This window comes from Paramesorhizobium salinisoli (assembly GCF_003335045.1).
GTDB lineage: Bacteria > Pseudomonadota > Alphaproteobacteria > Rhizobiales > Rhizobiaceae > Paramesorhizobium > Paramesorhizobium salinisoli.
In genome coordinates this window covers 111,370-166,911 of sequence record NZ_QOZG01000008.1, presented here as the reverse complement: position 1 = coordinate 166,911, position 55,542 = coordinate 111,370, and the positions used below count along the sequence as shown (strand labels likewise).

Annotated in this window: 56 protein-coding genes, 3 pseudogenes and 1 riboswitch (2 of these 60 cut by a window edge); of the genes and pseudogenes, 20 read left to right on the top strand and 39 right to left on the bottom strand. The window is 60.9% G+C overall.

From position 1 onward, the window contains the following. Both DUT91_RS18750 and DUT91_RS18745 read left to right on the top strand, forming a co-directional pair. Positions 1–313 carry the 3' portion of a YdcF family protein gene (locus tag DUT91_RS18750; protein WP_245419794.1) on the top strand. It extends 455 nt beyond the left edge of the window, so the window shows 313 of its 768 coding nt (coding positions 456–768); its start codon lies off the left edge, out of view; its stop codon occupies positions 311–313. Positions 314–438: 125 nt separating this feature from the next. Next, complete coding sequence (locus DUT91_RS18745) at positions 439–1,227, top strand: lysophospholipid acyltransferase family protein (RefSeq protein ID WP_425373816.1); 789 nt, start codon at positions 439–441, stop codon at positions 1,225–1,227. Between the two features lie 3 nt (positions 1,228–1,230). On the opposite strand, the gene DUT91_RS18740 is transcribed toward DUT91_RS18745, so the two are convergent. Then, positions 1,231–1,767 (bottom strand): gamma-glutamylcyclotransferase, encoded by a 537-nt coding sequence (locus DUT91_RS18740; RefSeq protein WP_114442025.1) that lies wholly within the window; start codon positions 1,765–1,767, stop codon positions 1,231–1,233. 60 nt (positions 1,768–1,827) lie between these two features. Here DUT91_RS18740 and DUT91_RS18735 point away from each other — a divergent pair, with 60 nt between their 5' ends. Continuing rightward, positions 1,828–2,844, top strand: a complete 1,017-nt coding sequence (locus DUT91_RS18735) for a DUF2125 domain-containing protein (RefSeq protein ID WP_114442024.1) — start codon at positions 1,828–1,830, stop codon at positions 2,842–2,844. Here the strand turns inward: DUT91_RS18735 and DUT91_RS18730 are convergent. Together DUT91_RS18730 and hisC are read right to left on the bottom strand one after the other, a co-directional pair. Then, the gene (locus DUT91_RS18730; RefSeq protein WP_114442023.1) at positions 2,830–3,762 is read right to left on the bottom strand and encodes a prephenate/arogenate dehydrogenase family protein; all 933 of its coding nucleotides are present in this window, start codon (positions 3,760–3,762) and stop codon (positions 2,830–2,832) included. The two genes, DUT91_RS18735 and DUT91_RS18730, sit on opposite strands and share 15 nt — an antisense overlap. Before the next feature lie 5 nt (positions 3,763–3,767). Then, on the bottom strand, positions 3,768–4,865 hold the full coding sequence (hisC, locus tag DUT91_RS18725) for a histidinol-phosphate transaminase (protein ID WP_114442022.1): 1,098 nt from the start codon (positions 4,863–4,865) through the stop codon (positions 3,768–3,770). Between the two features lie 174 nt (positions 4,866–5,039). Next, positions 5,040–5,117, top strand: a riboswitch (SAM riboswitch). 54 nt (positions 5,118–5,171) lie between these two features. Between hisC and DUT91_RS18720 the strand changes: the two genes are divergently transcribed. Then, positions 5,172–6,107: a homoserine O-succinyltransferase gene (locus tag DUT91_RS18720; RefSeq protein WP_114442101.1), complete on the top strand. Its 936-nt coding sequence runs from the start codon at positions 5,172–5,174 to the stop codon at positions 6,105–6,107. A gap of 24 nt (positions 6,108–6,131) precedes the next feature. Here DUT91_RS18720 and DUT91_RS18715 read toward each other — a convergent pair whose 3' ends face one another. Both DUT91_RS18715 and DUT91_RS18710 read right to left on the bottom strand, forming a co-directional pair. Further along, entirely contained in the window at positions 6,132–6,905 is a 774-nt protein-coding gene (locus DUT91_RS18715; RefSeq protein ID WP_114442021.1) for a class I SAM-dependent methyltransferase, read from the bottom strand. Positions 6,906–6,920: 15 nt separating this feature from the next. Further along, entirely contained in the window at positions 6,921–7,163 is a 243-nt protein-coding gene (locus DUT91_RS18710; protein ID WP_245419793.1) for a hypothetical protein, read from the bottom strand. A gap of 305 nt (positions 7,164–7,468) precedes the next feature. Here DUT91_RS18710 and aqpZ point away from each other — a divergent pair, with 305 nt between their 5' ends. Both aqpZ and DUT91_RS18700 read left to right on the top strand, forming a co-directional pair. Then, complete coding sequence (gene aqpZ, locus DUT91_RS18705; RefSeq protein WP_114442019.1) at positions 7,469–8,155, top strand: aquaporin Z; 687 nt, start codon at positions 7,469–7,471, stop codon at positions 8,153–8,155. Positions 8,156–8,281: 126 nt separating this feature from the next. Continuing rightward, a complete protein-coding gene (locus DUT91_RS18700) occupies positions 8,282–9,523 on the top strand; it encodes an MFS transporter (RefSeq protein WP_114442018.1) in 1,242 nt (413 codons plus the stop codon). 64 nt (positions 9,524–9,587) lie between these two features. Here DUT91_RS18700 and DUT91_RS18695 read toward each other — a convergent pair whose 3' ends face one another. From DUT91_RS18695 to hemC, 6 genes are all read right to left on the bottom strand, one after another. After that, positions 9,588–10,298 (bottom strand): glutamine amidotransferase, encoded by a 711-nt coding sequence (locus DUT91_RS18695; protein ID WP_245419792.1) that lies wholly within the window; start codon positions 10,296–10,298, stop codon positions 9,588–9,590. A gap of 84 nt (positions 10,299–10,382) precedes the next feature. After that, positions 10,383–10,871 carry a tellurite resistance TerB family protein gene (locus DUT91_RS18690; protein WP_114442016.1) on the bottom strand — a complete coding sequence of 163 codons (489 nt, stop codon included), beginning with the start codon at positions 10,869–10,871 and terminating at the stop codon, positions 10,383–10,385. Between the two features lie 191 nt (positions 10,872–11,062). Then, positions 11,063–12,655, bottom strand: a complete 1,593-nt coding sequence (locus tag DUT91_RS18685) for a heme biosynthesis protein HemY (RefSeq protein WP_114442015.1) — start codon at positions 12,653–12,655, stop codon at positions 11,063–11,065. 13 nt (positions 12,656–12,668) lie between these two features. After that, positions 12,669–14,048, bottom strand: coding sequence for a COG4223 family protein (locus DUT91_RS18680; RefSeq protein WP_114442014.1), 1,380 nt, complete (start codon positions 14,046–14,048; stop codon positions 12,669–12,671). A gap of 87 nt (positions 14,049–14,135) precedes the next feature. Next, entirely contained in the window at positions 14,136–14,861 is a 726-nt protein-coding gene (locus DUT91_RS18675; protein WP_114442013.1) for a uroporphyrinogen-III synthase, read from the bottom strand. 3 nt (positions 14,862–14,864) lie between these two features. After that, a complete protein-coding gene (gene hemC, locus DUT91_RS18670) occupies positions 14,865–15,794 on the bottom strand; it encodes a hydroxymethylbilane synthase (RefSeq protein WP_114442012.1) in 930 nt (309 codons plus the stop codon). Positions 15,795–15,895: 101 nt separating this feature from the next. Here hemC and tsaD point away from each other — a divergent pair, with 101 nt between their 5' ends. The 5 genes from tsaD (at position 15,896) to DUT91_RS18645 (ending at position 19,504) form a co-directional block, all read left to right on the top strand. Beyond that, positions 15,896–16,975 (top strand): tRNA (adenosine(37)-N6)-threonylcarbamoyltransferase complex transferase subunit TsaD, encoded by a 1,080-nt coding sequence (gene tsaD / locus DUT91_RS18665; RefSeq protein ID WP_114442011.1) that lies wholly within the window; start codon positions 15,896–15,898, stop codon positions 16,973–16,975. Next, a complete protein-coding gene (locus DUT91_RS18660; RefSeq protein ID WP_114442010.1) occupies positions 16,972–17,961 on the top strand; it encodes an NAD(P)H-dependent glycerol-3-phosphate dehydrogenase in 990 nt (329 codons plus the stop codon). Before tsaD ends, DUT91_RS18660 begins: the two co-directional genes overlap by 4 nt. Positions 17,962–17,979: 18 nt before the next feature. Then, positions 17,980–18,270 (top strand): YciI-like protein, encoded by a 291-nt coding sequence (locus tag DUT91_RS18655; protein WP_114442009.1) that lies wholly within the window; start codon positions 17,980–17,982, stop codon positions 18,268–18,270. A gap of 117 nt (positions 18,271–18,387) precedes the next feature. Then, positions 18,388–18,816: an EVE domain-containing protein gene (locus DUT91_RS18650; protein ID WP_114442008.1), complete on the top strand. Its 429-nt coding sequence runs from the start codon at positions 18,388–18,390 to the stop codon at positions 18,814–18,816. A 16-nt stretch (positions 18,817–18,832) separates the two neighbouring features. After that, positions 18,833–19,504 (top strand): class I SAM-dependent methyltransferase, encoded by a 672-nt coding sequence (locus DUT91_RS18645; RefSeq protein WP_114442007.1) that lies wholly within the window; start codon positions 18,833–18,835, stop codon positions 19,502–19,504. On the opposite strand, the gene DUT91_RS18640 is transcribed toward DUT91_RS18645, so the two are convergent. After that, entirely contained in the window at positions 19,501–20,358 is an 858-nt protein-coding gene (locus DUT91_RS18640) for a DMT family transporter (RefSeq protein WP_114442006.1), read from the bottom strand. The two genes, DUT91_RS18645 and DUT91_RS18640, sit on opposite strands and share 4 nt — an antisense overlap. A gap of 129 nt (positions 20,359–20,487) precedes the next feature. Here DUT91_RS18640 and DUT91_RS18635 point away from each other — a divergent pair, with 129 nt between their 5' ends. Then, on the top strand, positions 20,488–21,936 hold the full coding sequence (locus tag DUT91_RS18635) for an aminotransferase-like domain-containing protein (RefSeq protein WP_114442005.1): 1,449 nt from the start codon (positions 20,488–20,490) through the stop codon (positions 21,934–21,936). A gap of 60 nt (positions 21,937–21,996) precedes the next feature. Here the strand turns inward: DUT91_RS18635 and DUT91_RS18630 are convergent, their stop codons facing one another. Continuing rightward, positions 21,997–22,542, bottom strand: coding sequence for a L,D-transpeptidase family protein (locus DUT91_RS18630; protein ID WP_114442004.1), 546 nt, complete (start codon positions 22,540–22,542; stop codon positions 21,997–21,999). 120 nt (positions 22,543–22,662) lie between these two features. Here DUT91_RS18630 and optR point away from each other — a divergent pair, with 120 nt between their 5' ends. Continuing rightward, the gene (optR, locus tag DUT91_RS18625; protein WP_114442003.1) at positions 22,663–23,346 is read left to right on the top strand and encodes a response regulator OptR; all 684 of its coding nucleotides are present in this window, start codon (positions 22,663–22,665) and stop codon (positions 23,344–23,346) included. 36 nt (positions 23,347–23,382) lie between these two features. Further along, positions 23,383–23,838, top strand: coding sequence for a cyclic nucleotide-binding domain-containing protein (locus DUT91_RS18620; RefSeq protein ID WP_114442002.1), 456 nt, complete (start codon positions 23,383–23,385; stop codon positions 23,836–23,838). 6 nt (positions 23,839–23,844) lie between these two features. Here the strand turns inward: DUT91_RS18620 and DUT91_RS18615 are convergent, their stop codons facing one another. The 7 genes and pseudogenes from DUT91_RS18615 to tesB all read right to left on the bottom strand — a co-directional run bounded on the left by DUT91_RS18615 (position 23,845) and on the right by tesB (position 31,486). After that, a complete protein-coding gene (locus tag DUT91_RS18615; RefSeq protein WP_114442001.1) occupies positions 23,845–24,651 on the bottom strand; it encodes an exodeoxyribonuclease III in 807 nt (268 codons plus the stop codon). 137 nt (positions 24,652–24,788) lie between these two features. Then, positions 24,789–25,358, bottom strand: a pseudogene (locus DUT91_RS18610) (outer membrane lipoprotein carrier protein LolA); the annotation flags it as partial. A gap of 211 nt (positions 25,359–25,569) precedes the next feature. After that, a pseudogene (locus DUT91_RS18605) lies at positions 25,570–27,327 on the bottom strand (DNA translocase FtsK); the annotation flags it as partial. A gap of 278 nt (positions 27,328–27,605) precedes the next feature. Then, a pseudogene (locus DUT91_RS27495) lies at positions 27,606–28,194 on the bottom strand (DNA translocase FtsK 4TM domain-containing protein); the annotation flags it as partial. Positions 28,195–28,447: 253 nt separating this feature from the next. Continuing rightward, complete coding sequence (locus tag DUT91_RS18600; protein ID WP_114441999.1) at positions 28,448–29,752, bottom strand: ammonium transporter; 1,305 nt, start codon at positions 29,750–29,752, stop codon at positions 28,448–28,450. A 298-nt stretch (positions 29,753–30,050) separates the two neighbouring features. Continuing rightward, positions 30,051–30,389: a P-II family nitrogen regulator gene (locus tag DUT91_RS18595; RefSeq protein ID WP_114441998.1), complete on the bottom strand. Its 339-nt coding sequence runs from the start codon at positions 30,387–30,389 to the stop codon at positions 30,051–30,053. A gap of 227 nt (positions 30,390–30,616) precedes the next feature. Continuing rightward, positions 30,617–31,486, bottom strand: a complete 870-nt coding sequence (tesB, locus tag DUT91_RS18590) for an acyl-CoA thioesterase II (RefSeq protein WP_114441997.1) — start codon at positions 31,484–31,486, stop codon at positions 30,617–30,619. 274 nt (positions 31,487–31,760) lie between these two features. Between tesB and DUT91_RS18585 the strand changes: the two genes are divergently transcribed. Together DUT91_RS18585 and DUT91_RS18580 are read left to right on the top strand one after the other, a co-directional pair. Then, on the top strand, positions 31,761–33,026 hold the full coding sequence (locus DUT91_RS18585) for a ubiquinone biosynthesis hydroxylase (protein ID WP_114441996.1): 1,266 nt from the start codon (positions 31,761–31,763) through the stop codon (positions 33,024–33,026). Between the two features lie 88 nt (positions 33,027–33,114). Continuing rightward, positions 33,115–33,552 (top strand): OsmC family protein, encoded by a 438-nt coding sequence (locus tag DUT91_RS18580; RefSeq protein ID WP_114441995.1) that lies wholly within the window; start codon positions 33,115–33,117, stop codon positions 33,550–33,552. Between the two features lie 50 nt (positions 33,553–33,602). Here DUT91_RS18580 and DUT91_RS18575 read toward each other — a convergent pair whose 3' ends face one another. The 6 genes from DUT91_RS18575 to DUT91_RS18550 form a co-directional block, all read right to left on the bottom strand. Then, positions 33,603–33,974, bottom strand: a complete 372-nt coding sequence (locus DUT91_RS18575; protein ID WP_114441994.1) for a VOC family protein — start codon at positions 33,972–33,974, stop codon at positions 33,603–33,605. A gap of 81 nt (positions 33,975–34,055) precedes the next feature. Continuing rightward, positions 34,056–34,835 (bottom strand): succinate dehydrogenase iron-sulfur subunit, encoded by a 780-nt coding sequence (locus DUT91_RS18570; RefSeq protein ID WP_114441993.1) that lies wholly within the window; start codon positions 34,833–34,835, stop codon positions 34,056–34,058. An 11-nt stretch (positions 34,836–34,846) separates the two neighbouring features. Further along, a complete protein-coding gene (gene sdhA / locus DUT91_RS18565) occupies positions 34,847–36,703 on the bottom strand; it encodes a succinate dehydrogenase flavoprotein subunit (protein WP_114441992.1) in 1,857 nt (618 codons plus the stop codon). An 8-nt stretch (positions 36,704–36,711) separates the two neighbouring features. Then, positions 36,712–37,095: a succinate dehydrogenase, hydrophobic membrane anchor protein gene (sdhD, locus tag DUT91_RS18560; RefSeq protein ID WP_114441991.1), complete on the bottom strand. Its 384-nt coding sequence runs from the start codon at positions 37,093–37,095 to the stop codon at positions 36,712–36,714. A gap of 12 nt (positions 37,096–37,107) precedes the next feature. Beyond that, positions 37,108–37,506, bottom strand: a complete 399-nt coding sequence (sdhC, locus tag DUT91_RS18555; RefSeq protein ID WP_114441990.1) for a succinate dehydrogenase, cytochrome b556 subunit — start codon at positions 37,504–37,506, stop codon at positions 37,108–37,110. A gap of 384 nt (positions 37,507–37,890) precedes the next feature. Continuing rightward, a complete protein-coding gene (locus tag DUT91_RS18550) occupies positions 37,891–38,361 on the bottom strand; it encodes a GNAT family N-acetyltransferase (protein WP_114441989.1) in 471 nt (156 codons plus the stop codon). Positions 38,362–38,496: 135 nt separating this feature from the next. On the opposite strand from DUT91_RS18550, the gene DUT91_RS18545 reads away from it, so the two are divergent. Continuing rightward, entirely contained in the window at positions 38,497–38,865 is a 369-nt protein-coding gene (locus tag DUT91_RS18545) for a hypothetical protein (protein ID WP_114441988.1), read from the top strand. 17 nt (positions 38,866–38,882) lie between these two features. Here the strand turns inward: DUT91_RS18545 and DUT91_RS18540 are convergent, their stop codons facing one another. The 6 genes from DUT91_RS18540 to rimM form a co-directional block, all read right to left on the bottom strand. Further along, entirely contained in the window at positions 38,883–40,097 is a 1,215-nt protein-coding gene (locus DUT91_RS18540) for a GGDEF domain-containing protein (RefSeq protein WP_114441987.1), read from the bottom strand. A 234-nt stretch (positions 40,098–40,331) separates the two neighbouring features. Further along, the gene (leuC, locus tag DUT91_RS18535; RefSeq protein ID WP_114441986.1) at positions 40,332–41,741 is read right to left on the bottom strand and encodes a 3-isopropylmalate dehydratase large subunit; all 1,410 of its coding nucleotides are present in this window, start codon (positions 41,739–41,741) and stop codon (positions 40,332–40,334) included. Between the two features lie 77 nt (positions 41,742–41,818). Then, the gene (locus DUT91_RS25560; RefSeq protein WP_147272213.1) at positions 41,819–42,055 is read right to left on the bottom strand and encodes a hypothetical protein; all 237 of its coding nucleotides are present in this window, start codon (positions 42,053–42,055) and stop codon (positions 41,819–41,821) included. Positions 42,056–42,126: 71 nt separating this feature from the next. Continuing rightward, on the bottom strand, positions 42,127–42,552 hold the full coding sequence (rplS, locus tag DUT91_RS18530) for a 50S ribosomal protein L19 (protein ID WP_114441985.1): 426 nt from the start codon (positions 42,550–42,552) through the stop codon (positions 42,127–42,129). 223 nt (positions 42,553–42,775) lie between these two features. Then, positions 42,776–43,492, bottom strand: coding sequence for a tRNA (guanosine(37)-N1)-methyltransferase TrmD (gene trmD / locus DUT91_RS18525; protein WP_114441984.1), 717 nt, complete (start codon positions 43,490–43,492; stop codon positions 42,776–42,778). Next, positions 43,489–44,103, bottom strand: coding sequence for a ribosome maturation factor RimM (gene rimM / locus DUT91_RS18520; RefSeq protein ID WP_114441983.1), 615 nt, complete (start codon positions 44,101–44,103; stop codon positions 43,489–43,491). The genes trmD and rimM overlap by 4 nt, the downstream gene beginning before the upstream one ends. Positions 44,104–44,231: 128 nt before the next feature. On the opposite strand from rimM, the gene DUT91_RS18515 reads away from it, so the two are divergent. The 3 genes from DUT91_RS18515 (at position 44,232) to DUT91_RS18505 (ending at position 46,678) form a co-directional block, all read left to right on the top strand. Next, positions 44,232–45,188 (top strand): tyrosine recombinase XerC, encoded by a 957-nt coding sequence (locus tag DUT91_RS18515; protein ID WP_114441982.1) that lies wholly within the window; start codon positions 44,232–44,234, stop codon positions 45,186–45,188. A gap of 51 nt (positions 45,189–45,239) precedes the next feature. After that, on the top strand, positions 45,240–46,313 hold the full coding sequence (locus tag DUT91_RS18510) for a TraB/GumN family protein (RefSeq protein ID WP_114441981.1): 1,074 nt from the start codon (positions 45,240–45,242) through the stop codon (positions 46,311–46,313). A 128-nt stretch (positions 46,314–46,441) separates the two neighbouring features. After that, a complete protein-coding gene (locus tag DUT91_RS18505; protein WP_114441980.1) occupies positions 46,442–46,678 on the top strand; it encodes a hypothetical protein in 237 nt (78 codons plus the stop codon). Between the two features lie 86 nt (positions 46,679–46,764). Here the strand turns inward: DUT91_RS18505 and lpdA are convergent, their stop codons facing one another. The 7 genes from lpdA to sucC form a co-directional block, all read right to left on the bottom strand. Then, complete coding sequence (gene lpdA, locus DUT91_RS18500) at positions 46,765–48,171, bottom strand: dihydrolipoyl dehydrogenase (protein WP_114441979.1); 1,407 nt, start codon at positions 48,169–48,171, stop codon at positions 46,765–46,767. 81 nt (positions 48,172–48,252) lie between these two features. Beyond that, positions 48,253–48,813 carry a hypothetical protein gene (locus DUT91_RS18495; RefSeq protein WP_245419790.1) on the bottom strand — a complete coding sequence of 187 codons (561 nt, stop codon included), beginning with the start codon at positions 48,811–48,813 and terminating at the stop codon, positions 48,253–48,255. Positions 48,814–48,835: 22 nt separating this feature from the next. Further along, positions 48,836–49,483, bottom strand: coding sequence for a LysE family translocator (locus tag DUT91_RS18490; RefSeq protein ID WP_114442098.1), 648 nt, complete (start codon positions 49,481–49,483; stop codon positions 48,836–48,838). A 69-nt stretch (positions 49,484–49,552) separates the two neighbouring features. After that, the gene (gene odhB / locus DUT91_RS18485; protein ID WP_114441978.1) at positions 49,553–50,791 is read right to left on the bottom strand and encodes a 2-oxoglutarate dehydrogenase complex dihydrolipoyllysine-residue succinyltransferase; all 1,239 of its coding nucleotides are present in this window, start codon (positions 50,789–50,791) and stop codon (positions 49,553–49,555) included. 46 nt (positions 50,792–50,837) lie between these two features. Continuing rightward, the gene (locus tag DUT91_RS18480) at positions 50,838–53,879 is read right to left on the bottom strand and encodes a 2-oxoglutarate dehydrogenase E1 component (RefSeq protein WP_114441977.1); all 3,042 of its coding nucleotides are present in this window, start codon (positions 53,877–53,879) and stop codon (positions 50,838–50,840) included. 173 nt (positions 53,880–54,052) lie between these two features. Further along, entirely contained in the window at positions 54,053–54,955 is a 903-nt protein-coding gene (gene sucD / locus DUT91_RS18475) for a succinate--CoA ligase subunit alpha (protein ID WP_114441976.1), read from the bottom strand. Between the two features lie 3 nt (positions 54,956–54,958). Beyond that, positions 54,959–55,542: the final stretch of an ADP-forming succinate--CoA ligase subunit beta gene (sucC, locus tag DUT91_RS18470; RefSeq protein WP_114441975.1), read on the bottom strand. The gene runs 613 nt beyond the window's last position; only the last 584 of its 1,197 coding nucleotides appear in the window; its start codon lies off the right edge, out of view — the gene reads right to left on this strand; its stop codon occupies positions 54,959–54,961.

Sequence of the window (55,542 nt, the reverse complement as noted above, 5' to 3'; positions counted from 1 at the left end):
GGCGCAGGATACCGTCGGCAACGCCACGGAAAGCGCCAAATGGGTTAAGGCGAACGATTACCGCCGCATTATCGTCGTCACCAACAATTACCACATGCCGCGCAGCATGGCCGAACTGTCCCGCGCCATGCCTGATGTCGAATTTATCCCCTATCCCGTGGTCAGGACCGATCTGAACCAGGATAGCTGGATCAAGCAGGGCGATGCGCTGCGCGTCCTTATGACCGAATATGTCAAATATCTGGGATCAATGGCGCGAGCGGCCATCTCTGCCCCGCAGATCGCCGAAAGCAGCGCCCCTTCCGGCGCATGACCTTCCGTAAATCTTCGATAAAGCCGGTCCCATACGCTTTCTCGTCTGGAATCCCGCCCCGTCCTGCTATATCGATGACGCCGTTCGGCTACTCCACTCCCTAAACCGAAATTGGTGCCCGCTTGATGATCGTCATCCGTTCATTGCTGTTCAACGCGGCATTCTACGCCAATATCATCATCCAGATGATCGTGCTCACGCCCGTCTATTTTCTCATGCCGCGCAAGAAGGCATGGATGGTGCCGAAGAACTGGGCTCTGTCAAATCTCTGGCTGCAGAAGATGATCGTCGGCACCGATTATGTCATTGATGGATTGGAAAACATCCCCGAGGGCGCTTATATCTGCGCGCCCAAGCATCAATCCTTCTGGGACGTCTTCGCCTTTCTGCCGCGTCTCGACGATCCCGTGATGATTCTCAAGCGGGAGTTGATGTGGATACCCCTGTTCGGCTGGTATGTCGCCAAGATGCGCATGATCCCGATTGACCGCGGAACCCGCACCAAGGCGCTGCGTTCGATCGTGCTCGGCGCCAAGAAAGCCATCGCCGATGGCCGCCAGATCCTGATCTATCCCGAAGGCACCCGTCGCCCGCCCGGTGCGCCGCCCCAGTATAAATACGGCATCACCCATATCTATGCCGAACTCGGCTTGCCTGTCATTCCCATCGCGCACAATGCCGGCCTTTACTGGCCGCGCCGCAAATTCCGCCGCTATCCGGGCACGATACGCTGTCGCGTCCTTCCGCCTATCGAGCCCGGCCTCGACAAGGACGTTTTCCTGAAGCGGCTGATCGAGGTGACTGAAGCCGCCTGTGACGAGTTGCTGCTCGAAGCGGCGAAGGGTCCAAACCCGCCCCCCATGCCACCAACGGCGGTCGAGAGATTGAAGGAGCTGGGTTTCGAGCCCCGCTAATCCTTAAGCACGGAATTCATCGCCGGCGCTGATCATCGTCGCCACGCTTTCCAGCCAATGATCGCGAATGCCCATCTTGCGCAAATGCTCGACAGTGCTGATGACATAATCGACATTGGGCCCCGACTGGCCGTAAGCGCTTGCGACAATTTCAGCCGCCCTCTCCGCCGGCAGAGCGCCGGCATATTGCTGGTGATCACGGTCGGCGACATACACCACCGCCTCGACAAAACGTCCGTCGCCGAGGCGCAGCGGCAGGCGCCGTTCCAAATAGACATTCGTGACGAGCTCTCGAGCCCTGAGATAGGCGAGCACCTCGCCGGCGAGATCGCCCGGAACTCGAAAGGCAAGGCCGAGACATGAACCGCCCCGGTCGAGCCCGAGCACCAGTCCCGGATGCTCCGGCGTGCCGCGATGGATATGCGAGCGGATGCAAAGCGCCCTTCTATAGCCATAAAGTCGGGCGCGGACCGTTTCCACATGGGCAAAACCTGGCTTCCACATCAGGGAACCATAGCCAAACACCCAAAAATCGCCCATATCCATTCCAGTTGTTGACTAGTAATCAATTGCACATCGATCGTTAACGGGGCTCCCGCCATGGCGTCAAGCGTCTCATCCAGAAGCAACAAGAAGGCCTTCCTGTTATTGGTGGCCGGCGTTCTCATCGCTGTCGCTGCCTATACGGCAGGCTGGTATTATCTGGCGGAGAAAATTGAAGCCCGCGCCAAAAGCGACCTGGCTGGACTGAGCGCCAGGGGTATTTCGGCGAACTGCGAAGACCTTCGCACCACGGGCTATCCCCTGCGCATCGATATCGTCTGCGACAGCATTTCGTGGCGCCGTTCCAATGCCGGTATTTCGTTTTTAGCCGGGCGTATCATTTCCGGATCGCCCGTCTATGCGCCGCGCAGCCTGACCAATGAAATTGTCGGGCCGGCGTTCATCGGCATACCAGGCCTTGTGCCGCTCGAATTGCGCTGGGAGAGACTGACGACGAGCACGCAGCTCATCCGTCCGGTGCCCTCCCAAATTTCCACTGTCGCCAAGGGCCTGCATATTGCCGTGCGCACGCAGACGACCAGCGCAACGCCGCTTGCCGAAATCGCCAATCTCAAATTCGATGCAAGCGGCTTCAACGGCCCGCTGCAGACGAATTTCAGCTTCGATGGGCTGAAGCTTTCGCAGATGATCACGGGAGACACGCCCGTTCCCACGCTATCTGGATCGGCCGACATACAGTTTTCGGATGCCACAGCCTTGCTCCAGCCGAGATCTGGCCCCATTGAGGAACGCCTACGCGGACAATCCGGCGAAATCAAAAGCGCTATTCTCACCCTCCCATCGGGAGGCTCGCTGTCGCTTTCCGGCCCGTTCTCGGTGGATGCTGACGGCGTGATCGACGGCACGTTCCATGTAAGCCTTATCAACCCGCCGGCGCTTGCCGAAGCGGCGCGCATGGCCTTTCCCGATCAGGATCGCAACATCGCCACGGTGCTTTTTGCCCTGTCGGCCATGCCGAAGGACGAGAACGGCGCGCCCACCATCATGGTCAATGTCAGGCGCGGCAAGGCCATAGCGGGTTTCATTCCACTAGGTACTCTACCCACCCTTTGAGATGGTTGCCTGACGGCCGAAATCGGGCGCGTCCACTTCCTGCCCGGCCTCGATGATGCCGCGGCGCACGGCCCGCGTCCGCGTGAACAGCTCGAAAAGCGCATCGCCGTCACCCCAGCGGATGGAGCGCTGAAGCGAGGCCAGATCCTCCGAGAAGCGGCCGAGCATCTCCAGGATCGCATCCCGGTTGTTCAGGCATACATCGCGCCACATCGTTGGGTCGGACGAGGCGAGCCGGGTGAAATCGCGGAAACCCGAAGCGGAATATTTGATCACTTCCGATTTGGTCACCTGTTCCAGATCGCTCGCCGTGCCGACGATGTTGTAGGCGATGAGGTGCGGCAAGTGCGAAACGATGGCCAGGACCAGATCATGGTGCTGCGGATCCATCTGGTCGACCCGCGAACCGCAGGCTTCCCAGAACGCCGTCAGCTTGGCCAGAGCCGCCGCGTCGACATCCGGCAGCGGTGTCAGGATGCACCAGCGGTTGGTGAAAAGCTCCGCAAAGCCGGCATCGGGACCGGAATATTCAGTACCCGCCAGCGGATGGCCGGGGATGAAATGCACGCTTGGCGGCAGTTCCGGCTGCATCTGCGCGATAACGGAAGCCTTGGTCGATCCGACGTCGCTGACGATGGCGCCGTCTTTCAGATTGCCGGCGATCTGTTGCGCCACCAGGCCGGAAGATCCGACCGGCACCGAGACGATCACCAGATCCGCATCCCGCACCGCCTCCGCGTTCTCGGTGGTGTAGCTGTCGCCAAGCCCCAGCTCTTCGGCCCGCTTCAGCGTTTCAGCGCTTCGTGTGGCAATGACGATGCTACCCGCCAGCCCTTCACGCTTGATGACGCGCGCCAGCGACGAACCGATGAGCCCGACGCCGATCAGCGCTATTTTGTCGAAATGGATTTTGGACATTCGCGTTACTTCAAAAATTCGGACAGGGCGGCAACGACGCCGCGATTGGCTTCTTCGGGGCCGACGGTCAGGCGCAGCGCATTGGGGAACCCGTAAGCCCCGACGCGGCGCAGGATATAGCCCTTGGATACCAGATAGGCGTCCGCCTGCTCCGCCGATTTTTCGGGAGCGTCGGGAAAATGCACCAGCAGGAAATTGGCGACCGAAGGCGTGACCCGAAGGCCGAGCGCCGTCAGCTCAGCATCGAGCCACCGAAGCCATTTGTCATTGAAGGCAACCGCTGTCTCAACATGCGCACGGTCCCGGATCGCCGCCGCGCCCGCTGCGATCGCCGCGCTGTTCAAGTTGAACGGTCCGCGCACCCGGCCGACGGCGTCGATCACATGCGCGGGCGCATACATCCAGCCGATGCGCAGACCGGGTAGCCCGTGGATCTTGGAAAAGGTGCGCGTCATCACCGCGTTTTCATTCGACGACACCAGTTCCACTCCGGCTTCATAATCGTTGCGCCGGACATATTCCGCATAGGCGGCGTCCAGCACCAGGAGCACGGTCTTTGGCAAGCCGGCATGCAACCGCCGCACTTCCTCGAACGGCAGATAGGTGCCGGTCGGATTGCTCGGATTGGCAATGAAGACGAGCTTGGTGCGCGACGTTACCGCTTGAAGAATGGCATCGACATCGATGCGCTCGTCCTTTTCCTTGACCGTTACCGGCGTCCCGCCCGCGGCAATCGTCTGGATCTTGTAGATGAGGAAGCCGTGTTCGGTGACGATGGCCTCGTCGCCGGCGGCAAGATAGGTCTGCGCCAGAAGACCGAGCAGTTCATCCGATCCGTTTCCGCATATGATATTGGCCAGGTTCAGCCCCTGCGTTTCGGCAATAGCCTCCCTCAACGCCTTTGCCTGCCCGTCGGGATAGACGTCCAGCCGATGCGCAGCCTCACGATAGGAAGTGAGCGCATGGGGGCTCGGGCCCAGTGGCGTCTCGTTTGCGGAAAGCTTGTAGACCTTTGTCGCACCCGGCGCGGATTCCTTGCCGGGGACATAGGCCGCGATATTGAGGATACCGGCTTTCGGGCGGGGGCGGTCGAGGGAAGCCATCAAGTCGTCCTATCACTGGAGCATGATCTCGAAGAAACAGACTTTCCGATAAGATCATGCGGCTAATAACAACTTGGCGAAGGATACCCGCGTCAACCTGATGCATCCTGCTCCAAGGTCGCCTCCTTTAGCTTATCAGCTCCATTGACGCAAAGGGGCGGCCAGCTTAAAAGTATCACCACTTGTGGTGATTTGGCCGGCCGGCTTGCAGCCACGTAAAACAAATCGCTAAATGGCCGATGGATAGACAATTCATTGGAACCGGCCGCGATTTCGTTGCCGGTTTTTTTGTTTGGAGTTTATGCGATGCCAATCAAGATCCCTGATGAGCTTCCTGCCCGCGAAGTACTCGCGCGCGAAGGTGTATCCGTCATGGATGAACGCACCGCGCTTCGCCAGGACATCCGTCCGTTACAGATCGGCCTTCTCAACCTGATGCCGAATAAAATGCGCTCGGAGACGCAATTCGCTCGTCTGATCGGCACCACGCCGCTTCAGGTGGAGCTGACCCTGGTGCGTATCGGAAACCACAAGCCCAAGAACACGTCCGAGGACCATCTCATTGCCTTCTACCAGACGTGGGAGGAGATAGCGGCACGAAAGTTCGATGGCTTCATCATAACGGGCGCACCCGTGGAGCTTTTGCCCTTCGAGAACGTCACCTATTGGGACGAACTCACGCGCATCCTGGATTGGACGACCACAAACGTCCATTCGTCCTTCTTCATCTGCTGGGGGGCAATGGCCGCCGCCTGGCATTTCCATCGCCTTCCCAAACATACGTTGGAAAAAAAGGCCTTCGGCGTGTTCAGGCACCGCAACAATGCGCCCGCCTCGCCCTATCTTTCCGGATTTTCGGATGACTTTGCCATTCCCGTTTCCCGCTGGACAGAGGTGCGGTCCGCCGATATCCCCCCCGGCTCAGGCCTTCAGGTACTGATGGAATCCGATGTGACCGGCCCCTGCCTGCTCACCGAACCGACGGGCAACCGGCTCTATATGTTCAACCACATCGAATATGATTCCATCTCGCTCAAGGAGGAATATGATCGCGATGTAGCCGCCGGCGTGCCGATCGAAGTGCCGCACGACTACTATCCCTATGACGATCCGTCCCGCCCGCCGCTCAATCGCTGGCGCTCGCACGCCCATCTGCTCTTCGGCAACTGGATCAATCAGATGTACCAGACAACGTCTTACGAGCTTGAAAATGTCGGCACTCTGCAACGCGCCCGGCCCTGAAATACAGCGCAAGCGGTCTTCCGCTCAAACGTGCAATTTATCGCCTGATTTGCCCGATATCTCCCCTCGATGCATGGCGGAGCCCTGCGGGGCCAGCACCGGAACGAAGACGCGGCGCGAGGAGCGCTGCGCCACCGGAAGTCCCTGATAGAGCCGTTTTGTCGCCTCGACCACCAATACGCCACCGAAGATCGGCCATAGCCTTCGCCCCATCCGCTCCAGAAGAGCGGCCGGACGCTGCATCCAGCGACGTGTGGCGGGCGGAAAATGCAGCGCCTCCACCACCGTCCCGGCAGTGAAATTGGCCTCGCGCAGCGCCCGGACGAGTTGACCGCGACTATAGGGCCGGCCGCTTCCGAAAGGCGTATGCTCGAACCGCGCCCAGACGCCACGACGGTTTGGCACAACAATCACCAGCCGTCCATTCGGCGCCAGCACGCGCCACATCTCCTTCAGCGTCTCACCGGGATTTTCCGAATGCTCCAGCGCATGCACGAGCAGGATGCGATCGACGGAGGACTCCGGCAGCGGCAGTTCCTCGTCGAAGATCAGCGCCGTGGCGCACGCCTCGACGGATGGCCAGCCGATCGCCCCCTGCCCCGCCGGCATGAAGGCAAAAGTGCGCTCCGTATCGGCGTGGAAGCGATCGAGATAAGGCAAGGTATAGCCGATGCCGACCAGGCGCTCCTCCGGCAGTTTCGACCATAGCGGCGATAGCGCCATGACGATGGCGCGCTCCACCAGATGCCCTAGGGCAGAAGCGTAGAAGGATCGAAAATCGATGATGTCTGGATGCATGGCCGATACGCACCATTAATCCCAGCAGCCGAGATTCCTGCCGCGCAGATTGTGGGAATCGATATCGACAACCAGACGCGGATCGCTACGCATCAGTGCCAGGATCGTGCGCTGCTTGAGATCGATCTTCTGCCAGCCGGCACACTCCTTCGGCAGTATCACCGTCTCGACGGCGAATTTCTCGGACCATGCCGTGGCCGTGCAGGCCGAGAGGCCGACCAAAAGGGGAAGGGTTAGAATACCAACGAAATTTCGCATATGCATGTGACCAGCCGACGCTCCAGCCATCCTGTCCTCCGGGTTTCAACGTATCTGGCGCCCCCCGCAGCGCCACACCGCATACCTTACATACACCGCGATGGATTTCACGTCGATTGCCGTGATCCCAAAGCCATGCAGGTTTTCGTCGAAATATCCTCTCTTCAAGCTCTTGCTGCTGTTTTGAAGACGCTTTTCGAAAAAGCGGCCTCGATCTTTCAGTATTGCCGACAGTAAAAAGCCGGAATATGTTTTCCCGAATATTGATTCGCTTCACGCTATGCGCTCATCCACTGGGGGAACACATGTTGAACAAACTGTCCGCCGAGTTTTTCGGCACTTTTTGGCTGGTCTTTGGCGGTTGCGGAAGCGCGATCCTTGCTGCGGCATTTCCCGATCTCGGCATCGGCTTCCTCGGCGTCGCCCTTGCTTTCGGCCTGACCGTCCTGACAATGGCCTACGCCGTCGGCGGTATTTCCGGCGGCCATTTCAATCCCGCCGTCTCGCTCGGTCTGGCCGTGGCCGGCCGCTTTGACTGGAAGGACCTGATCCCTTACTGGATCGCTCAGGTCGTCGGCGCGATTGCGGCAGGCGCCGTTCTTTACCTCGTCGCTTCAGGAAAGGCCGGCTATATGCCGGGCGGCTTCGCTTCCAACGGTTATGGCGAGCTTTCGCCGGGCGGTTATAATCTGACCGCTGCGCTGATCATCGAAATCGTCTTGACCGCCTTCTTCCTCATCATCATCCTCGGCTCGACCTCATCGACGGCCCCGGCAGGTTTCGCTCCCATAGCCATCGGCCTGGGCCTGACGCTGATTCATCTGATATCGATCCCGGTGACTAATACCTCGGTCAACCCGGCGCGCTCGACGGGAGCGGCACTGTTCGCCGAAACCGCGGCATTGAGCCAGCTCTGGCTGTTCTGGGTGGCGCCGCTGATCGGCGCTGCGATCGGCGCCATCATCTGGAAGGCGCTGATCGGCAGGGATTGATCCCGACGCTGAGACGTAAAACGAAAGACCGGCGATCTGCCGGTCTTTTTTTATTTCATGGCCTGCGTTAAAGCGGATCGTCCGCGATGCACCCGATCGACCGCATCCGATACAGAGAATGCAACAATGATCTCCCTCGAAACGGGCGCAACCATCGACCGTTATGCCGCTTTTCGCCATGCTTCTTTCGCGAAATACTGGCTGTCCCGCTTCGCCAGCGCCTTTGCGATGCAGATCGTCAGCGTCGCGGTCGGCTGGCAGATCTACGACCTGACCCGTGATCCCTTCGATCTCGGGTTGGTAGGCCTTGTCCAGTTCCTGCCGGCGCTTCTCCTGGTTCTGGTGACCGGCGCGGCCTCCGACCGTTTCGGCCGGCGGCTGATCATGGGCGTGACGCTGGGCGCCGAAGCCGCTGCGGCGGCAGTGCTTCTCTTTCTGACTGTCTCGAGGCTGTTCGAGCCGCTGACGGTCTTCGCGACCTTGACGGCTTTCGGCATAGCGCGCGCCTTCCTCGGCCCGGCCGCCGCCTCGCTGGTCGTCAATCTGGTGCCGGCCGAAACCTTCGCCAACGCCGTCTCGTGGAATTCTTCCGCCTGGCAGATAGCGACCATCGTCGGCCCGGTGGCGGGCGGCCTGCTCTATGGCATATCGCCTATTGTCGCCTATACGGTAGCCACCGTTCTGCTGGCATTGAGCGCGATATTGATCTTCGCCATCCCAAAGCCGCATCAGCACACGCCTTCCGAAAAACCGTCGCTCGAAACCCTGCTGGCCGGCTTCCGCTATATCTGGAAGGAGAAGGTGGTGCTGGGTGCGATTTCGCTCGATCTCTTCGCCGTGCTGCTCGGCGGTGCGGTGGCGCTGCTTCCCGTCTATGCCCGCGACATTCTTGATCTCGGACCATGGGGCCTGGGCATGCTACGCGCAGCGCCGGGCATCGGCGCGATTTTCGTCGCCATATGGCTCACCGGCCACCCGATCCGCGATCATGCGGGCATCGTCATGTTCCTGTGCGTCGCCCTGTTCGGCCTTTTCACCATTCTCTTTGGTGTTTCGACACTCGCCTGGGTCTCGATTGCCGCACTTGCACTCTTGGGCGCCGCCGACATGATCAGCGTCTATGTACGTGAAACCCTCCTGCAGCTCTGGACGCCGGATCATGTCCGTGGCCGGGTCAACGCCGTCAACATGGTCTTCGTCGGCGCGTCGAACGAGCTGGGAGAATTCCGCGCCGGCTTCATGGCGGCTATGATCGGCACCGTTCCGGCCGTCGTGTTCGGTGGCGCCGGATCCATCGCCGTCGCCGCGCTCTGGGCCTACTGGTTCCCGCAATTGCGCAAAGCCCGGCACCTCCAGGGCAGGGTTTAGAGCAAGCCATGAAATGTGCGAAGCGGTTCTCTGATTCAAACAAACAGGCACCGCTCCAGAGCAATTAGACGCGTTCTGCCGCAGCACAATTCGCGGTGCCGAAAATACGCACCAGAAGCGCTTCGAGCCACGCCTTCAGCGCGGCGTCATGGATCATCCGCCCTTCCAGATGCAGGCGTCCCTGTTGCGCGCCGCTGAGTTCGAACCGGTGTGCCCCGCGCACCACCCAGCGATGCATCATCGCCCGCGTCAGTTCCGCATGGAACTGCAGCCCCCAGGCATGGGAACCGTAGCGGAATGCCTGGTTGGGGTAGACATCACCGGTGGCGAGCAGGGTCGCGCCGCGCGGCAGTTCGAAGCCCTCGCGATGAAAATGGTAGACCATCTCAGGCCATTCCATCAGCGTCCTTCCCTCATCCGTCGGGCGCAGGGGATACCAGCCTATCTCGACGTGGCCGTCAGGGTGTGGCCCGACACTGCCGCCGAGATGATTGGCCAGCATCTGAGCGCCAAGGCAGATACCGAGGAAAGGCTTTTCCTCGCGCAACGGCACGGCCAGCCAATCGGTCTCATGATTGATGAAATCGTGCGTATCGTTGGCGCTCATCGGGCCGCCGAATATGACCGCCCCGGCATGATCTTCCAGCGTGTCCGGCAATCTTTCGCCAAGCGGCGGGCGGCGGATGTCGAGGCGAAAGCCCGCGGCTTCGAGCAGATGTCCGACCCGGCCCGGGCTCGAATTTTCCTGGTGAAGGACAATAAGTATTTTGGGCAAGGATCCGTGACGGGAGAGACCGGAAATACTTTTCGCAAGGCTATGGGATGATCTCGGTTCACGGAACATCACAAGCCCCTCGCCTCATTTTGTCCCGGTCTTGGGGTTGGCGGCGGCAACTCTCGCCGCTGCAGCGTGTTTCAACGTCAGACGCTCCCGCGATGAAACGCCAATCAGTTCGGCCACGCGCCACATCAAATTGTCTTCGAGCTCATCGACTTTTCCGTCGGCGTAGGCGATTTCCCACATCAGCTCGATGAAATGGATGCGTTCCTGCTCATCGAGATGGCGCTTGATGACGCTGGTAAAGCTGTAGAGATCGATGGCTTCCTGGTCCGCGGCTTCCGCCGCCTCCAGCAGCGTGTTCAATTCACCGCCCTTGAGCTGGTAGGCTTCCGAAAGGGTATCGGCGATGCGCTCGCGTTCCTCCACACGACGGTCGCCGTCGGCATCGATGATATGGAACATCAGCGCCGCGACCGCCAGCCGGGGATCATCCCTGCCGAAGCCGTTGCCGCCGCCGTGCTCCCCGAAAGGCAGGCCCTTCAAAAAAGTCAGAAGCCGATCGAACATCCATACCCCACGCCATTTTCCGCCCGACCTGCATCAAAGCCAAAAATGGGGCGATCATGAGGACAAATAACCTGCAACCACACCGCCGCCAACCGTCAATCAGCTTTCCGGCGACCACAAATTGTCATACAGGGGTGACCGTTACCTGAATGCAACGCCCGCTTCAGTAGAGTGGCTATGGTGAAACGGAATTAGAACAGACGAAAGCGCGTCTGCGTGTCTTCCGCCTTTTCGTCGGGAATGACCCCCGGATCATCCACCACCAGCATCTTCACTTCTTCACCCTTGTCGCCTTTGTCGCGGGTGGGTTTTGCCTCATTTCCCTTTGGCTTGGGCTGCGGTTCTGGCTGCTTTTCGTCCTTAGCCGGCGTGGTGGTGATGGCCTCAACCCGTGTCGGCTGCGGCGCTGCGGGTTCAGGCTCGATGATAACAGGCAGAGCAGGCGTTTCTGGCTCGGGACCGCGCACGTCTGGATCCAGGTCGATCATGGACGGCAGTTGTTCGACCGGCACTTTCCATTCGAACGCGTTGAGCCGTCCCGTGACCGGCGAGACGGGCGCCCATTGTTCCGAGACAAAGCCATCAGCCGTCCAGGCCGGATCGCGCGGCGCTTTGACCGCGCGCGAAAGCCACTGCCGCACCCGGCCCTGATCTTTCGTTTCCCCTTCCTCGATATCGGCGAGCAGGAGATAGGCGCTCTCGCGCGGTGCCATCCGCAGCACCGCCTCGGCATTTTCGCGCGCCAGCTTGAATTCGCCCGCATCGAGCGCGGCATGCGCCAGTGCAAGGCTGGCCTCGGGATTGTTGGGACGAAGCGTAAAGAGACGACGGGCCCGCTTCAACCGATCGAGCACGGAATCTCCCGGGCGCGCATGCACATAGGCCTGCGCGATATCAGGGTGCGGACTGCTCTTCCACGCTGTCTCGAGAATCTTCGTGCCCTTGCGCAGATCGTCCTGCCGAAACAGCGCACGGGCGGCTATGACAGCGGCTGGAACCAAATCCGGTGCGAGCTTGTGCGCTTCGAGCGCGGCGGTCTTGGCCCCCGCCGGATCGGAATCGAATGTCGAGATCGCTTTGGCAGTGAGAAGCGCGGCGCGTTCCTTCTTGGCCGTTTCCTTATCGGTCTGCTGGTCCGCCTTGCGCGCATCGAGAAGCTTCAGTGCTTCGTCCCAATCGCCCGCGACGCTCAACCTTCCCAGAACGGCGCCCGACGCCCATTCCACATGCGGCGCAAGCTTGGAGGCCTCGGCGGCATAGTGCTGCGCCGCGTCGCGCGCGCCGGCACGCTGTGCTTCGATATAGAGCCCGCGAAGGCCGAGAAGCCTGGTTTCCGGGTCGTCAAGCATCGCCTCGAACTTGGCCCGCGCATCGCCGGTGCGGCCTTCGAGCATGGCGGTTTGCGCTTCGAGCAGCTTGATCAGCGGCTCCTGGTCGACATTGAGCAACTTGCCCGCCTGTTTGGCCATGTTCCGCGCGGCCCTTGCGTCTCCCGCGCCCGCGGCGATCAATCCGGTGGAAAGCGACTGATAGCCCCGATCGCGCTTGCGTGCACGGAAATGCCTTTGCAATGCATAAGGCGAGCGGATGATGCTCTTAATCAGCCACCAGATCAGCATCACCGCCGCGACGACAGCAACGACGGCCGTGGCCGCAACCATGAGCGTCACCTCATAGCGCATCCCGGCAAAGGTGATGGTGAGATCGCCGGGCCGGTCCGCCAGCCACGCAAAGCCACCGCCGAGCACCAGCACCACAAGAACGAAGAACAGAATACGCAGCATCAATTCGTTCCCCTTAATTGGCCGAAGGCGTGGCAGGCGTGGCAGTGGCCGCATCAGGCGATGCCGGCTTGAGCGCGGCGGCAAGCGTTCGCGAGACCAGCGCGTCAGTGTCGCGGCGGGCCTTCATCTCAGCGACAAAATCGGCCGAAACGGTTTTTGCGTCCTGCGGCAGCGTTTCCCATTCAGCAATGGCCCGGTCGAGATCGCCGGTCCGCAAAGCGGCTTCGATGCGTGCCGTGATCGGCCCGACCCCCTGGCCACTGACCTCTCCCACGGGACGGACCTTCACCAGGCTCTTGGCACTGGCCATCAGTTGATCGACAAAGCCGGCATTCGGATCGGTATCGCGCTCGGTGGCGACGATCCTGTTCGCCACATCGTCGAACCGGGTATTGAGATCGGCCATCGTCGGAACGCCTTTCCCTGCGAATTCTCGCAGCGCCTCGATATCGGCCGCCGATTGCGGCGCGACGGATGCATAGGCGTCGAGTTCCGCATTGAACGAGCCGCCGCGATCAATCGCCGATTTAAGCGCCGTCGCCGCAATCGCCGCCGCAATCGCAGGCTGGCGGGCGTCCTCGGCGACGCGGCTTTCAAGCGCCGTCAGCCGCGACTGAACCTCGGCGATGCTGCCGGAATCCTGCGACGCGGTGGTTGCTGCCTGCGCGGCCTGGGTTTGAGCAGAAGCAAGCTTCTCCTCCAGCATGGCGACGCGGTTCGTCAGCTCCGGTCCCAGCGCGGCATTATCTCCGTTCGGTTGTGCTTCGGCCGCCTGCTTGAGCGCAGCGATTTCCGATGCCGAGCCCTCCGCGTGCTGCAGTGCTTGACGGGCGGCTGCCTGCGCCTCGGCTAATTGTGCACGGCTGGCGTCATCAAGCCCCGCCGCCGATGGCGCCGCACGCAACTGCGTGATCTCCTGTTCCATTCGGGCAAGCCGGTCGCCCGCAGCCTCGCCTCCCGGCGAAGGATGCACATTGCCCCACTGCAGCGCCGTCGCTCCGGCAAGCGCGATAACGCCGCCCACAAGCCCCGCGGCAAGATGAGAAAATCCACCACCACCCTTCGATGCAGGCGCTTTGCCGGCAGCCGGACGGTTTGACGCCGCTGAGGCCGAGGTCGCCGCCGAAGGCTTTGCCTTGGGCCGTTCGCTAAAGATTTCTTCCGTCTTCATTTCGGCTGTATCCGGCTCTCCCGCAGGCTTCGCGGTCGCTTTCGGCTTGCTGAAATCGCCCACCGGTTCCGCTGGAGGCACTTGTCTTGCAGCAGTGCCCGCAGTGCCCGGCTTCATATTCGCCGATGGTTCTTTCACGCGCTTCACCTGCGATGGATCGAGATCGATCGTAACCGGCTTGCGGATCGGTTTCGAGTGACGCGATGTTCCGGATTTCGCCATGATGCCTCTCGTCTGGGAATGGGACGTTCAGTCAGAAACTTAACAGATAAAAGCGGCAGATGAAGGATTGGTTGCGCTGCAAAAAGGTCAAAGTGACGCGAGAAGATTAAGAAGCGATTGCTCGTCCGGCCTTTCGCTGATCAGCGCGCGCGCCTTCCATTGCTCCGGAAGGCTCTCGGAAATGCGTGAGGAAAGGCATAAAAACCGGGTTTTATTCCAGAAATTTACACTGTTATCCGCAATTTCCCGCCGTTCCACCAGATCGACCAGCGCCTTCGCCGCAAAAGCCGAATAGATCAGCGCGACATCGATCGATACGTCGCCCAATCGCGGACCGATATCGCGATGGCCGATGGCAGCCGTGTCGTAAGTTTCGCAAACCGTAAGCTCCAATCCGGCAGCCCTGGCCTTCGTCTCGAAATCCGGCCGCCGCACCCTGCCCGCGAGATAGAGCACATGCGCGCCGGGCCGCAACACGCTCGAAAGCTTCGTTGCAAGCGCCTCGCCGTCGCCTCCGGCCGCCGTGACTTCGGCAAACCCGGCCGACTTTGCCGCGCCCGCTGTCTTGTGCCCAACCGCATAGGCGGGCAGATACGCAAGACGTTCGATCATGGCCGGATCGGCATGGCGCACCGCATTGACGCTGGTGATCGCCACCGCATCATATTGTCCTGATAGCGTTTCAGTCCCGATAGCCACCGTTTCGCTCAACGGCAGCACGATGGGCAAAAATCCCAGTTCCTCCAGCCGTCTTGCCGTATGCGACGCGCCCGGTTCGGGCCGTGTCACCAATACGCGTACGGCGCCAGCCATTGTTCAAGTCCAGTCGCTGAAGAACTCAGGTCCCGCCTGCGCAAGTAGCCGCTCGGCAGCATCTCGGCCAAGCGCCGCCGCATCGGCGAGGGAACCTTCGCTCTTGATCTCATGCGCCTCTCGTCCGTCAGGCGTCAGGATCATGCCGGAAAAGCTGATTCTATCACCTGACACGTTCGCCAGTGCCGCGATGGGCGTGCGGCACGATCCGTCGAGCCGGGCAAGGAACGACCGCTCGCAGATCAGGGCGATATGGGTTTCGCGATGATCAAGGGGGCCAAGCAGCGCATCAATTCGCGCGTCGCCGATCCGGCTCTCGATGGCAATCGCACCCTGCCCAGGCGCCGGCGGAAAGAAGGCTGGCTCAAGCAGCTCGGTTACGACATGGGCAAGCCCGAGCCGCTTCAGCCCGGCATAGGCGAGAAACGTTGCATCGACCTGCCCCTCTTCCAGCTTACGCAGCCGCGTTTCGACATTGCCGCGAAAATTCACCACCGTGATGTCGGGCCGCACGCGGCGGATCAATGCCTGGCGGCGCAGCGAAGAGGAACCGACCGTCGCGCCCTCCGGTAGATCGGCGAGGCGCTTGACGCTCCGGCCTATGAAGGCGTCCCGCGGATCTTCCCGCTCGAGGAATGCCGCGAGATGCAGGCCTTCCGGCAGAACCGTCGGCATGTCCTTGCTTGAATGGACGGCGATATCGATCCGGCCGTCGCGCAGCGCGTCCTCGATCTCCAGCGTGAACAAGCCCTTGCCGCCCACTTCCGAGAGCGGGCGATCCTGTATCCGGTCGCCGGCTGTCGACATCACCACGATCTCGACGGCGTCATCGCCGAGCCGATGCGCATCCATCAGCCGGCGCCGCGTTTCCTGCGCCTGCGCCAGCGCCAGCGGGCTGCCCCGTGTGCCGATCTTCAAGGATGCTGTTTGCATATGGCGTCGTCCATGATACCGGGTTTCGTGAAAATACCGGGTTGCGAACCTACCTAACCGTCTTTGTCCGCTTGGGCAATGAATGCAGGGTCTAAAACCAAATGCGCGTGCTGGGAATAGAGACAAGTTGCGACGAAACAGCCGCCGCCGTCGTCGAGCGCGATGAGGCTGGCCATGGCCGCATCCTGTCGAACGTCGTGTTGAGCCAGATCGCCGAGCATGAGCCCTATGGCGGCGTGGTGCCGGAAATAGCCGCGCGCGCCCATGTCGAGACGCTGGATACGCTGATCGCGCGCGCGCTCGATGAAGCCGATACACGGCTTGAGGATATCGATGCCGTCGCCGCCACCGCAGGGCCCGGGCTCATCGGCGGGCTGATCGTCGGACTGATGACGGCAAAGGCCGTAGCGCTGGCAACAGGCAAGCCCTTTCATGCGATCAACCATCTCGAAGGCCATGCGCTGACGGCGCGGCTGACCGACAACCTCGCCTTTCCCTATCTTCTGCTGCTCGTCTCGGGCGGCCACACACAGATGATCCTCATACGCGGGATCGGGCAATATGAACGCCTCGGCACCACCATAGACGATGCGCTGGGCGAAGCCTTCGACAAGACGGCAAAGCTGCTCGGCCTGCCCTATCCCGGCGGTCCTGCCGTCGAAAAGGCGGCACAGTCAGGTGACCCCAGGCGATTTGCCCTGCCGCGACCGCTGAAGGGTGAAGCGCGGTTGGATTTCTCCTTCTCCGGCCTCAAGACCGCCGTGCGCCAGGTTGCCACCGAACTCGTGCCGCTTGGCGATCAGGATGTCGCCGATATATGCGCGTCGTTCCAGGCAGCGGTGGCCGACACATTGGCCGACCGGGTGTCGCGCTCGCTCGCCCGTTTCCGCGAGAGTTTTCCCGAAATCGCAGAACCGACGCTGGTGGTGGCAGGCGGTGTCGCCGCCAACAAGGCGCTGCGCGGCGGGCTGGAAACGCTCTGCGCCAAACACGGCTTCCGCTTTCTCGCCCCTCCTCACATCCTGTGCACCGACAATGCCGCGATGATCGCCTGGGCGGGAGCCGAACATGCCGCACAGAGCCAGGGCGATTCCCTAGACATCGCGCCACGCTCGCGCTGGCCGCTCGACCAGGCCGCAACGCCTTTGATCGGCGCCGGACGCCGGGGAGCCAAGGCATGACGAGCGAGGTCGTAAAGGTCGCGGTCATTGGCGGTGGCGCCTGGGGAACGGCACTCGCCACTATGGCGGTGCGCAGCGGCCATCGGGTCGCGCTCTATGCCCGCGATGCCGAGACCATCAATGACATCAACCGAAACAACCGCAACGAGCGCTATCTCCCCGGCATTGAGCTTGCCGCCGGCATCGAAGCCAGCGCCGATGCTGCCGCTACGCTGAGGGATGCAGCCATTATCCTCGCCGCCTTTCCGGCGCAGGCGATGCGCGACGCACTTGGCGCGCTTGCCGCTCAGGTGCCCGCCGCAGCTTCCATCGTCCTCTGCGCCAAGGGAATCGAGCGCTCGACGGGACGCCTGATCTCTGAAGTCGTATCCGAGATTCTGCCCAGCCATACGATATCAGCCCTCTCCGGCCCGAGTTTCGCCACCGACGTGGCGCGCGGCTTGCCGACGGCAGTGACCATTGCCTCGAGCGAGCGCGAGACGGCGGATCGGCTGGCGCTGTTCCTGTCCGGCCCAGCCTTCCGCTGCTATTCGACCGATGATTTGATCGGCGTGGAAATCGGCGGCGCGTTGAAGAATGTGCTGGCGCTCGCAGCTGGCGCCGCCATCGGCCGTGGTCTTGGCGCGAGCGCCCAGGCAGCCCTCGTCACCCGCGGCTTTGTCGAACTGCGCCGTATTGCCCTAGCCATGGGCGCACGGCCCGAAACGGTGATGGGCCTGTCCGGGCTTGGCGATCTGATGCTCACCTGCTCCTCGCCGCAATCGCGCAATTATTCCTACGGCATGGCGCTCGGCGCCGGCAATCGGCTTGACGGCCTCCCTCTCGCCGAAGGTGTCGCAACCGCTCCCATCGCCGCCGAAATCTGCGCCAGGCGCAATATTGACGCGCCGATCGTCACCGCCGTATCCGCCCTTCTCGCGCGGGAACTCACCATAGACGAGGCGGTGACGGCGCTGCTCAACCGACCGCTCAAGACTGAAGACTGACAACTCAAGGAACCCCCGATGCTTTTCGCCATTTTGTGCAACGACAAGCCCGACCATCTGCAACTGCGCCTCGATACCCGCCCGGCGCATCTCGATTATCTGAAGAATCTCGGCGAGAGGCTGAAATTCGCCGGCCCCTTCCTCGGCGAGGACGGCAAGCCGAACGGCAGCCTTGTGGTGGTCGAGGCGGATCATATGGATGCGGCAAAGGCCATCGCGACGAGGGATCCTTACGCTAAGGCGGGACTGTTTGCCTCAGTCGACATCCGCCCATGGAACTGGGCTATCAACAATCCCGCCAATACTTAGAGCATGGTCCCGAAAAGTTGCAGACTTTTCGGATAAGATCATACGGCAACAAAAACTTTGAGCAGGATGCCCGGCTAGGCTTGATTGCATCCTGCTCCGATACCGGGGAAGCGATTCATGGCTTATTGGCTTTTTAAATCCGAGCCGCACAAATGGTCGTGGGAAAAGCAGAAGGCGGTCGGCAACGAAGGCACGCAATGGGACGGTGTGCGCAACTATCTCGCACGCAACAACATGCGTGCGATGCAGCTTGGTGACAAGGGCTTCTTCTACCACTCCAATGAAGGACTGGAGATCGTCGGCGTCGTGGAGGTCTGCAAGCTTGCCCATCACGACACGACGACAGACGACCCGCGCTGGGAATGCGTCGATATCCGCGCCTTCTGCGATGTGCCCCAGCCCGTGACGCTAAAGGCGGTAAAGGCGAATCCGATGCTTGCAAAGATGGCACTCGTCACCTCCATGCGGCTTTCCGTTCAGCCGGTGACCGAGGACGAATGGAAAGAAGTCTGCCGGATGGGCATCCTCGAACCGGCGCCGCAATGACCATTCGGCAGATGGCATGAACCCCGAAGAGCCACTTGATCCCGCAAGCGACCGGACCCGGGCCTTCATTCTTGCCAATACAAGCCTGCAGGCTCCGCCACATGTGCCGGAAGTCATGCTGCATCTCGCCGACGAGGCTCATGATCTCTGGCACCGGACGGAGGAGGAACTTGCCACCATCGGCTTGCCGCCGCCCTATTGGGCTTTCGCGTGGGCGGGCGGCCAGGGCGTGGCGCGTTATATCCTGGATAATCCCGAGACTGTCCGCAGCCGGACCGTACTCGACTTTGCCTCCGGCTCGGGACTGGTCGCCATTGCGGCGGCAAAGGCGGGAGCGGAAAATGTCATCGCCGTCGATATCGATCCTTTCGCCGAGACCGCAATCGCACTCAATGCAGCCGCGAACGCTGTCACGGTCAACGCCCGCATCGAGGATATGATCGCAACCGACAACGGTTGGGACGTGATTCTTGCCGGCGATGTTTTTTACGAACAGCCCTTGGCCGAGCGGCTGGTTCCGTGGTTCTCGGCGCTCCGCCTGCGCGGCGCAACCATTATCGTCGGCGATCCGGGTCGCGCCTATCTGCCGAGGGAAAGGCTTCAGTCCCTTGCGGTCTACACCGTTCCCGTGACACGCATTCTCGAAGATGCCGAGATCAAACGCACCACCGTCTGGGCGTTCATCTAGGCAAACCGTTTCGCTCCCGCCACGCAGAGGACGACGGCGGCAGCCGTCGCCACCATGCCCCAGCCCACCGCCTCATGTGCAACCGCTGCAGCAAGCGCAAGGCCGAAGAACGGTTGCAGCAATTGCAACTGCCCGACAGCGGCGGTGCCGCCCTGTACCAGCCCGCGATACCAGAAGACGAAACCGATCAGCATGCTGAATAGCGAGACATAGGCGAGGCCTGCCAGCGCGGGCCACCCGATACCGTCCCACGAGGCCGGCTGCGTAAAGAGCGCCAGCGGCAGCATCAACGGCAGCGACAGGACCAGCGCCCAGCAGATGACCTGCCAGCCGCCGAGCTTCCGCGACAGCCGCGCGCCTTCGGCATAGCCGAGGCCGCAAACAATGACCGCCGCCAACATCAGTCCGTCACCGAAAGCCGAAGAAACGCTTCCCTGCCCCCAGGCATAGGACGCGACAATCGCACTTCCGCCGATCGAAAAAAGCCAGAACAGTCCGCGTGGCCGCTCGCCGCCGCGTATGACCGCAAAGATCGCGGTGGCAAGCGGCAGCAGTCCGATGAAGACGATGGCGTGGGCCGATGTCATCCCGCGCAGCGCGATCGCCGTCAGGAGCGGAAACCCGACGACCACGCCGAGCGCCACGACGACGAGCGGTAGGAGGTCGCCACGCGCCGGCAGGCGCTGCCTGAACAAGGCAAGCAGCAGCACGGCCAGCACGCCGGCGATGGCCGCGCGCGCCACTGTCAGGAACATGGGATCGATATCGATCACGGCAATTCGCGTCGCTGGCAGCGAGCCACTGAAGATCAGTACGCCAAGAAACCCGTTGATCCAGCCTGCCGTTTTGTCCATTGCGCCTATCCAACCCGTTGCAAAATCATGTACTTGCCTTGCCGGGACAATGATCGGCCTTGCACTCGAACGGCAGAGACAATAACAGTACAATTCTACCGGACTGTACCGGGACAAAAGGAAGTACAGATGTTTGATCAACCCGTCACCAGCGAAAACGCGGCGCGCGGCCCGGCATTCGACGGCCCCAGCCACGGCGAAGTGACGCTCGTCGAAAAAGTGATGGGGATCATCCGCGGGCGCATCGCCGCGCTCAGTCTCTCGCCCGGCGCAAGACTGCCCTCGATCCGCCGTCTCGCCGAAACCATGGGGGTCTCGAAATCGACCGTTGTCGAAGCCTATGACCGGCTCGTTGCCGAAGGCGTCATCCAGTCCCGCCGCGGCGCGGGCTTCTATGTCGCCGGCCGCGCACAACCCTTCTCGCTCGCCGCCGCAAGCCCCCGCCTCGACCGCGAAATCAACCCGCTATGGATCATGCGCCAGTCCCTGGAAGCCGACAGCACGGCGCTCAAGCCGGGTTGCGGTTGGCTGCCGCAGGACTGGCTGCCGCAGGAAGGCATCCGCCGCGCATTGCGGACGCTCGCCCGCGATGATGAAGCCGCCTTTACCGAGTATGGCGATCCTTTAGGGTATGCGCCGCTCCGCCTGCATCTTTCCCGCCGGCTCGCCGAACAGGGCGTGGAAGCGTCGCCCGCCCAGGTGCTGCTCGTTGATTCAGGCACGCAGGCGCTCGATCTTCTCTGCCGTTTCTTTGTCCAGCCTGGCGATGCCGTGCTAGTCGACGACCCCTGCTATTTCAATTTCCAGGCGGTGCTGCGCACGCATCGCGTCCGACTCGTTTCCATACCCTACACGCCCAACGGCCCGGACCTCGATGCTTTCGCGCGCGCGGCGGAGGACCACCGGCCAAAGCTCTATATCGGCAATGCCGGGCTGCATAATCCAACCGGCGGCATGATGAGCCCAGCCACGGCGCATCGGCTTCTCAAGCTCGCCGAACAGCACGACATGATCGTCGTCGAGGACAATATCTTCGCAGATTTCCATGCCGCGCCCTCACCCCTACTCGCCGAACTCGACGGGCTGGAGAGGATCGTCCACATAGGCAGCTTCTCCAAAACGCTGACAGCCGCTGCCCGCGTCGGCTATATCGCCGCCCGCAGCGACTGGATCGACGGGCTGACCGATTTGAAGCTTGCCACCACCTTTGGCTCGAGCGCCCTTTCCGCCCAGCTCGTCCACACGCTCCTGACTGACGGCACCTATCGCCGCCATATCGAAACATTGCGCATCAAGCTCGCCACCGCCATGACCATGACATCGGGGAGACTGAAGGCTGCGGGACTGGAGCTTTGGACCGAGCCGCAGGGCGGCATGTTCCTCTGGGCCCGGCTGCCGGAGGGCATGGACTCGGCCCTGATCGCCCGCCATGCGCTGGAGCGCGGTGTAGTCTTCGCGCCGGGCAACGTGTTCAGCCTGTCGCAAAGCGCGGCGCATTATATGCGGTTCAACGTGGCGCAGTCCGCCCAGCCGCGCATTTTCGAGGTGCTGCACGACGCGATGCGCGCGGCGCTCTAAGCAAGTTCAGGAAAAAGTGGGCCCGGTTTTCGTCCGGGCTTGCGTCCAACAAAAGAAATCTCACCGCAGGACGCGGATCACCGTGCGCTGGTCGATGTGCGGCAACAACCGCGCCATGTCCCCCCGCTTCAATGCGATGCAGCCTTCCGTCGGCAGATAGCCGGGTCGCGCAAGATGGAAGAAAATGGCGCTTCCGCATCCGCGCTTACGGGGGCGGATGTTCCAGTCCAGGACGATGCAGATGTCGTAAAGCCCGTCCTTCCGCCAGAGATTCTCATGGCTTGCCCTGTAGGGCGCATGCACCGGCCTGTTGTAATTGCGGTCGTCAGGCGCATCGCACCAGCCATCATCCCGGCGGACAGCATGAAACGGCAGCGGGGAGAACGCGGCAAGACCTCTGCGCTGCCTATGCCATCCGTAGAGCAGGCGCATCGGCCCGAGCGGCGTAGCGCCGTCACCCTCCCGTTTGAAAGCGCTGATGCCCCCCTTGCCGAGGGCGCAGCGCAACACCAGATTACCCGCAACAAGGAGCCCCTGCGCAGGGTTTCCGGGGCGGGGCCGCACGTTAATCAGCCGCAAGGTCCTGCTCTCAGCCACTCTATTCATCCATCTCCGTCCTGCGGACAACGCAGCTTCCTGCTGCTTTTCCGTTTGAACCCTTCAACTTACTCATCTTAAATGCCATAAAACGTCAATGCCGACGCAACATGACACACGAGGACACGCATGACTGGCCGTACAATTCTGATTGTGGACGATGATGAGGACCTTCGCACGATTCTCGTGGAACAGCTCGAACTCTGCGAAGAATTTCAAATCCTCCAGGAGGAAACCGCCACGAAAGGCATTCAGACGGCCCGCAACGGAACGGTCGACCTGCTAATCATGGATGTTGGCCTGCCCGATATGGACGGGCGCGAAGCGGTCAAGCTCTTACGCAAGGGAGGGTTCAAAGGCCCCGTGATCATGCTGACCGGCCATGACACTGATTCCGATACGATTCTCGGGCTCGAGTCAGGCGCCAACGATTATGTCACCAAGCCTTTCCGTTTCGCGGTCCTGCTTGCGCGCATCCGCGCCCAGCTCCGCCAGCACGAGCAGAGCGAAGACGCCACCTTCACGGTCGGGCCCTATACGTTCAAGCCGGGCCAGAAGCTCCTGATCGACGATAAGGGCGGCAAGATCCGCCTCACCGAAAAGGAAGCGGCGATCATCAAATATCTCTACCGCGCCGGCGACAAGGTCATCGGCCGCGACGTGCTTCTCGAAGAGGTCTGGGGCTATAATTCCGGCGTCACGACCCACACACTTGAAACGCACGTCTACCGTTTGCGGCAGAAAATCGAAAAAGATCCGTCCAATGCAGCGATTCTCGTGACAGAAAGCGGGGGATACAAGCTCGTTCCCTGATGGCTCCGCTCTCAAGAGCGGTGTATTGACCATAATATGGCGCTCGACGATGACATCCGAATTCTTAGCACCGTAGGCTTGTTTGAATCATTCACAGCCGAACAACTGCGGCTGCTTGCATTCGGGGCCGAGCGGCTGGTGCTGCGTGCCGGCCGCGAACTCTTCCGTGAAGGGCAGAGCGCCGATTGCGCCTATGTGGTCGTGTCGGGCAACATCAGCTTGTTCCGCGACGGCGAGGGCGGCCGGGTGACCATCAGGTCCGTCGGCCCTGGCGCCATTCTCGGCGAAATAGCGCTCATCGCCCAGACCACACGGCTGACCGGCGCTTTTGCCGAGGTCGAGACGGAAGTCATTCGTCTCAGCCGCGCCATTTTCCACCGCATCCTCGAAGAATATCCCGAAGTCGCGGTGGCGCTTCACACCCATGTCAGCCGCAACCTGACCGATCTCATCCGGCAGATCGAGAAGCTGTCGCCGCTGTTCAAGGATTGACGCTGATCAGTCCAGTTTGAAATGGGCAATCACCGGCACATGGTCTGAAGGCCTCTCCCATCCGCGCGCCTCACGCAGCACCAGGATTGACGCGAGATCGCTTTCGAGGTCGGGGGATCCCCAGATATGGTCGAGACGGCGACCGCGGTCCGACACATCCCAGTCCTTGGCCCGGTAGCTCCACCAGGTGAAGATTTTCTCCGCAGGCGGAATATGATGGCGCATCAGGTCGCTCCAGCCGCCGATCCTGCGGACCGTCTCCAGCCCTTCGGTTTCGACGGGCGTATGGCTGACGACGCGCAGGAGTTGCTTGTGCGACCATACATCGGTCTCCAGTGGCGCGATATTGAGGTCGCCGACCAGCACCGACGAGCACCCGTCGCCTGTATCAGCAGGGATGGCCTTCATCTCCTCGATAAAGCCGAGCTTGTGGGCGAACTTCGGATTGATCTCCGGGTCCGGTTCGTCACCCCCTGCCGGCACATAGAAATTATGGATGCGCAGGCGCTTCCCGCCCGCGCTCACCACGGCGCTCAGATGGCGGCAGTCACCGATGCCGCAGAACCCGACACGATCAACCTCGCTCAACGGTCGGCGCGAAATGGTGGCGACCCCGTGATAACCCTTCTGTCCGCTGATCGCGATATGATCATATCCCAATGCATGGAACGCAGCATGCGGGAAGAGGTCATCCGGGCATTTGGTTTCCTGCAGACAAAGCACATCCGGCGCCAAATCGCGCAGGAACTGTTCGACCAGCGGCAGGCGCAGGCGCACGGAATTGATATTCCAGGTAGCGATCGAAAAGGGCATGGGGGACAAGCTCGCGCAGGGAAGAATTGCGGGCGACCTTAGCACCCTGCTCCGGAATGGAAACACCGGCAACAGGCCATCCACAGGCTTGGCTCCCAAGCCGCAAGATATCGCCTTCTGCCGATGAGATCAGGCGCTCATTGTTTCCGTTTCATCGCAATGCGGGTGTAATCGATCTTGAACATATCCTTGGCGAAACGCACCCCCTCGCGGACATTGAACACCATCACTGTCGTATCGAGGTTTTGCGCGTCGGTGATCGTCCACTGTTTCAGGGCATAGGTCTTCGGATCGAACATCATGGTGATTTTCGAATCGCCGAAAATCGACTTGTCGCCAAGCACCAGCGTCGTCATATCGGGCTCTTCCTTGATCTGCTTCAGCCTCCCGCCGCCAAGATCGATACGGTCGCCCAGAAGCAGCTTCAACGGCGTCTTGGACAGGGGATAGAGATCCCACGTGTCAAGCTTGCGGTTATTGACGACGACCGATTCGCCATCCGAGATCACCCGGATCGGCGAATTGTTGTAGTTGAAGCGGATCTTGCCCGGACGCTCGATGTAGAAAGTGCCGCCGGTCTGCTCGCCACGCGGGCCGAACTGCACGAATTCGCCCGTCATGGTGCGCACTGCGGAAAAATGATCGGCGATCTGCTGCGCAGCCGAACTGGCCGCCGCACTCGCTTGCGCAGCGGCCGGAGAGGATGCCCCGCCCAGCGGCGGCAGGATCGAAACCGCCATGATGGCACCGGCGAAAACGGCACCACGCGTTAAATTCCGCAGAACCGTTGTAAAAAGCCGCGTTTTTTTCGTTTTCATCGAAAAATGGTCTCCTGTCATCTTGGCATCGACGTTAAAGCGCCAGTTTGACGCGAGTGTGGCGTTTCAACGGGTTATGCTCTCCGTCCGTTCCGCCTCGTCAGAATTCATCGTCCGGTGTGGGCACGAGGATTTCGCGTTTTCCCGCATGATTGGCAGGGCCGACGAGCCCTTCCTGCTCCATACGTTCGATGATCGAAGCGGCGCGGTTGTAGCCGATGCCGAGACGCCGCTGGATATAGCTGGTCGAGACTTTCTTGTCGCGCAGCACCACGGCGACGGCCTGGTCGTAGGGATCGTCCGAATCCTCGAGGTTGGAGTTTCCGGCCGGACCGCTGCCGCCACCGTCGTCCTCATCTTCCTCCTCGGTGATGGCGTCGAGATATTCCGGTACGCCCTGAAGCTTGAGATGCTGGACGACCTTTTCCACCTCGTCGTCGCCGACGAACGGGCCGTGGACACGCTGTATGCGCCCGCCGCCCGCCATGAACAGCATGTCACCCATGCCCAGCAACTGCTCCGCGCCCTGTTCGCCAAGGATGGTGCGGCTGTCGATCTTCGACGTCACCTGGAACGAGATGCGCGTCGGGAAATTGGCCTTGATCGTACCGGTGATGACATCGACGGAGGGGCGTTGCGTCGCCATGATCACATGAATGCCCGCCGCGCGGGCCATCTGCGCAAGCCGCTGCACCGCGCCTTCGATTTCCTTGCCGGCGACCATCATCAGGTCGGCCATCTCGTCGATGATGACGACGATATAGGGCATCGGCTCGAGATCGAGTTCTTCAGTTTCGTAGACAGCCTCGCCGGTGTTGCGGTCGAAGCCCGTCTGCACCGTGCGTGCGATGCGCTCGCCCTTTTTCTGTGCCACTCCGACGCGCTGATTGAAGCCATCGATGTTGCGCACGCCGACCTTGGACATCTTGCGATAGCGATCCTCCATCTCGCGCACGGTCCATTTCAGCGCGACGACGGCTTTCTTCGGATCCGTCACGACAGGCGTGAGAAGATGCGGGATGCCGTCATAGACGGAGAGCTCCAGCATCTTCGGATCGATCATGATGAGGCGGCATTCCTGCGGCGTCATGCGATAGAGCAGCGACAGGATCATCGTGTTGATGGCGACGGATTTGCCTGAGCCGGTGGTGCCTGCGACGAGGACATGCGGCATCTTGGCGATGTCGGCGATGACGGGCTCGCCATTGATGGTCTTGCCGAGCGCCAGCGCCAGCTTGGTTTTGGTCTGCTCGAAATCCCGGCTTGCCAGGATCTCGCGCAAGTAGACCATCTCGCGCTTCTGGTTCGGCAGCTCGATGCCGATGGCGTTGCGGCCCGGCACTACCGCAACGCGCGCGGCGATCGCGCTCATCGAGCGGGCAATATCGTCGGCAAGGCCGATGACGCGGGATGATTTGATACCCGGCGCAGGTTCCAGCTCATAGAGCGTCACCACCGGTCCTGGGCGCACATGAATGATTTCCCCTTTGACGCCGAAATCTTCCAGGACGCCTTCCAGAAGCCGCGCATTCTGTTCGAGCGCATCCTTGGAAAGACTTGCATCGCGAATGACCGCCTTCGGCTCACTCAGGAAATGCAGCGACGGCATCTCGAAAGTGTCTCCCTTGATGAGCGATTGCTGCGCCTCGCGCTGGACACGAGCGCCCGGTTTCGGCGAGGGCGCCTGAGCCTGGACGCGGCCGGTCGCCATCGGTTGCGGTGCAGATGGCCTTTGCGGCGCTGGCTGAGGAGCCCAATCATCCACGTGGGCATCCATATCGGCGCCATCGATGTCGTCATCATCGAAGGGCGGCGTATCGACCCGCTCGCGCCCGCCCTCGAAGCCCGGCTCACGGCGTAGATTGCCATGCGCGCCCGCTCCATGGGCACGTTGCCGGTCGGCTGCCGCATCACCGAACGGATCGCCATCTTCATCATGCCTGCCACGCAATTGGGCGCCGCGCGAAACCAGACGGTGCATCATTGCCCGCGCGCTCAGATACCAATGCGTCACCGCACCGAGCGCCTGGAACCCGCCGCCGCCGTACTCTTCGGCATCCTCGTCGTCCTCATCGACGATTTCTTCCTGGGCCGGCACGCGCGCTTTCGGCCGCGCCGGGCTCGTCAGCGGCTGCACCCGCCCGGTCAGTCCGCTGGCGAAGGCGCAGAGCACGAGCGATGGCACGAGAAGAATGGCCGCGATGACCGACGCGGCAGTGCCGCGCGGGAAACCGCCGAGGAAAATGCCGGGAATTTTCAAGACGAGATCGCCGAACACTCCGCCAAGCCCGATCGGCATCGGCCAGCTCTGGGGCACCGTCAGACAGCTTGCGATCGCGGCAAACAGCAATGCCGCTCCGAACCAGGCGAATATACGCCGAGGCAGCCGGCCGATGCCGCCATGCGCCATCAGCAGAATACCCCAGAAGACGGCGGGCAGCAGCGCGGCAACGCTCGACAGCCCGAAGAACTGCATGGCCAGATCGGAAAACACCGCGCCGGGATAGCCCAGCGCGTTGGTGACCGGATTGGACGTGGCGTGACTGAAACTCGGATCGGCAACGTTCCAGGTTGCGAGCGCCCCCGCGGCGAGTGCGACACCCGTGAGAATCATGAGGCCGAGCAGGATGTCGATCTGCCGGCGGAAAATTCCCGCCAGGCCGAGACGATCACCTCTCATCCTCTCATCCCGAAGCGCATATGAGGGCGAGTATCCTTGCCGCATGAAGCTTTTCCCGAACGCCTTGTCGCCAAAAAGAATTATCTAGTCGCCTGCTCCACGCCTTCCAAAACAGGGATTTGGCCAAAGCGCGGATTCGGTCTGATCCTAGGACAGGGAAGGTTAAGGCGGCATTAACCATGCAGGACGTTGCCGGTGATAAAAGAAAAGGCCCGGAAAACCGGGCCTTGGATTGTTGGATTCCGGTGAGCAGGACGGACGGGGCTATCCCGCCCGCCCATGCTCTGGTGTCCGGCTGTTACTGGACTGTTTCGCCATGCAGGTTGATGTCGAGACCTTCGATCTCTTCCTGTTTGGTCGGACGAAGGCCGACAAGGGCCTTAACGATGTAGAGGATGATCGCGGTAGCGACAGCCGCATAGATGATGGTGAAGATCACACCATAGATCTGCGTACCGACCGAAGCACCCGCTCCCGCTTCATTGATCGCGGCATCGGCGAATACACCAGTCAGGATCGCGCCGACGATGCCGCCGACACCGTGGACGCCGAAGGCATCGAGCGAATCGTCATAACCGAACGCATGCTTCAGCTTGACGGCGGCGATGTAGCAGATCACACCCGAGAGGAGGCCGATGAACAGCGCACCGGTCGGGTTGACGAAGCCGGCGGCAGGCGTGACCGCGACGAGACCGGCAACAGCGCCCGAGATGATCCCGAGGATGCTGGGCTTCTTCGCAACGATCCATTCCGCGAACATCCAGGCAAGAGCGGCGGCGGCGGCGGCGACCTGCGTGTTCAGCATGGCGACACTGGCGAGAGCGTTGGAACCGACAGCGGAACCGGCGTTGAAGCCGAACCAGCCTACCCACAGCAGCGAAGCACCGATGACGGAAAGCACCAGGTTATGTGGCGCCATGTTGACCTGGCCATAACCTTCGCGCTTGCCGATGATGAGAGCGGCAACGAGACCGGCTACACCGGCATTGATATGAACGACGGTGCCGCCGGCGAAATCAAGCACGCCATCGGAAGCGAGGAAACCGCCGCCCCAAACCCAATGTGCGACGGGGACGTAGACCACGATGAGCCAGAGGGCCGAGAACAAAAGCATGGCCGAGAACTTCATGCGTTCGGCGAATGCGCCGGCGATCAGCGCCGGCGTGATGATCGCGAAGGTCATCTGGAACATCACAAAGAGATATTCCGGGATCGTTCCCGTCGCGGAGTTCATATCGATGCCTGAGAGGAAGGCCTTGCTCAAGCCGCCGAGATAGGCGTTGAACGAGCCACCGTCGGTGAAGGCCAGCGAATAGCCGACCACCATCCACAGAATGCTCATAAGGCAACAGATGGCGAAGCTCTGCATGACCGTGGAAAGTACGTTCTTTTTGCGAACCATGCCGCCATAGAACAGCGCCAGCCCCGGAATGGTCATCATCAGCACCAGGGCCGAAGAGGTCAGCATCCAGGCCGTGTCACCTGTGTCGAAGGCGGGGGCGGCAGGTGCGGCTGCATCCTGCGCTATTGCCGAGCCGGCGAAAGCACCCAGAAGGGTAAGCGAGCCGACAGCGGCGCGCATATGTCTATTCAGTGTGAACATCAAAAATCTCCGTCGAACACCGGCTTCAAACGCGTTTGCGTCACAAGTCCCGGCCCAATGCCCCCATAACCAAGTTCCGTGCCAATTCCCCGAAGTGCCACTTAACCCGATGTAAAGGCTGTTTTATTTGAATTCATTCAGTGAAGTTCGGCAACCTGGCCAGACAAGTTGCACAAAAAGCGGTCAACCCCACAAATTATGCCGCTTCTTTAATCGGGTACTGGAAAGGCCCTATGCCCTGCCTAGCCGACCCCGAACTGAACTGAACTGAACTGAAACGAAATGTGGATCGCTTCTCTCAAAGCGCGTCCGTATCGGTCTCACCGGTACGGATCCGCACCGCCTGATCAATGGAAATGACAAATATCTTGCCATCGCCGATCTGGCCGGTTTTGGCCGCGGCGGTGATCGCTTCGACAGTCCTGTCGACGAGATCGGCGCCCACCGCGATCTCGATCTTGAGTTTCGGCAGGAAACTGACGGCATATTCGGCGCCGCGATAGATCTCAGTATGTCCCTTCTGCCGACCGTACCCCTTGACCTCGGTTACGGTCAGCCCCTGAATGCCGATAGCCGTGAGGGCTTCGCGCACCTCGTCCAGCTTGAATGGCTTGATGATCGCCATCACGATTTTCATTGGTCGTACCCCTGCTTTATGCGGTTTTCCCGCGTTCCGAACCCATCTCCGGCACGCTCTGGGCATTCCGGTGACTGCAGAGTTCAATTCAAACTCCGTGCCAATTCGAAAAATAAAACATATCTAATTGAAATAATTATGTTATTCTCAATGTATCCGAATGCGCCATGTGCAGGATGCCCAAAAACTAATCACAATACTTCCATCTTCCTCAAGATGGCGCGCATTTAATCGGTCTCGCGCAGGCGGATAAGGCCTTCCTGCGCGACGGAAGCAACCAGGAAGCCATCCCGCGTATAAATTGAACCGCGGTTGAATCCCCGCGCTCCCGCAGCACTCGGGCTATCCTGCGTGTAGAGCAGCCAGTCATCCAGCTTGCAGGGGCGGTGAAACCACATGGCATGGTCGAGGCTGGCGACCTGCAGATCGCGGTCGAAGATCGAGCGGCCATGCGCATAAAGCGATGTGTCGAGCAGCGTCATATCCGAGATATAAGCGAGGACGGCCGCCTGGATGGCGCGGTTGTCCGGCACGGGGCCGGTCGCGCGTATCCAGACATGTTGTTCCGGCGGCAGTTTCTCTCGCGAGAAATAATGCGCGAGCGAGACCGGCTTCATCTCGATCGGCCGATCCCGTTCCCAGTATTTGCGCACATTTTCCGGCGCCATATGAAGATATTGCTCCTTCAATTGCCGGTCGCTCATCAATTTCTCCGGTGGCGGAATATCCATCGGCATAGGCTTTTGATGATAAAGCCCTTCCTCCTCCACCTGGAACGAGCATGATAGCGAAAATATCGCATTCCCATGCTGGACGGCAACGACGCGTCTGGTCGTGAAGCTCGACCCATCGCGAATGCGATCCACCTCGTAGATAATCGGCACGGCCGGATCGCCGGGACGCATGAAATAGGCATGCAGCGAATGGACATCGCGGTCTTGTCCGACAGTGCGTTGCGCCGCGACCAGCGCTTGTCCAATGACCTGACCGCCAAACACCCGCTGCCACCCGACCTGCGGGCTGCGACCGCGAAATAGATTGTGCTCAAGCGTCTCCAGGTCGAGTATGGACAGAAGCTCTTTCATGGCTTCGGACATGGATCATTTGCCTTCCACAGTGGGTTTTCTACATTCCGCTTCAACAGGAACGGCATGCCATGTCAAGATGACGCAGGCGAGGTTGACCCCGATGGAGCACATCCCGAAGGAACGTCACGGAAATTGCGGACGTTGACAGATGTTTCGGATAAGATCATGCACGCCTGAAAAATGACTGACTTGGGCACAAGGCTTGGGCTCGGCTCAGGGCCAGATTTCAAGAAAGGCCTGATCTTTCAGAAAAGGCCCGATCGTTAAGGGAAGGAATCAAGCGATGACCGGCCAAACCTCCACCCGAATTTCATCAAGCCCCACAGACGAAACGGCACCAATCGACGTGCTGGTCGCAGGCGGCGGCTATGTCGGGCTGGCGACAGCAGTGGCGGTCAAAGCCGCCGCGATGCATCTGCGTGTCATGGTCATCGATGCCTCCCCTGCCGGAAGCTGGAGACAGGATCCGCGGGCTTCGGCCATCGCCGCCGCCGCGTCCCGCATGCTCAACCGGTTGGGTTGCTGGCAGTCGATCCTTGCCGAAGCGCAGCCGATCACTGAAATGATCGTCACGGATTCCAGGACATCCGATCCCGTCCGCCCGGTCTTCCTGACCTTCGATGGCGAAGTCGGACCGGGTGAGCCTTTCGCGCACATGATCGAGAACCGGGTTCTCAACACGGCGCTTCACGCCAAGGCCGGAGAGCTCGGCGTGGAGATCATCGAAGGGGTCGGCGTTGATGGTTTCGACGTGCGCGCAAATACCGTCTCCATTCACCTGAGCGACGGGCTCGCTCTCGAAGCACGGCTTCTCGTAGCCGCCGACGGCGTGCGCTCCAGGCTGCGCGACCGTGCCGGCATCAAGACGGTGCAATGGGATTACGGCCAGTCAGGCATCGTCTGCACCGTCCACCATGAGCGTCCGCACAATGGCCGCGCCGAGGAGCATTTCCTGCCGGCTGGCCCCTTTGCCACCCTGCCGCTTAGGGGCAACCGTTCTTCCCTGGTCTGGACCGAACGCACTCGGGATGCCGAGCGGATCGTCAACCAGGATGATTTCCTGTTCGAAGCAGAACTCGAGCAACGCTTCGGCCATCGGCTGGGCGAGATCAAGGTTGAAGGCCCGCGCCGCGCCTTTCCGCTTGGGCTGATGCTGGTGCGCGAGTTCGTTAAGCCGCGCTTTGCATTGGTGGGCGATGCCGCCCACGGCATTCATCCGATTGCCGGCCAGGGCCTTAATCTCGGTTTCCGCGATGCTGCGGCACTCGCCGAAATCATCGTAGAGACCGATCGGCTCGGCCTCGACATCGGCTCCTTCGCCGCTCTTGAACGCTATCAGGCCTGGCGACGTTTCGACACAGTTCAGATGGGCGTCACGACCGACCTGCTGAACCGGTTGTTCTCGAACGATATCACGCCGGTGCGTGCCATTCGCGATATCGGCCTCGGCCTCGTGGACAGGATGCCGAAGATGAAGCAGTTCTTCATCCGCCAAGCAGCGGGACTAACGAAAAACACTCCGCGGCTGCTGCAGGGCGAGGCGATCTGACCCTGAAAACATGCGCTGGTAGCTGCCGGCGCGCATACTTATATCCAGCCTGCAATGGGACAACTCTTCTCAAGGAAGGAGACCGGAAATGGACAGGAAAGCAACGGCAATCTGGAAAGGCGGACTCACCGACGGTTCGGGCACACTCGATTCCCAAAGCGGCGCCTTGAATGAACTTCCCTATAATTTCAAAGCGCGCTTTGAAGACGAGAAAGGCACCTCCGGGACAAATCCCGAAGAATTGCTCGCTGCGGCACATGCCGGTTGCTTCGCCATGCAGCTTTCGCATTTTCTCGCCGAAAACGGCACACCGGCGCAAAAGCTTGAGGCGACGGCAGCAATCACCGTCAATCCGGCTTCCGGCGGCGGCTTCGAAATAACCAAAAGCGCGATAACGCTGGTCGGCACCGTCCCAGACATCAACCAGGACGATTTCCGCAAATTGGCGCAGCAGGCCAAGGAAGGCTGCCCCCTTTCAAAGGCGCTCGGCGCGATCGAAATCACCCTCGACGCAAGGCTCGCCTGACCGACTGCTTTTCCCGTTATTTCTCATCCCGAAGGCCTTGCGGAGCACCCTCACTCCGGAAGGTGACAGACGGCCTCGATATTGTGTCCGTCCGGATCGATGACGAAAGCAGCGTAGTAATCGGGATGGTAGTGTTCGCGGATACCGGGCGCGCCATTGTCGCGCCCGCCCGTGGCAAGCGCCACCTGATAGAAGCGGTCCACCTCGGTGCGCGTGCCGGCCGAAAATGCGACATGGAGCGTGCCTTGCAGACCCGCACCGCGTTGCGCGCCGATCCAGAATTCCGGCTTGCGGTTGCGGCCATAGCCGACCCAATCGCCGAACTCCATGACACTCTCTATCCCGAGAGGCCGCAGCGCAGCGTCATAGAAAGTCCGCGATTTTTCCATGTCCGAGATATTGAAACCGATATGGTCGAGCATCCGCTTCCCTCTTCTCGGCTCATTATAGCCCGATAATCACGCTACAGCCAGATATGGGCGCCGCAACAACCGGATGGCGGATCAGACCCGCCGCTCCACCATCATCTTCTTGATCTCGGCGATCGCCTTGGCTGGGTTCAACCCCTTCGGACAGGTCTGGGCACAATTCATGATCGTGTGGCAGCGATAAAGCCGGAACGGATCTTCCAGATTGTCCAGCCGCTCGCCCGTTGCCTCATCGCGGGAATCGATCAGCCAGCGATAAGCCTGCAAGAGCACGGCGGGGCCGAGATAGCGCTCGCCATTCCACCAGTAGCTCGGGCACGATGTCTGGCAGCAGAAGCACAGGATGCATTCGTAGAGTCCGTCGAGCTTTGCGCGGTCGTCATGGCTCTGCAGCCATTCCTTGGCGGGCTCCGGAGAAACCGTCTTCAGATAGGGATCGATCGATGCGAGCTGCGCGTAAGGCACCGTCAGGTCCGGCACCAGATCCTTCACGACGGGCATATGCGGCAGCGGATAAACCTTTACGGTGCCACCGATCTCCCCCATGCCCTTCGTACAGGCAAGTGTGTTGGCGCCGTCGATATTCATCGCGCACGAGCCGCAAATGCCTTCGCGGCAGGAGCGGCGCAGTGTCAGCGTCGGATCGACATTGTTCTTGATCCACAAAAGCCCGTCGAGCACCATCGGACCGCAATCGTCGAGATCGACATAATAGGTGTCCATGCGCGGATTTTCGTCGTCATCCGGCGACCAGCGGTAGATCTTGAATTCCTTCAGATTGTTGGCGCCTTCGGGCCGCGCCCAGACGTGGCCGGGCTTGACCTGCGAATTCCTGGGAAGTGCCAGTTCGACCATTGCTCTATCCCTTAGTAAACGCGCGCCTTGGGCGCGATCTTGGCGAGGCTGATGCCGCCTTCCGCTTCCGGAACCAACGGATCGATATGGACGGGCCTGTAGCCGAGCGTGACCTCGCCATCCGGGCTCAGCCAGGCGAGCGTATGCTTGCGCCAGTTCACATCGTCGCGGTTCGGATAATCCTCATGCGCATGCGCGCCGCGGCTTTCCTTGCGCGCCTCCGCCGAAACCACAGTGGTAAGCGCGTTGGCCATCAGGTTTTCCAGCTCCAGCGTCTCCACCAGATCGGAATTCCAGATCATCGAGCGGTCCGTGACCTTGATGTCGGACAGCTCGTGCCAGATCTTCTCCATGCGGTCGCAACCCGCTTTCAGCGATTCCGACGTGCGGAAGACAGCCGCCTCCTCCTGCATGGTGCGCTGCATCCGGTCGCGCAGCTTCGCCGTCGGCGTGTGGCCATCGGCAAAGCGCAGCTTGTCGAAGCGGTCCATGATCTTTTCTACCGCGCCCTCGTTGATATCGGGGATACTGGCGGCACGGTCGATCACTTGGCCGGCGCGGATCGCCGCAGCGCGCCCGAACACCACCAGATCGATCAGCGAGTTGGAACCGAGTCGGTTGGCGCCGTGCACGGAAGCGCAGCCCGCCTCGCCGACGGCCATCAGGCCGGGCTGGATGCGGTCGGGATTTTCGGCAGTCGGGTTGAGCACTTCGCCCCAATAATTGGTCGGAATGCCGCCCATATTGTAATGAACCGTCGGCAGGACCGGGATCGGTTCCTTTGTCAGGTCGACGCCCGCGAAGATCTTCGCCGATTCCGAAATGCCGGGAAGCCGCTCATGCAGCACCGCCGGATCGAGATGATCGAGGTGCAGGTAGATATGATCCTTGTTCTTGCCGACGCCGCGCCCTTCGCGGATTTCCATCGTCATGCAGCGCGAGACCACGTCGCGAGAGGCAAGATCCTTTGCCGACGGCGCATAGCGCTCCATGAAGCGCTCGCCTTCGGAATTGACGAGATAGCCGCCTTCACCGCGCGCGCCCTCGGTGATGAGGCAGCCGGCGCCGTAGATGCCGGTCGGATGGAATTGCACGAACTCCATATCCTGCAGAGGAAGACCTGCCCGCGCGACCATGCCGCCGCCGTCGCCGGTGCAGGTATGGGCTGAAGTGGCAGAGAAATAGGCGCGGCCATAGCCGCCGGTCGCCAGCACCACCATCTTCGCCGCAAAACGGTGAATCGTCCCGTCATCGAGGTTCCAGGCGACGACGCCGGTGCACACACCGTCGGTCATGATCAGGTCAAGGGCGAAATATTCCACGAAGAACTGCGCGTTGTTGCGCAGGCTCTGGCCGTAGAGCGTGTGCAGGATCGCGTGGCCGGTGCGGTCCGCCGCGGCGCAGGTGCGCTGCACCGGCGGCCCGTCGCCATAGTTCATCATATGGCCGCCGAAGGGACGCTGATAGATCTTGCCCTCCTCGGTGCGCGAGAACGGCACGCCGTAATGCTCGAGCTCATAGACGGCGGCCGGCGCCTCGCGCGCCAGATATTCCATCGCGTCCGTGTCACCCAGCCAGTCCGATCCCTTGACGGTATCGTACATATGCCACTGCCAGGAATCCGGGCCCATATTGCCAAGTGAAGCCGCGATGCCGCCCTGCGCGGCAACCGTATGCGAGCGTGTCGGAAACACTTTGGTGATGCAGGCTGTCTTCAGGCCCTGTTCGGCCATGCCCAGCGTCGCGCGCAGCCCCGCGCCGCCCGCGCCCACCACCACGACATCGAATTTGTGATCGACGAACTGATAGGATTTGCCGTTTCCGGCCTGGCCTGCGCTTGCTGCCGCGCTTTTCTCTGTCTGAGCCATGCTGGCTGTCAACCTCCGAAGCTGAGCTTGAGGATCGCGAAAATGCAGGCGACGCCGACCGCCACCGCAAAGAATGTGTTCAGCATCACGAGGACGACCTTGAGGCCTTCGCTATGCACATAGTCCTCGATGATGACCTGCATGCCCAGGCGCATGTGATAAAGCGCCGACAAAAGCACCAATATCAGCACAAGCACCGTCAGCGGATGCGAAAGCGCGGCCCGGACCTCATGGAAGTCGGCGCCGTGCAGCGAAGCAATGAGGCCGACGAAAAACAGCATCAGCGGCACGTTGGCGACCGCAGTCAGGCGCTGGCGCCAGAAATGCTCGGTACCTTCCTTGGCGGAACCAAGCCCGCGAACCTTGCCGAGAGGCGTACGCATATTGCTCATGATCTCATCCCTTCAGCGCAGCAGATAGCCGGCGATCCAGACGAGGAGCGTCAGCGTGACGGAGGCGATCACCGTCACCCAGGCGATCTTTGAAGCCGTATGCTTTTCAAGACCGGCCCCAGTATCCCAGATCAGATGGCGGATGCCACCCAGCATGTGGTGCAGTAGGGCCCAGGTATAGCCGAAGAGCACCAGCCGCCCGAACCAGGAACCGAAGAACGCATTGACCAGGTTGAAAGTGTCTTCGCTCGTCGCAGCGGCCACCAGCCAGAGGGCGACCAGCAGCGTGCCGAAATAAAGCGCGCCTCCCGTGACACGATGCAGGATCGACATCGTCATGGTGATCGGCCATTTGTAGACGCTGATATGCGGAGAGAGTGGGCGTTGGCGGGTGGCTGTCGGTCTCGTCATGGCTCCCCCAGAAATGGTTTCCCAGTTTGTCCGGGCCCGGTTTTCCCGGCAAGCGCCAAACGGATTCAGCCTTGCCCGGATAGGTTTGGAGCACGATCCCGAAAAGCGATGCCTTCCGGAAGATCGCGCGTTGATTGAACTTAGAGCGTTGCCCGCGTGGGCCGCGCTCCAAATGCGGCAGGATCGTGATCAACGACCTTTATGGTCGCGTATCTACTGCTCTTTTTGCACCGCGTCAAAGCCAGTTGATATTTCCGCTCCAAGCATTTGGTCGCACGTGCCTCAAGCGCGCGTGCATAGGCGCGCTTCAATCGTTTGAACAGGCCAAAGCTGGCTGAAACCAAGCCATGCGATCAATTTCGAACGCGAAAAATTTACCGGCAGTTATTGCGCGCCAAACCGAATCACAAAGCTGGTCCACTCCGCGGCGGCAGCCATCTGTTCATAAAGCTTGCGTCCGTCTTCGGGCTGGCGCGGCGCATTGAGGATGAGTTTCGACCAGCTGCGCTCCTCCGCCTTGTCGGCCAGGACGTCGATCAGGGCCTTGGCGATTCCCTTGCCGCGATGGTCGTGATGCACATAGATGTGATCGACCTGGCCGGCGCGCATGCCCGAAACCGGCTCCGGCAGATCGTAGAAAATGACGAAACCGACAAGGACGCCATCCAGCCTGGCGCCGGCGATCTCCGCTGCGCGATCCTGCAGCAGCTTTTCGGCATAATATTCATCCGGGCGGCGCGGCGCGCCCCGCTTTAATGCCTGCGCGTAGCTCGCAAGCAGGGGCGCGAATTCATGGGCATCACGCAGATGCAGAAGCGAGATGTCGACGGCATGGGCGGCTTGGTCATTCGGCATCGGACGTGATCCTCCATCGGTTCTGCATCGGCTCATATGATGTCATCGATACCCGTCTCCCCGTCAACCCCTCTCGCCCAAACGTAAAGAACAGGTTAATATGAGAACGCGGTGGCCCGGACGGAAGGAACGCGGATGGCTGAATTACCCCGGATCCTCATTGCGGCATCCCATATGCCCTTCGCGCTTTGCGCCGCGATTTTCATTTTAGCGGTTCAGCCAGCCCATGCTGATGAAATGAATGGTGCGAAGATCATCCTCGTGGGCACAAACCTGCGGGCCGACAGGATCGTCGGACCTGCTGGTTCCCCTATTTCCAACGAGGACACAGAGGATAATGGCGTTCGGATCATCCGCCCACCAAATCATCCCTCAGTGAAGGCGGTCGTTCCCGCTGCCAATAAATCGTGCGAAAGTGCCGTAGTCCTGAGGGGACGCGGCTTCATGTATGGCATCTCCAGGAACGAAACGCCGGTGCTGGACCATGCGCAGTGCGGGCAGTGAGCCGGTAATCCCCAAGATCAAACCGCATGCCCGCTTGGTGGAGGGCGCAACTCGACGACTTTGCTCCTCTCCACAGGCAGCAACGCCAGCCGCACGCAATTGCGCCCGCTTTTCTTGGCCTCGTAGAGCGCACTGTCCGCGCGGCGCATGAGATCGGAAAGCGCGTCGCCGTTCTTCAGCTCTGCAACGCCAAAACTCGCGGTGAAGCGGCTTTCCGCCGGCAGGCCCGCAATCGGCCGGCTGGAAAAATTGCTTCGCGCCTTCTCCGCAAACAGACGCGCCGTGTGGATGCCCATGCCGGGGAGCAGGATCGCGAACTCCTCGCCGCCGATACGCGCCACGATATCGCGTTCCGATGCTATTTCCCTGAGATTAGCGGCGAAAGCGCAGATGACGCGATCGCCCAACCCATGGCCATAGGTGTCGTTGATCATCTTGAAGTTGTCGAGGTCGCTGACGACGAGCGAAAGCGGCAGGCGCAATCGCTTCGCCTGCGCAATGGCAGCGTCGCTCCTGACTTCAAAGCCACGACGGTTCATGAGACGCGACAACACGTCGGTTTCCGAGCGTGACGACATGTCCGCCATCAGGTCGCCCGTCAGGATCACCAGCATGAGTAGGCCGTTGGCGACGGAAAGCGCCGCACCGATCGTCTGCGAGTAAAGCGCATATTCCGTATGGATATAATCCTGCGGATTGACGCCCATGCCGCCGGATGCGATCGCCAGATACGGCTTAAGCAGGAAATGGGCGGCGCTGGCAAACAACACGGCGAAAAGCAGCATGTCCACGACACCGCGTGCCCGCGACTTCAAGACGATGTAATTGCAGAAGCAAATGGCGGCGAAATATGGCGCCTGGTAGAGCAGCATGCCGGCCAGCGTTACCCGGGCGATGTCATAAATCGAATAGATCAGGGTCAGCGAAATCACGAACAGGACCGCAAGCCCCGTCCAGGGCACCTGCACCTGATATTTATACGCCATGCCGATGGCCGAGCAGATCAGCGCGCACAGGAAGGTGCTGAATGCCAGCATGTAGCCGATCTTCGGATTGCCGATCCACGGCACCAGAAGCTCGGCGCCAAAATTCAGCATGGCGAAAACGAATGCCAGTGCGAAAAGGCGTGCCGAAATATAGGCTTTTTCATAGACGGCGATGCTGAGGAAAGCGATGGCGAAGAGCCCGGCAACAACCATGTTGATGGTGAGAATAAAGTTTGCGCCGCTCATACGATGAATTGTTCCCGCTTGTGAAAAGCTTGCTCCCACCAGAACAAAAAGATGTTAATTGCGGCCTGCTGGCGAATAAAATGGTGCGCAAAAAAGCCTATCGCCTGCGAAATTGGTAAAAAATGCGCAAAAAAACCGCATCATGTATCGGTCCGGGCTTTCGGTAAGCCCGGACATGCAGGTTCGAGAGTTCATGCTGCCTTGATCCCTGCAGGACGCAAGGCCCGTGAAAGGCTATTGCCAGTCCCGGATATCGACGAAATGGCCCGCGATCGCTGCCGCCGCCGCCATGGCCGGCGAGACGAGATGCGTGCGGCCCTTGAACCCCTGCCGGCCCTCGAAATTGCGATTTGACGTCGAGGCGCAACGCTCGCCCGGCTTCAGCCGGTCGTCGTTCATGGCAAGGCACATCGAGCAGCCCGGCTCACGCCAGTCGAAACCCGCTTCCCTGAAGATCTTGTCGAGACCCTCGGCCTCCGCCTGTTCCTTGACGAGACCCGAACCCGGCACGATCATCGCGCTGACACTCGATGCCACTTTGCGGCCTTCGACGACCTTGGCGACTTCGCGCAGATCCTCGATGCGGCCATTGGTGCACGAGCCGATAAAGACGCGGTCGAGCTTGATGTCGGTGATCCTGGTTCCGGGCTTCAATCCCATATAATCGAGCGCGCGCTGCTTTGATGCCCGCTTAGTCTCGTCGGCGATATCCTCGGGATTAGGCACTTCGCCGGTCACGGCGACGACGTCTTCCGGCGACGAGCCCCACGAAACGATCGGCGGCAGATCGGCGGCGTTGAGCGTGACGATCTTGTCGAAATGCGCCCCCTCGTCCGACTGCAGCGTCTTCCAATAGGCGATGGCCTGCTCGAGTTGCTCGCCCTTCGGCGCCCGGGGCTTGCCTTTGATATATTCAAAAGTGGTTTCGTCGGGCGCGATCAGGCCCGCACGGGCGCCGCCCTCGATCGACATGTTGCAGATGGTCATCCGGCCTTCCATCGAGAGCGCACGGATCGCCTCGCCGGCATATTCGATGACATAGCCGGTGCCGCCTGCCGTACCGATCTCGCCGATGATCGCGAGGATGATGTCCTTCGCGGTCACTCCGGCCGGGAGCTGGCCATCGACACGCACCAGCATGTTCTTCGCCTTGCGCTGGATCAGCGTCTGGGTGGCAAGCACATGCTCGACTTCCGATGTGCCGATACCATGCGCCAGTGCACCGAATGCGCCGTGCGTCGAGGTATGGCTGTCGCCGCAGACGATCGTCATGCCGGGCAGCGTGAATCCCTGCTCCGGTCCGATGATGTGGACGATGCCCTGGCGGATATCGGTCTCCGAATAATATTCCACGCCGAAATCGGCTGCGTTCCTGGCCAGTGCCTCGACCTGGATCCGGCTTTCCTCGTTCTTGATACCGTTCTTGCGGTCGGGCGAGGTCGGCACGTTGTGGTCGACGACGGCGAGCGTCCGCTCCGGATGGCGCACCTTGCGTCCGGTCATGCGGAGCCCTTCAAAGGCCTGCGGCGACGTCACCTCGTGAACGAGATGGCGATCGATATAGAGGAGGCAGGTGCCATCCGGCTGGCTATCGACCAAATGATCGTCCCAGATCTTGTCATAAAGGGTGCGAGGTGCGCTCATTGTTCATATCCGTTCTTAAAGTCAAAGCAGGGGAAAGTGGGTATGGCCAAAAGGCTTGGCCTAAGCCTGGGCCGTGCTCAGCTAAGAAGGCTGTTAAGCGCCCCGGAAATTCGCGCGGAAAAGCGCTGCGGCAGACGCTTGCGGTCCTGCAGCACGATAATTTTCCGCCCGATCCATCCATCAAAGGAGTTCATGCTGCGTTCTTTATCAATTTTTCCGCTTTCAGGCAATAAAATTGAAAAGCGAAGAACCTTCTTCCGCCCGCGATCCTGTCGCAGCCTCTTTCGAGACATTGCAAGGGATGTCCGCTTCACTGAGCGCTATTCCTCACCGCAAGAAAAAGGCGGCCCGAAGACCGCCTTGCGAGAACTCTGTGGTTTGCGGCTTATTCGGCCGCAGTCTTTTCAGCCTTGCCGGTTTCCGGAACCACCGCGCCCTTGGTGGGCTTGCGGTAGTCCTTCTTCTCGGAAATGCGGGCTGCCTTGCCGGTCAGGCCGCGCAGATAATAGAGCTTGGCACGACGCACCTTGCCGCGGCGGACGAGTTCGACGGCTTCCACCAGCGGTGAATAGACCGGGAATACGCGCTCGACGCCTTCGCCATAGGAGATCTTGCGAACGGTGAAGTTCTCATGGATGCCGGCGCCGGCACGGGCGATGCAAACGCCTTCGTAAGCCTGTACGCGGGTACGGGTGCCTTCCGTGACGCGCACCTGCACGCGGACGGTATCACCAGGCTTGAAATCAGGGAATGTACGCTTTTCTTCGATCTTGGCGGCCTGCTCGGCCTCGATCTGACGAATGATGTCCATCGTCCGGGTCCTTCTCGTTCTTTTCGAACAGTCAGAGCGCTCGACACTTGCTGCACAGTCTCATTGCCGTGCAGCTATGCCTTTTTCGAGGCAGGAGCGTGTTCACCATTCATTGGTTGGCGGATCTCGGGATTTTTCCCTGAGTTGGCGGGGCAATACACTATCGAGCGTATTTAATCAACTGCCGAAACGCTGTCTCTCGTGGGTGCCCTGAACAGGCGGGCTATTTCTCCGATTTCGCTTCCAGATGCGCCTTCCACAGATCGGGCCGTCTATCCCGGGTGATCCGCTCCGCCTGGGCGCGTCGCCATTTATCAATCGCGCCGTGATTGCCGGAGGTCAGCACATCGGGAATGGACCGCCCTTCCCATTGCTGTGGACGGGTATAATGCGGATGCTCGAGTAGCCCCGTTTCGAAACTCTCCGTCTCGCCGGATTGTTCATTTCCCATCACACCTGGCAAAAGCCGGATCACCGCATCGAGAAGCACCAAGGCCGCGACTTCTCCGCCGGAGAGGATATAGTCGCCGATCGATATCTCTTCGAGATCGCGCCCCTCGATGACCCGTTCATCGACGCCTTCGAAGCGTCCGCAAAGGATGATCGCGCCCGGCCCTTCGGCAAGCGATCGCACCCGCTTCTGGGTCAGCGGCTTGCCACGCGGGCTCATCAGCAATCTTGGCCGCTCATCCGCCACGCTATCCCCATCCATCACGCTATCAATGGCCCGCGCCACCACATTGGCCTTCATCACCATGCCCGCGCCGCCGCCTGCCGGCGTGTCGTCTACCATGCGGTGTTTACCTTCCGCGAAATCGCGGATCTGCACCGTCTCCAGCCGCCATTTTTCCTCAGCCAGTGCCTTGCCGGCCAGCGAAATGCCAAGCGGACCGGGGAACATTTCCGGATAAAGCGTCAGGATGGTCGCACGGAAACTCATTTGGGCTCCCGCCTGTCCCGTCCCTTGTCCCGTTGCCCGCCATCTTTTCCCCTGCCTGGATTGCCCGGACTTCCCGGTTCATCGGAAGTGTCGTCATCGGCAACGAGGCCTGCGGCGACTGGATCGACCGTGAGCCGTCCGCCCTTCATATCGATGTCGGGCACGGCGCTTTGCGTGAACGGGATGAGATAGGGCTTGCGCCCCGGCGTGCTCAATTCAACGAGGTCGCCGCCGCCGAAATCGTAAATGCCGGTCACCCGCCCGATCACTGCGCCTTCGAGATCAGTCACTTCCAAGCCGATAAGATCGGCATGGTAGAACTCATCCTCGTCGAGTTCCTCCGGCAATTGCTCCCGGCTGATGAACAGGGCAGTGCCGTTCAGCTTCTCCGCCGCATTGCGGTCGTTGACGCCCTTGAACCGCACCACGACGACGGTTTTCGCCTCGCGGATCTCCATGATTTCATAGCTGCGGCCGGTTTGATCATAAAGAAGCCCATATTCGCCGAGCGCCAGGGGATCGCCGGTAAACGTCTTGACCCGGACTTCACCGCGCGTGCCATGGGGCGCGCCGATCACGGCGAGTTGGACTGGATTTTCTGGTTGGGGCATGCGTTTTCCATCATTGCGCCGATTTGTCTGCGTTTGGCATTACCCAATCCCGGGCAAAACGCCAAGTGGCAACCACTCTGTAACATCTCGCTGGCATGGTCGAGGCTTGATTGCCAAGAGCGAGCCCGATGACAGCCAGACCCGCAGCGACGGAATTCCTCGTGCCTGCGCGCGCCGACCTTCTGGCGGCGCGCGAGGAATGGCTGAATTCGTTGAAAAATGCCCGACGTCTCTCGCACAACACGCTTGAAGCCTATGAGCGCGACACAAGGCAGTTCCTGCAATTCCTGACCGGCCATCTGGGTGGCCCACCCTCGCTGAAGGATGTCAGCGCCCTGCGCGTTGCCGATCTGCGCTCTTTTCTGGCCAACCGGCGCAATGGCGGCGCCGGCGCGCGCACGCTCGGGCGTGGCCTTGCCGGCATCCGCTCCCTGCTCCGCCATCTGGAGAAGCGCGGCCTTGCCAATGCCGCCGGCGCCGGTGCGATGCGCGCGCCACGCCAGCCGAAATCGCTCCCGAAGCCTCTCACCGCCATCGATGCGAAACGCGTCGTCGATGCGGGAGAACAGCTTGCGGAAGAACCATGGATCGCCGCGCGCAATGCCGCCGTGCTGACGCTGCTTTATGGCTGCGGCCTGCGCATTTCCGAAGCGCTGGGCCTCGATGCCGGCGATCTCGGCGACAACTCCGCCCGCTCGATCGCCATCAAGGGCAAGGGCAACAAAACCCGGCTGGTGCCGCTCTTGCCCGTCGTCCACCGCGCGGTCGATGCCTATCGCCGGCTCTGCCCTTACGATCTTGCGCCGGGCACTTCGCTTTTCCGTGGCGCCAAGGGCGGAGCATTGCAGCCGGCGATCATCCAGCGCGAGATGCAGAAGCTGCGCAGTGGCCTCAGCCTGCCTGACACGGCCACGCCGCACGCGCTGCGCCACTCCTTCGCCACGCATCTTCTCGCAGGCGGAGGTGACCTGCGCACCATCCAGGAACTCCTCGGCCACGCCAGCCTTTCCACGACGCAGATCTATACCGGCGTCGATACCGACAGGCTTCTGGAAATCTATGACAAGGCCCATCCACGCGCATGACATGCGTTCGAATGGCGCATTTTCGTCTAATATCACGGTAATCTTTCACCAATGAAAACGGCTTCGCCCCGCGCACGTACCGACCGCATCGCCGATCATGCGCTGAGAATCGTCCTCGCCTTGCACCTGCTTCTTTTCCTGTCGTTTGCCCTCGCGCTTGCGACCGCCGCTGCAGCCAGGGCAGAAACGACCGCCTGCACCGGCAAGGATCTGATCGTGAAACTCGCCCGCGATCATCCGCAAAAGCTTGCCGCAATCCGCGCCGAGGCGGAAGCAACCCCCAATGGCGACGGGCTCCTGTGGAAGGTCGAGAAGGACGGCGTCGCGCCTTCCTATCTTTTCGGCACCATGCATCTGGCCGATCCGCGGGTCGCCAATCTTTTGCCTGAAGCCAGCAGGGCATATGACGCCTCAACGACGGTGGCCATCGAGACCGTCGAAATTCTTGATCCACAAGCCCCCGCCAAGGCCATGGCCGAGCGCCCGGACCTCATGATGTTCACCGACGGCAGGACGCTTGAGAAACTGCTGCCCGCCGACAAGATCGACGGCGTCCGCGCTGCGCTCGCCAAACGCGGCGTTCCGCTTGCTGCCGTCTCCCGGATGAAGCCGTGGATGCTGACCAGCATGGTGGCGATGCCAGCCTGCGAGATGGCCCGCAAGAAAGCCGGCGCCGCCTTTCTCGACCTCAAGCTTGCGAAGGATGCCAAGGCGCAGGGCAAAAACGTCCAGGGGCTTGAGACGATTGTCGAGCAACTGGACGCCATGGCCTCACTGTCGCTCGACTTTCACATCAAGGGGTTGGTCGAGACGCTGGCGCTGGGCAGCCGCTTGGACGATATGTACGAAACCATGCTGGTCCTCTACACCAAGGGCCGGATCGGCATGATCATGCCCATGCTGCAATCGTTTGCGCCAGATGATGGCAAGCCCGATGACGGCTATGCCGCTTTCGAGCAGAAGATGATCGATGCACGCAACGCTGTCATGGCCAGCCGCGCCGTCCCGATTCTCGATAAAGGCAACGCCTTCATCGCCGTGGGGGCATTGCATCTGCCCGGCGACAAAGGCCTAATCGAGCGCCTGCGCGCCAAGGGCTATCGGATAAGCGCGGTAGGCGATTAGAGCGCAATGCGGCTGCTTTTCAGCTCGAATCCCCCCGTTCCTGCTTTTTCTGGAACGAATCCGGCTTCGCCGCATTATTTGGTGGTTAACCGGATCACTACGATCCTGTTTATCCCGAGGAGAGCGTAATGGTTGATCCCCTTGATCCGAATTTGCAGCCGGGGAGACAGAATAGGCCTGATGATCCTGTCCGCGACCCGCCGCGGCCCGTGGGACGCAGCGGAAGCACCGGCTATGTTATGGGGGCGATTCTGCTCGCCGTTATCGTGATCGCCGGCTATTATCTCTATTCCAGCGGTGACATGGCGAACGCGCCGGCGCCGCCTGAACCGGCAGCACCGACCGCACCGGCTCCCACCCAATAATCTTCACACAAAAAAAGCCCGGAGAGTTCCGGGCTTTTTCAATTTGCAGATGGAACCGAAGATTCAGAGCAGTTCCGGAACTTGCTCTAGATGTGAATTGGCTTGAAGAATGTGCCCAGCGCCGCCTCGCGTACGGCTTCGGACATGGTCGGGTGGGCATGGCAGGTCCGCGCCAGATCTTCGGACGAACCGCCGAACTCCATCAGCACGGCCAGCTCGTGGATCATCTCGCCCGCATTGTAACCGAGAATATGGGCGCCCAGCACGCGGTCCGTCGCCTTGTCGGCAAGGATCTTGACGAAACCGTCGGTGTGGAGCATGGCCCGGGCGCGTCCATTGGCGGTAAACGGGAATTTGCCCACCTTGTAGTCGATACCGGCGGCCTTCAGTTCCTCCTCGGTCTTGCCCACCGAAGCTACTTCGGGCTGCGTATAGACGACGCTCGGGATGACGTCGAAATTCACGTGCCCCGCCTGGCCCGCGATGATCTCGGCGACCGCGACGCCCTCGTCTTCTGCCTTATGCGCCAGCATCGGGCCTTTTACCACGTCGCCGATAGCATAGATGCCCGGAACGCTGGTCAGCCAATGATCGTTGACCGCAACGCGCCCGCGCTCGTCGAGAACCACGCCAGCGGCTTCGAGGCCGAGCCCGTCCGTAAAAGGCCGCCGGCCGGTTGCCACCAGCACCACATCGGTCTCGATCGTCTCCGCCTCGCCGCCTGCGACCGGCGTGAATGTCACTTTGGCGCCCTTTGCCGTCTTCTCCACGCCCGTCACCTTGGCGCTAAGCTTGAATACGATTCCCTGCTTTTCCAGCAAGCGCTGGAACTGCCGGGAAACCTCGCCATCCATGCTGCCGAGGATCTTGTCGAGATATTCTACCACAGTGACCTTGGCGCCCAGACGCGCCCAGACAGAGCCGAGCTCCAGCCCGATCACGCCGCCGCCGACCACCACCAGATGACCGGGAACCTTGTCGAAATCGAGCGCGCCGGTGGACGAGACGATCACCTTCTCGTCGAACTTGACATCGACGCCGGGGATGCCGGCCACATCGGAGCCGGTGGCGATGATGATGTTCTTCGTTTCGAGCTGATGCACCGTGCCTTCGTCGGTGGTCACCGCGACCTTGCCTACGCCAAGCACCTTGCCGGTGCCGATGAACGTGTCGATCTTGTTCTTCTTGAACAGGAACTCCACGCCGTTGACATTGGCCTTCACCGTCGCATCCTTGTGCGCCCGCATCTTTTCCAGATTGAGCTTCGGCGTTCCAACCTCGACGCCCAACGTATCGAAGGAGTGCCCGGCTTCTGCAAATATCTCGGAGGCGTGCAGCAGCGCCTTGGATGGTATGCAGCCGATGTTCAGGCAGGTACCGCCGAAGGTCTTGCGCTTTTCGACCACGGCCACCTTGAGGCCGAGCTGCGCGGCCTTGATGGCTGCGACGTAACCTCCGGGTCCCGTTCCGATGACGACGACATCGTAAGACATTGAGCTATTCCTCTTCTAGAGCATGATCCTGAAAAGTTGCAGACTTCCAGGTAAGATCATGCGGCTGAAACAAACCAGCGCCTATTCGTCAGGCGCGCATTCCCTGAAACGAAATACTTCCCATGACAGCGGTTCGGCGGGCTTTGCCGCGCCGAAATCGAATGAATCGACAGATCCGGCGAGGTCCGGCAAAAGCAGGGCCTGCGCTGCGGGCTCCTTGGCCTTGGGCAGGAGATCGGCATCGGCGCCGTCCTTCAGCGCGTAGATCACGCCCTGCCAAACCGTGCAGTCTTCAAATTCCTCGCCCATGACGTCGCCACTGGGGCAGTTGTGCATGATCATGCCATTCGGCCTCGCCACGCCTTCCGTCCACATCACCACTCCGTCAAGCTTGAAGGCGCTGGTCTGGGTGGCCTGACCATCACTCTTCTGCGTGATGGTGAACTCGTTCGATGTGGTGACCGGAACCCCCTCCGGTGTCCGTTTGAAAGCGAGCGTATAATGTTCGTCGCGGTCGCCATAGATCGCGCGGTCCTGGGTGCAGGCGGCATAGGCCGAAAACGGCGTGGCGAGGCTGGCGCCGAACATCGCCGTAAATGCCAGTTTCTGGATAAGTCTGGAAAAAAGCTGCTGCACACCCATCGTCATTCCCCTTGGCCCTAGCTCAATTGGCCTGCTGTGTTGCAAGCTCGATGCCGAGACTGATGAAGACCATGCCGGTCACCCGGTTGAACCAGCGTCCCCAGGCGACGAAGCGCTCGCGCACCGATGCGAGCGTGAAGAAGGTCGAGACCGCCACGAACCACGCAATCAGGCACGCCGCCATCAATAGCCCGTAGCCCCCCTGGACGGCGACCGGCGTCTGATGGCTGACGAGAGTGGAGAACAAGGAAAGGAAGAACAGCACGGCCTTGGGATTGAGGGCGTTGGTGACGAAGCCCATTAGGAAGCAGCGTAAGGTGGAGATCTTTCCCGCTTCGGGCGGGGTTTCCCCGACTTCGGCAGCGATATCGGAAACGCCGACATTTTTCTCACGCAAGGCTTTCACGCCGAGATAGACGAGATAGGCCGCACCCGCCCATTTGAGCAGCGAGAACAGGTAGAGCGATTTCGACACGATCAACCCGATACCGAGGATCGTATAGCCGATATGGAACAGGAGCGAGCAGCCGATGCCGATGCTGGTGATGATCGCGGCACGGCGGCCATGCACGATGCTCTGGCGCACCACCAGCGCGAAATCGGCGCCGGGCGATACGATCAGGATCGAAAACACCGCCATCAGCCCGGCAAACTCGATCACATATGGCATCATGCCCATTCTCCGGACGGATGGGGGAACGGATCGAGCCGGCCAGTAGGCGGCCCAATCCAGTACCGATTAGAGATCGAGAACCAGGCGCTCTGGATCTTCCAGCGTGTCCTTGACGCGCACGAGGAAGGTCACGGCTTCCTTGCCATCGACGATGCGGTGATCGTAGGAAAGCGCCAGATACATCATCGGGCGGATGACGACCTGACCGCCGATGGCCACTGGCCGCTCCTGGATCTTGTGCATGCCGAGAATGCCCGACTGCGGCGCATTGAGGATCGGCGTCGACATCAGCGAACCATAGACGCCACCGTTCGAAATCGTGAAGGTGCCGCCCTGCATATCCGACACGGAGAGCTGCCCGTCACGCGCCGCCTTGCCGAGCCGGCCGATTTCCTTTTCGATTTCTGCGATCGACATCTCGTCGGCATTGCGCACCACCGGAACGACCAGCCCTTTTTCGGTGCCGACAGCGACGCCGATATGGCAGTAATTCTTGTAGATGATGTCGGTCCCGTCGATCTCGGCGTTGACGGCCGGAATTTCCTTCAGCGCATGGGTCACCGCCTTGGTAAAGAAGCCCATGAAGCCGAGCTTCACGCCATGCTTCTTCTCGAAGAGTTCCTTGTAGCGGTTGCGCAGTTCCATGACCGCCGACATGTCCACCTCGTTGAAGGTGGTCAGCATCGCCGCCGTGGCCTGCGCGTCCTTCAGGCGTCGGGCGATGGTCTGGCGCAGGCGGGTCATCTTGACCCTTTCCTCGCGGCTTTCGTCGCCGGCTGCAGATGGCACGCGGGCTGCCTTCGGCGCCTCGGCCGGCTGTGCCGCCGGAATGCCCTTGGCCAGAGCCTCGAGCACATCGCCCTTCAGCACCTGGCCGCGCTTGCCCGAACCCTCGACCTGATCGGCGGAAACGCCTGATTCCGACAGGAGCTTGGCGGCGGAAGGTGCTGGCGCCATCGCCGGGCCGGAAGCGGATGCCGCCGGGGCAGCAGCAGGCTTTGCCGCCTCGGCCTTCGGAGCCTCGGCCGCCTTCGGCTCTTCCTTCTTGGCCGGAGCTACCGCAGCGCCGCCAGCCTCGATCATGCCGAGCAGCGCGTCGACGCCGACCGTGTCGCCCTCCTTGGCAGTGATCTCGCTGAGTACGCCTGCGGATGGCGCCGGTACTTCAACCGTCACCTTGTCGGTTTCGAGTTCGACCAGCGGTTCGTCGACGGCGATGGCTTCGCCGACCTTCTTGAACCACTTACCGATGGTTGCCTCGCTGACGGATTCCCCGAGAGTGGGAACGCGGATTTCGGTCGCCATGATCTTGCTCTTCCGTTGGTGGTCAGTCTGTTCAGTTGTGTTTGTTTCAGGAACCTAAGGCATCTTCAAGGAAAGCTTCAAGCTGCGCTATGTGCTTCGACATCAGGCCGGTCGCCGGCGAGGCCGCGGCCGGTCGCCCGGTATAGCGCACCCGCTGATGCTTGGCATCGATATGGGCGAGAACCCATTCGAGATAAGGATCGATGAACGACCAGGCACCCATGTTCTTCGGCTCTTCCTGGCACCACACCATCTCCGCGGTGCGGAAGCGCGAAAGCTCGGTGATCAGCGCCTTGGCCGGGAACGGATAGAGTTGCTCGACGCGCAGGAGATAGATATCGTCGATGCCGCGCTTCTCGCGCTCCTCGTAGAGATCGTAATAGACCTTGCCCGAGCAGAGCACGACGCGCCGGATCTTCGAATCCTTTGCGAGCTTGATCGGCTGGTCCTTCAAATATTGCGCATCGTCCCACAGAAGCCGGTGGAATGACGATTCGCCCGACATCTCGGCCAGCGTCGAAACGGCGCGCTTGTGGCGCAGAAGCGACTTCGGCGTCATCAGGATCAGTGGCTTGCGGAAATCTCGCTTCATCTGACGGCGCAGGATGTGGAAGTAGTTGGCCGGTGTCGTGACGTTGGCCACCTGCATGTTGTCTTCGGCGCACATCTGCAGCCAGCGCTCCAAGCGGGCCGAGGAATGCTCCGGCCCCTGCCCTTCATAGCCGTGCGGCAACAGGCAGACGAGACCCGACATACGCAGCCACTTGCGCTCGCCCGACGAGATGAACTGGTCGAAGACGACTTGCGCACCGTTGGCGAAATCGCCGAACTGCGCTTCCCAAAGTGTCAGGGCCCGCGGCTCAGATAGCGAATATCCATATTCGAAGCCGAGCACCGCCTCCTCCGAAAGCATCGAATTGATGACTTCGTAGAGGGCCTGGCCCTTCTGCAGATTGTTGAGCGGAATATAGCGCTGCTCGTTCTCCTGGTCGTAGAGAACGGAATGGCGCGACGAGAAGGTTCCGCGCTCGACATCCTGGCCCGACAGGCGGATCGGATGGCCTTCGACCGCCAGCGAGCCGAAGGCAAGCGCCTCCGCCGTCGCCCAGTCGATCCCCTCGCCGGTCTCGACCATCTTGGCGCGGTTGTCGAGGAAACGCTGGATGGTGCGGTGGACATGGAAGCCATCAGGCACCTCGACCAGCTTCTTGCCGATCTCCTTCAGCGTCTTGACGGGCACCGCCGTCTTGCCGCGGCGCTGCTCGTCCTCATTGTCGGCTTTCCTCAAGCCGGACCATGCGCCGTCGAGCCAGTCGGCCTTGTTCGGCTTGTAGCTCTGGCCCGCCTCGAACTCCGTCTCGAGATTGGCCCGCCAGTCAGCCTTCATCTTCTCAAACTCGGCTTCGGTGACCACGCCTTCCGCGATCATCTTTTCCGAGTAGAGCTGCACGGTCGTCTTGTGCGCGCGGATATTCTTGTACATCAGCGGCTGCGTGAACGCTGGCTCGTCGCCTTCATTATGACCGAAGCGGCGATAGCAGAACATGTCGATGACGACGGGCTTGTGGAAGATCATGCGGAACTCGGTGGCGACCTTCGCCACATAGACCACCGCCTCGGGATCGTCGCCATTGACGTGGAAGATCGGCGCCTCGACCATCTTCGCCACATCTGAAGGATAGGGCGAGGAACGCGAGAAGCGCGGATTGGTCGTGAAGCCGATCTGGTTGTTGATGATAAAATGCACCGTGCCGGCGACACGATGCCCCTTCAGGCCGGAAAGGCCGAAGCACTCCGCCACCACGCCCTGGCCAGCAAAAGCCGCATCGCCATGCAGCAGCAACGGCATCACCTTGGCGCGCTCTGTCAAAGGCACCATCTCGTCGCGGCTGCGGCCGACGAGCAGATCCTGCTTGGCGCGGGCCTTGCCCATCACCACCGGATTGACGATTTCGAGATGCGACGGATTGGCCGTGAGCGACAGGTGGACGCGATTGCCGTCGAATTCGCGATCCGAGGAAGCACCCAGATGGTACTTCACGTCGCCGGATCCCTCCACGTCGTCAGGCGTGTAGGAACCGCCCTTGAACTCGTGGAAGATCGCACGATGCGGCTTGGCCATCACCTGGCTGAGCACGTTCAGGCGGCCGCGATGCGCCATACCGAGGACGACTTCCTTCAGCCCCATCTGACCGCCGCGCTTGACGATCTGTTCCAGCGCCGGGATCAGCGCTTCCGCCCCATCGAGGCCGAAACGCTTGGTGCCCTTGTACTTGACGTCGATGAACTGCTCGAAGCCTTCCGCCTCGATCAGCTTCGACAGGATCGCCTTCTTGCCCTCCGGCGTGAAGGCGACGCCCTTGTCGGGACCCTCGATGCGCTCCTGGATCCACGCCTTCTCGGCCGGATCTGAAATATGCATGAATTCGACGCCGATCGTCGAGCAATAGGTGCGCTGGAGGATTTCGAGCATCTGCGGGATCGTCGCATATTCGAGACCCAGCACATTGTCGATGAAGATCTTGCGGTCGTAATCGGCCGGGGTGAAGCCATAGGCTTCAGGCGCCAGTTCGTTGTAATCGTCAGGCGATTCCGCAAGGCCGAGCGGATCAAGATTGGCATGCAGATGGCCGCGCATGCGATAGGCGCGGATCATCATGATGGCGCGCACGGAGTCGCGCGCCGCATTGGTGATCTCCGCTTCCGTGAAAGCCGGTGCAGCAGCGCCTGCGCCGCTCGCTCCCCCGCTCGCTCCATTGCCGGGCTTTACCTCGCCCTTCCCCGCCTTGGCCTTCAGCTTGTCGGTAATGTGCTTCTCGACCTCGCCCCAATTGCCGTCGAGGGCGGAAACGAGTTCGCCATTGCTGGCAATGGGCCAGTTCGGCTTTTCCCAGGACGCGCCTTGCGCGTTTTTCCTGACATCCTCGGCATTTTCGCTGAGATTGGCGAAGAAATCCCGCCACTGCGGATCCACCGATGCCGGATCATCCTGGTACTTCGCATGGAGTTCCTCGATATAGTCGGCATTTCCGCCATAGAGGAATGAAGTGAGGGCGAAAACGTCGTTGGCTTGTTCTTGCCTTGCCATATGTCTTGCCGGAGCGTCGCTCCGTCTCCTTTAGCCGCTTCGAGGCCATTGCCTCTGATGCCATCCGGGCGCAAATCGCCCCGATGGTCTTCTCGCATTCCATGCCGGCGGCAGGCCTTCGGTCTGCCGCCTTGTCGCTGCATCGCGCCAGGCATTCTGCCTGGCCCGCGATATTATCCCTTCAGCACCTCGACCAGGGTCCGGCCGAGCTGTGCCGGCGACGGGGAAACGCGGATGCCAGCAGATTCCATCGCCGCGATCTTGTCTTCCGCACCGCCCTTGCCGCCGGAGATCACCGCACCGGCATGACCCATGGTGCGTCCGGGAGGCGCCGTGCGGCCGGCAATGAAGCCGACCATCGGCTTCTTGCGGCCGCGCTTGGCCTCATCCTTGAGGAACTGCGCGGCATCCTCTTCCGCCGAACCGCCGATCTCGCCGATCATCACGATCGACTTGGTGGCGTCGTCCGCGAGGAACATCTCGAGAATGTCGATGAATTCCGTACCCTTGACCGGGTCGCCGCCAATACCCACCGCTGTCGTCTGGCCAAGACCTTCGTTCGACGTCTGGAACACTGCCTCATAGGTAAGCGTGCCGGAACGCGAAACAACACCCACCGAGCCCTTCTTGAAGATATTGCCCGGCATGATGCCGATCTTGCATTCCTCAGGCGTCAGCACGCCGGGGCAGTTGGGGCCGATCAGGCGCGACTTGGACTTGTCGAGATGAGCCTTGACCTTGACCATGTCCAGGACGGGAATGCCTTCGGTGATGCAGACGATCAGCGGAATCTCTGCGTCGATGGCTTCGATGATTGCGGCGGCCGCGCCTGCGGGCGGGACATAGATGACGGAAGCGTTCGCGCCCGTCGTCTCCTTGCCCTCGGCGACCGTGGCGAAGATCGGCAGGCTTTCGCCCTTCGCGCCTAGCCAGGTCTCTCCACCCTTCTTCGGGTTGATGCCGCCGACCATCTTGGTGCCGTAATAGGCGAGAGCCTGTTCGGTGTGGAAGGTACCGGTCTTGCCGGTGAGACCCTGCACGAGGACCTTGGTGTCCCTGTTGACGAGAATGGACATGCCTTAGTTCCCCTTCACTGCAGCGACGATCTTCTGCGCCGCATCGTCGAGATCGTCGGCCGAAATGACATTCAGCCCGCTCTCGTTGATGATCTTTTTGCCGAGTTCGACATTGGTGCCTTCGAGACGCACGACCAACGGGACCTTGAGGCCCACTTCCTTGACGGCCGCGATCACGCCTTCGGCGATGACATCGCATTTCATGATGCCGCCGAAAATATTGACGAGAATGCCTTTGACAGCCGGATCCGCGGTGATGATCTTGAATGCAGCCGTCACCTTCTCCTTGGAAGCGCCGCCGCCGACATCGAGGAAGTTCGCCGGCTCCGCGCCGTAGAGCTTGATGATGTCCATCGTCGCCATCGCGAGACCCGCGCCATTGACCATGCAGCCAATATTGCCGTCCAGAGCGACGTAGGCGAGATCGTGCTTCGATGCCTCGATCTCCTTCTCGTCCTCTTCCGTCGTATCGCGTAATTCGACGATATCAGGGTGACGGAACAGGGCATTGTTGTCGAAGGACACCTTGGCGTCCAGAACCCTGAGATGGCCGTCCTTCATCACGATCAGCGGATTGATTTCGAGGA

Coding starts and splice junctions, on each gene's coding strand:
- DUT91_RS18745 (WP_425373816.1), top strand. CDS start 439: ATGATCGTCATCCGTTCATTGCTGTTCAACGCGGCATTCTACGCCAAT.
- DUT91_RS18740 (WP_114442025.1), bottom strand. CDS start 1,767: ATGGGCGATTTTTGGGTGTTTGGCTATGGTTCCCTGATGTGGAAGCCA.
- DUT91_RS18735 (WP_114442024.1), top strand. CDS start 1,828: ATGGCGTCAAGCGTCTCATCCAGAAGCAACAAGAAGGCCTTCCTGTTA.
- DUT91_RS18730 (WP_114442023.1), bottom strand. CDS start 3,762: ATGTCCAAAATCCATTTCGACAAAATAGCGCTGATCGGCGTCGGGCTC.
- hisC (WP_114442022.1), bottom strand. CDS start 4,865: ATGGCTTCCCTCGACCGCCCCCGCCCGAAAGCCGGTATCCTCAATATC.
- DUT91_RS18720 (WP_114442101.1), top strand. CDS start 5,172: ATGCCAATCAAGATCCCTGATGAGCTTCCTGCCCGCGAAGTACTCGCG.
- DUT91_RS18715 (WP_114442021.1), bottom strand. CDS start 6,905: ATGCATCCAGACATCATCGATTTTCGATCCTTCTACGCTTCTGCCCTA.
- DUT91_RS18710 (WP_245419793.1), bottom strand. CDS start 7,163: ATGCGAAATTTCGTTGGTATTCTAACCCTTCCCCTTTTGGTCGGCCTC.
- aqpZ (WP_114442019.1), top strand. CDS start 7,469: ATGTTGAACAAACTGTCCGCCGAGTTTTTCGGCACTTTTTGGCTGGTC.
- DUT91_RS18700 (WP_114442018.1), top strand. CDS start 8,282: ATGATCTCCCTCGAAACGGGCGCAACCATCGACCGTTATGCCGCTTTT.
- DUT91_RS18690 (WP_114442016.1), bottom strand. CDS start 10,871: ATGTTCGATCGGCTTCTGACTTTTTTGAAGGGCCTGCCTTTCGGGGAG.
- DUT91_RS18685 (WP_114442015.1), bottom strand. CDS start 12,655: ATGCTGCGTATTCTGTTCTTCGTTCTTGTGGTGCTGGTGCTCGGCGGT.
- DUT91_RS18680 (WP_114442014.1), bottom strand. CDS start 14,048: ATGGCGAAATCCGGAACATCGCGTCACTCGAAACCGATCCGCAAGCCG.
- DUT91_RS18675 (WP_114442013.1), bottom strand. CDS start 14,861: ATGGCTGGCGCCGTACGCGTATTGGTGACACGGCCCGAACCGGGCGCG.
- hemC (WP_114442012.1), bottom strand. CDS start 15,794: ATGCAAACAGCATCCTTGAAGATCGGCACACGGGGCAGCCCGCTGGCG.
- tsaD (WP_114442011.1), top strand. CDS start 15,896: ATGCGCGTGCTGGGAATAGAGACAAGTTGCGACGAAACAGCCGCCGCC.
- DUT91_RS18660 (WP_114442010.1), top strand. CDS start 16,972: ATGACGAGCGAGGTCGTAAAGGTCGCGGTCATTGGCGGTGGCGCCTGG.
- DUT91_RS18655 (WP_114442009.1), top strand. CDS start 17,980: ATGCTTTTCGCCATTTTGTGCAACGACAAGCCCGACCATCTGCAACTG.
- DUT91_RS18650 (WP_114442008.1), top strand. CDS start 18,388: ATGGCTTATTGGCTTTTTAAATCCGAGCCGCACAAATGGTCGTGGGAA.
- DUT91_RS18645 (WP_114442007.1), top strand. CDS start 18,833: ATGAACCCCGAAGAGCCACTTGATCCCGCAAGCGACCGGACCCGGGCC.
- DUT91_RS18640 (WP_114442006.1), bottom strand. CDS start 20,358: ATGGACAAAACGGCAGGCTGGATCAACGGGTTTCTTGGCGTACTGATC.
- DUT91_RS18635 (WP_114442005.1), top strand. CDS start 20,488: ATGTTTGATCAACCCGTCACCAGCGAAAACGCGGCGCGCGGCCCGGCA.
- DUT91_RS18630 (WP_114442004.1), bottom strand. CDS start 22,542: ATGAATAGAGTGGCTGAGAGCAGGACCTTGCGGCTGATTAACGTGCGG.
- optR (WP_114442003.1), top strand. CDS start 22,663: ATGACTGGCCGTACAATTCTGATTGTGGACGATGATGAGGACCTTCGC.
- DUT91_RS18620 (WP_114442002.1), top strand. CDS start 23,383: ATGGCGCTCGACGATGACATCCGAATTCTTAGCACCGTAGGCTTGTTT.
- DUT91_RS18615 (WP_114442001.1), bottom strand. CDS start 24,651: ATGCCCTTTTCGATCGCTACCTGGAATATCAATTCCGTGCGCCTGCGC.
- DUT91_RS18600 (WP_114441999.1), bottom strand. CDS start 29,752: ATGTTCACACTGAATAGACATATGCGCGCCGCTGTCGGCTCGCTTACC.
- DUT91_RS18595 (WP_114441998.1), bottom strand. CDS start 30,389: ATGAAAATCGTGATGGCGATCATCAAGCCATTCAAGCTGGACGAGGTG.
- tesB (WP_114441997.1), bottom strand. CDS start 31,486: ATGTCCGAAGCCATGAAAGAGCTTCTGTCCATACTCGACCTGGAGACG.
- DUT91_RS18585 (WP_114441996.1), top strand. CDS start 31,761: ATGACCGGCCAAACCTCCACCCGAATTTCATCAAGCCCCACAGACGAA.
- DUT91_RS18580 (WP_114441995.1), top strand. CDS start 33,115: ATGGACAGGAAAGCAACGGCAATCTGGAAAGGCGGACTCACCGACGGT.
- DUT91_RS18575 (WP_114441994.1), bottom strand. CDS start 33,974: ATGCTCGACCATATCGGTTTCAATATCTCGGACATGGAAAAATCGCGG.
- DUT91_RS18570 (WP_114441993.1), bottom strand. CDS start 34,835: ATGGTCGAACTGGCACTTCCCAGGAATTCGCAGGTCAAGCCCGGCCAC.
- sdhA (WP_114441992.1), bottom strand. CDS start 36,703: ATGGCTCAGACAGAGAAAAGCGCGGCAGCAAGCGCAGGCCAGGCCGGA.
- sdhD (WP_114441991.1), bottom strand. CDS start 37,095: ATGAGCAATATGCGTACGCCTCTCGGCAAGGTTCGCGGGCTTGGTTCC.
- sdhC (WP_114441990.1), bottom strand. CDS start 37,506: ATGACGAGACCGACAGCCACCCGCCAACGCCCACTCTCTCCGCATATC.
- DUT91_RS18550 (WP_114441989.1), bottom strand. CDS start 38,361: ATGCCGAATGACCAAGCCGCCCATGCCGTCGACATCTCGCTTCTGCAT.
- DUT91_RS18545 (WP_114441988.1), top strand. CDS start 38,497: ATGGCTGAATTACCCCGGATCCTCATTGCGGCATCCCATATGCCCTTC.
- DUT91_RS18540 (WP_114441987.1), bottom strand. CDS start 40,097: ATGAGCGGCGCAAACTTTATTCTCACCATCAACATGGTTGTTGCCGGG.
- leuC (WP_114441986.1), bottom strand. CDS start 41,741: ATGAGCGCACCTCGCACCCTTTATGACAAGATCTGGGACGATCATTTG.
- rplS (WP_114441985.1), bottom strand. CDS start 42,552: ATGGACATCATTCGTCAGATCGAGGCCGAGCAGGCCGCCAAGATCGAA.
- trmD (WP_114441984.1), bottom strand. CDS start 43,492: ATGAGTTTCCGTGCGACCATCCTGACGCTTTATCCGGAAATGTTCCCC.
- rimM (WP_114441983.1), bottom strand. CDS start 44,103: ATGCCCCAACCAGAAAATCCAGTCCAACTCGCCGTGATCGGCGCGCCC.
- DUT91_RS18515 (WP_114441982.1), top strand. CDS start 44,232: ATGACAGCCAGACCCGCAGCGACGGAATTCCTCGTGCCTGCGCGCGCC.
- DUT91_RS18510 (WP_114441981.1), top strand. CDS start 45,240: ATGAAAACGGCTTCGCCCCGCGCACGTACCGACCGCATCGCCGATCAT.
- DUT91_RS18505 (WP_114441980.1), top strand. CDS start 46,442: ATGGTTGATCCCCTTGATCCGAATTTGCAGCCGGGGAGACAGAATAGG.
- lpdA (WP_114441979.1), bottom strand. CDS start 48,171: ATGTCTTACGATGTCGTCGTCATCGGAACGGGACCCGGAGGTTACGTC.
- DUT91_RS18495 (WP_245419790.1), bottom strand. CDS start 48,813: ATGGGTGTGCAGCAGCTTTTTTCCAGACTTATCCAGAAACTGGCATTT.
- DUT91_RS18490 (WP_114442098.1), bottom strand. CDS start 49,483: ATGCCATATGTGATCGAGTTTGCCGGGCTGATGGCGGTGTTTTCGATC.
- odhB (WP_114441978.1), bottom strand. CDS start 50,791: ATGGCGACCGAAATCCGCGTTCCCACTCTCGGGGAATCCGTCAGCGAG.
- DUT91_RS18480 (WP_114441977.1), bottom strand. CDS start 53,879: ATGGCAAGGCAAGAACAAGCCAACGACGTTTTCGCCCTCACTTCATTC.
- sucD (WP_114441976.1), bottom strand. CDS start 54,955: ATGTCCATTCTCGTCAACAGGGACACCAAGGTCCTCGTGCAGGGTCTC.